47 protein-coding genes, 1 tRNA gene, 1 pseudogene and 1 riboswitch (1 of these 50 running past the window's edge) are annotated in these 57,134 nt (G+C 61.5%); of the genes and pseudogenes, 17 read left to right on the top strand and 32 right to left on the bottom strand.

Annotated features, from left to right (window positions below; all coding sequences use genetic code 11):
• Positions 1-451, bottom strand: partial view of a DNA-3-methyladenine glycosylase gene (locus LJY25_RS17675; RefSeq protein WP_227609810.1) — the 5' portion only. It extends 149 nt beyond the left edge of the window; 451 of the gene's 600 nt are visible here — the first part of the coding sequence; it begins with the start codon at positions 449-451; its stop codon lies beyond the left edge, outside the window.
• A 193-nt stretch (positions 452-644) separates the two neighbouring features.
• Positions 645-865, top strand: a riboswitch (cobalamin riboswitch).
• A 202-nt stretch (positions 866-1,067) separates the two neighbouring features.
• Here LJY25_RS17675 and LJY25_RS17670 point away from each other — a divergent pair.
• Both LJY25_RS17670 and LJY25_RS17665 read left to right on the top strand, forming a co-directional pair.
• On the top strand, positions 1,068-2,996 hold the full coding sequence (locus LJY25_RS17670) for a TonB-dependent receptor (protein ID WP_227609809.1): 1,929 nt from the start codon (positions 1,068-1,070) through the stop codon (positions 2,994-2,996).
• 36 nt (positions 2,997-3,032) lie between these two features.
• A complete protein-coding gene (locus LJY25_RS17665; protein ID WP_227609808.1) occupies positions 3,033-4,130 on the top strand; it encodes a DUF5074 domain-containing protein in 1,098 nt (365 codons plus the stop codon).
• 80 nt (positions 4,131-4,210) lie between these two features.
• Here LJY25_RS17665 and LJY25_RS17660 read toward each other — a convergent pair whose 3' ends face one another.
• A complete protein-coding gene (locus LJY25_RS17660) occupies positions 4,211-4,507 on the bottom strand; it encodes a hypothetical protein (protein ID WP_227609807.1) in 297 nt (98 codons plus the stop codon).
• 230 nt (positions 4,508-4,737) lie between these two features.
• Between LJY25_RS17660 and LJY25_RS17655 the strand changes: the two genes are divergently transcribed.
• From LJY25_RS17655 to LJY25_RS17645, 3 genes are all read left to right on the top strand, one after another.
• Positions 4,738-5,082: a hypothetical protein gene (locus tag LJY25_RS17655; protein WP_227609806.1), complete on the top strand. Its 345-nt coding sequence runs from the start codon at positions 4,738-4,740 to the stop codon at positions 5,080-5,082.
• Positions 5,079-5,648: an AraC family transcriptional regulator gene (locus LJY25_RS21415; protein ID WP_227609805.1), complete on the top strand. Its 570-nt coding sequence runs from the start codon at positions 5,079-5,081 to the stop codon at positions 5,646-5,648. The genes LJY25_RS17655 and LJY25_RS21415 overlap by 4 nt, the downstream gene beginning before the upstream one ends.
• Before the next feature lie 153 nt (positions 5,649-5,801).
• Positions 5,802-8,063, top strand: coding sequence for a B12-binding domain-containing radical SAM protein (locus tag LJY25_RS17645; RefSeq protein ID WP_227609804.1), 2,262 nt, complete (start codon positions 5,802-5,804; stop codon positions 8,061-8,063).
• A gap of 59 nt (positions 8,064-8,122) precedes the next feature.
• Here LJY25_RS17645 and LJY25_RS17640 read toward each other — a convergent pair whose 3' ends face one another.
• Entirely contained in the window at positions 8,123-9,235 is a 1,113-nt protein-coding gene (locus LJY25_RS17640) for a dienelactone hydrolase family protein (RefSeq protein ID WP_227609803.1), read from the bottom strand.
• An 86-nt stretch (positions 9,236-9,321) separates the two neighbouring features.
• Positions 9,322-9,867 carry a GNAT family N-acetyltransferase gene (locus LJY25_RS17635; protein WP_227609802.1) on the bottom strand — a complete coding sequence of 182 codons (546 nt, stop codon included), beginning with the start codon at positions 9,865-9,867 and terminating at the stop codon, positions 9,322-9,324.
• 208 nt (positions 9,868-10,075) lie between these two features.
• On the opposite strand from LJY25_RS17635, the gene LJY25_RS17630 reads away from it, so the two are divergent.
• The 3 genes from LJY25_RS17630 to LJY25_RS17620 all read left to right on the top strand — a co-directional run bounded on the left by LJY25_RS17630 (position 10,076) and on the right by LJY25_RS17620 (position 13,717).
• Positions 10,076-10,148: transfer RNA gene (locus LJY25_RS17630), tRNA-Gly, on the top strand.
• 520 nt (positions 10,149-10,668) lie between these two features.
• Positions 10,669-13,275 carry a hypothetical protein gene (locus tag LJY25_RS17625; RefSeq protein WP_227609801.1) on the top strand — a complete coding sequence of 869 codons (2,607 nt, stop codon included), beginning with the start codon at positions 10,669-10,671 and terminating at the stop codon, positions 13,273-13,275.
• Positions 13,276-13,324: 49 nt separating this feature from the next.
• Positions 13,325-13,717, top strand: a complete 393-nt coding sequence (locus LJY25_RS17620) for a hypothetical protein (protein WP_227609800.1) — start codon at positions 13,325-13,327, stop codon at positions 13,715-13,717.
• A gap of 45 nt (positions 13,718-13,762) precedes the next feature.
• Here LJY25_RS17620 and LJY25_RS17615 read toward each other — a convergent pair whose 3' ends face one another.
• From LJY25_RS17615 to LJY25_RS17580, 8 genes are all read right to left on the bottom strand, one after another.
• Positions 13,763-15,499 carry an OmpA family protein gene (locus LJY25_RS17615; RefSeq protein WP_227609799.1) on the bottom strand — a complete coding sequence of 579 codons (1,737 nt, stop codon included), beginning with the start codon at positions 15,497-15,499 and terminating at the stop codon, positions 13,763-13,765.
• Positions 15,500-15,626: 127 nt separating this feature from the next.
• Positions 15,627-17,342 (bottom strand): ATP-binding protein, encoded by a 1,716-nt coding sequence (locus tag LJY25_RS17610; protein WP_227609798.1) that lies wholly within the window; start codon positions 17,340-17,342, stop codon positions 15,627-15,629.
• On the bottom strand, positions 17,335-17,667 hold the full coding sequence (locus LJY25_RS17605) for a circadian clock KaiB family protein (protein WP_227609797.1): 333 nt from the start codon (positions 17,665-17,667) through the stop codon (positions 17,335-17,337). Before LJY25_RS17605 ends, LJY25_RS17610 begins: the two co-directional genes overlap by 8 nt.
• Position 17,668: 1 nt before the next feature.
• Positions 17,669-18,004, bottom strand: a complete 336-nt coding sequence (locus LJY25_RS17600; protein WP_227609796.1) for a circadian clock KaiB family protein — start codon at positions 18,002-18,004, stop codon at positions 17,669-17,671.
• A gap of 2 nt (positions 18,005-18,006) precedes the next feature.
• Positions 18,007-19,746 (bottom strand): circadian clock protein KaiC, encoded by a 1,740-nt coding sequence (kaiC, locus tag LJY25_RS17595; RefSeq protein WP_227609795.1) that lies wholly within the window; start codon positions 19,744-19,746, stop codon positions 18,007-18,009.
• A 182-nt stretch (positions 19,747-19,928) separates the two neighbouring features.
• The gene (locus LJY25_RS17590) at positions 19,929-20,447 is read right to left on the bottom strand and encodes a hypothetical protein (RefSeq protein WP_227609794.1); all 519 of its coding nucleotides are present in this window, start codon (positions 20,445-20,447) and stop codon (positions 19,929-19,931) included.
• A gap of 121 nt (positions 20,448-20,568) precedes the next feature.
• On the bottom strand, positions 20,569-21,003 hold the full coding sequence (locus tag LJY25_RS17585) for a DUF5004 domain-containing protein (RefSeq protein ID WP_227609793.1): 435 nt from the start codon (positions 21,001-21,003) through the stop codon (positions 20,569-20,571).
• 322 nt (positions 21,004-21,325) lie between these two features.
• Positions 21,326-21,706, bottom strand: a complete 381-nt coding sequence (locus tag LJY25_RS17580; RefSeq protein WP_227609792.1) for a hypothetical protein — start codon at positions 21,704-21,706, stop codon at positions 21,326-21,328.
• A gap of 296 nt (positions 21,707-22,002) precedes the next feature.
• Between LJY25_RS17580 and LJY25_RS17575 the strand changes: the two genes are divergently transcribed.
• Positions 22,003-22,536 (top strand): DUF421 domain-containing protein, encoded by a 534-nt coding sequence (locus tag LJY25_RS17575; RefSeq protein ID WP_227609791.1) that lies wholly within the window; start codon positions 22,003-22,005, stop codon positions 22,534-22,536.
• Between the two features lie 109 nt (positions 22,537-22,645).
• Here the strand turns inward: LJY25_RS17575 and uvrB are convergent, their stop codons facing one another.
• The 3 genes from uvrB to LJY25_RS17560 form a co-directional block, all read right to left on the bottom strand.
• Positions 22,646-24,679 (bottom strand): excinuclease ABC subunit UvrB, encoded by a 2,034-nt coding sequence (gene uvrB, locus LJY25_RS17570; protein ID WP_227609790.1) that lies wholly within the window; start codon positions 24,677-24,679, stop codon positions 22,646-22,648.
• A gap of 149 nt (positions 24,680-24,828) precedes the next feature.
• Positions 24,829-26,532: a hypothetical protein gene (locus LJY25_RS17565; protein ID WP_227609789.1), complete on the bottom strand. Its 1,704-nt coding sequence runs from the start codon at positions 26,530-26,532 to the stop codon at positions 24,829-24,831.
• A complete protein-coding gene (locus LJY25_RS17560; protein ID WP_227609788.1) occupies positions 26,516-27,175 on the bottom strand; it encodes an RNA polymerase sigma factor in 660 nt (219 codons plus the stop codon). The genes LJY25_RS17565 and LJY25_RS17560 overlap by 17 nt, the downstream gene beginning before the upstream one ends.
• Positions 27,176-27,578: 403 nt before the next feature.
• Between LJY25_RS17560 and wrbA the strand changes: the two genes are divergently transcribed.
• The 3 genes and pseudogenes from wrbA (at position 27,579) to LJY25_RS17550 (ending at position 31,026) form a co-directional block, all read left to right on the top strand.
• Positions 27,579-28,193: an NAD(P)H:quinone oxidoreductase gene (gene wrbA / locus LJY25_RS17555; protein WP_227609787.1), complete on the top strand. Its 615-nt coding sequence runs from the start codon at positions 27,579-27,581 to the stop codon at positions 28,191-28,193.
• Between the two features lie 256 nt (positions 28,194-28,449).
• A pseudogene (locus LJY25_RS21475) lies at positions 28,450-29,196 on the top strand (carboxypeptidase-like regulatory domain-containing protein); the annotation flags it as partial.
• Positions 29,197-29,256: 60 nt separating this feature from the next.
• Entirely contained in the window at positions 29,257-31,026 is a 1,770-nt protein-coding gene (locus tag LJY25_RS17550; protein WP_394799981.1) for an outer membrane beta-barrel family protein, read from the top strand.
• Between the two features lie 110 nt (positions 31,027-31,136).
• On the opposite strand, the gene LJY25_RS17545 is transcribed toward LJY25_RS17550, so the two are convergent.
• From LJY25_RS17545 to LJY25_RS17495, 11 genes are all read right to left on the bottom strand, one after another.
• Positions 31,137-31,880 (bottom strand): shikimate dehydrogenase family protein, encoded by a 744-nt coding sequence (locus tag LJY25_RS17545; protein WP_227609785.1) that lies wholly within the window; start codon positions 31,878-31,880, stop codon positions 31,137-31,139.
• 94 nt (positions 31,881-31,974) lie between these two features.
• Positions 31,975-32,646, bottom strand: a complete 672-nt coding sequence (locus LJY25_RS17540) for a DedA family protein (RefSeq protein ID WP_227609784.1) — start codon at positions 32,644-32,646, stop codon at positions 31,975-31,977.
• Between the two features lie 207 nt (positions 32,647-32,853).
• Positions 32,854-34,173, bottom strand: coding sequence for a PQQ-dependent sugar dehydrogenase (locus LJY25_RS17535; protein ID WP_227609783.1), 1,320 nt, complete (start codon positions 34,171-34,173; stop codon positions 32,854-32,856).
• A 93-nt stretch (positions 34,174-34,266) separates the two neighbouring features.
• Positions 34,267-35,655, bottom strand: a complete 1,389-nt coding sequence (locus tag LJY25_RS17530; protein ID WP_227609782.1) for a peptidoglycan DD-metalloendopeptidase family protein — start codon at positions 35,653-35,655, stop codon at positions 34,267-34,269.
• Between the two features lie 33 nt (positions 35,656-35,688).
• A complete protein-coding gene (locus LJY25_RS17525) occupies positions 35,689-36,519 on the bottom strand; it encodes a T9SS type A sorting domain-containing protein (RefSeq protein ID WP_227609781.1) in 831 nt (276 codons plus the stop codon).
• A gap of 138 nt (positions 36,520-36,657) precedes the next feature.
• The gene (locus LJY25_RS17520; RefSeq protein WP_227609780.1) at positions 36,658-37,488 is read right to left on the bottom strand and encodes a phosphosulfolactate synthase; all 831 of its coding nucleotides are present in this window, start codon (positions 37,486-37,488) and stop codon (positions 36,658-36,660) included.
• A gap of 218 nt (positions 37,489-37,706) precedes the next feature.
• Entirely contained in the window at positions 37,707-39,104 is a 1,398-nt protein-coding gene (locus LJY25_RS17515; protein WP_227609779.1) for a tetratricopeptide repeat protein, read from the bottom strand.
• An 89-nt stretch (positions 39,105-39,193) separates the two neighbouring features.
• On the bottom strand, positions 39,194-40,213 hold the full coding sequence (locus LJY25_RS17510; RefSeq protein ID WP_227609778.1) for an NAD-dependent epimerase/dehydratase family protein: 1,020 nt from the start codon (positions 40,211-40,213) through the stop codon (positions 39,194-39,196).
• 151 nt (positions 40,214-40,364) lie between these two features.
• A complete protein-coding gene (locus LJY25_RS17505) occupies positions 40,365-41,135 on the bottom strand; it encodes a tyrosine-protein phosphatase (protein WP_227609777.1) in 771 nt (256 codons plus the stop codon).
• A 33-nt stretch (positions 41,136-41,168) separates the two neighbouring features.
• Positions 41,169-43,637: a GumC family protein gene (locus LJY25_RS17500; RefSeq protein WP_227609776.1), complete on the bottom strand. Its 2,469-nt coding sequence runs from the start codon at positions 43,635-43,637 to the stop codon at positions 41,169-41,171.
• An 83-nt stretch (positions 43,638-43,720) separates the two neighbouring features.
• Entirely contained in the window at positions 43,721-44,668 is a 948-nt protein-coding gene (locus LJY25_RS17495; protein WP_227609775.1) for a polysaccharide biosynthesis/export family protein, read from the bottom strand.
• A gap of 236 nt (positions 44,669-44,904) precedes the next feature.
• Here LJY25_RS17495 and LJY25_RS17490 point away from each other — a divergent pair, with 236 nt between their 5' ends.
• The 4 genes from LJY25_RS17490 to hpf all read left to right on the top strand — a co-directional run bounded on the left by LJY25_RS17490 (position 44,905) and on the right by hpf (position 47,687).
• Positions 44,905-46,044 carry an acyl-CoA dehydrogenase family protein gene (locus LJY25_RS17490; protein ID WP_227609774.1) on the top strand — a complete coding sequence of 380 codons (1,140 nt, stop codon included), beginning with the start codon at positions 44,905-44,907 and terminating at the stop codon, positions 46,042-46,044.
• Between the two features lie 89 nt (positions 46,045-46,133).
• Positions 46,134-46,328 (top strand): 30S ribosomal protein S21, encoded by a 195-nt coding sequence (gene rpsU, locus LJY25_RS17485; RefSeq protein ID WP_084445790.1) that lies wholly within the window; start codon positions 46,134-46,136, stop codon positions 46,326-46,328.
• Positions 46,329-46,464: 136 nt separating this feature from the next.
• Positions 46,465-47,352 carry a tyrosine-type recombinase/integrase gene (locus tag LJY25_RS17480; protein ID WP_227609773.1) on the top strand — a complete coding sequence of 296 codons (888 nt, stop codon included), beginning with the start codon at positions 46,465-46,467 and terminating at the stop codon, positions 47,350-47,352.
• A gap of 35 nt (positions 47,353-47,387) precedes the next feature.
• Positions 47,388-47,687, top strand: coding sequence for a ribosome hibernation-promoting factor, HPF/YfiA family (gene hpf, locus LJY25_RS17475; RefSeq protein ID WP_227609772.1), 300 nt, complete (start codon positions 47,388-47,390; stop codon positions 47,685-47,687).
• A gap of 96 nt (positions 47,688-47,783) precedes the next feature.
• On the opposite strand, the gene metK is transcribed toward hpf, so the two are convergent.
• The 5 genes from metK to LJY25_RS17450 form a co-directional block, all read right to left on the bottom strand.
• On the bottom strand, positions 47,784-49,046 hold the full coding sequence (gene metK / locus LJY25_RS17470) for a methionine adenosyltransferase (RefSeq protein ID WP_227609771.1): 1,263 nt from the start codon (positions 49,044-49,046) through the stop codon (positions 47,784-47,786).
• Between the two features lie 418 nt (positions 49,047-49,464).
• Positions 49,465-51,939 (bottom strand): S9 family peptidase, encoded by a 2,475-nt coding sequence (locus LJY25_RS17465; protein WP_227609770.1) that lies wholly within the window; start codon positions 51,937-51,939, stop codon positions 49,465-49,467.
• 81 nt (positions 51,940-52,020) lie between these two features.
• Positions 52,021-52,674 (bottom strand): HD domain-containing protein, encoded by a 654-nt coding sequence (locus tag LJY25_RS17460; protein WP_227609769.1) that lies wholly within the window; start codon positions 52,672-52,674, stop codon positions 52,021-52,023.
• A gap of 46 nt (positions 52,675-52,720) precedes the next feature.
• Complete coding sequence (locus tag LJY25_RS17455; RefSeq protein WP_227609768.1) at positions 52,721-53,188, bottom strand: GNAT family N-acetyltransferase; 468 nt, start codon at positions 53,186-53,188, stop codon at positions 52,721-52,723.
• A 159-nt stretch (positions 53,189-53,347) separates the two neighbouring features.
• Positions 53,348-55,036, bottom strand: a complete 1,689-nt coding sequence (locus tag LJY25_RS17450) for an amidase (RefSeq protein WP_227609767.1) — start codon at positions 55,034-55,036, stop codon at positions 53,348-53,350.
• 127 nt (positions 55,037-55,163) lie between these two features.
• Between LJY25_RS17450 and LJY25_RS17445 the strand changes: the two genes are divergently transcribed.
• Positions 55,164-56,561, top strand: a complete 1,398-nt coding sequence (locus tag LJY25_RS17445; RefSeq protein WP_227609766.1) for a PQQ-dependent sugar dehydrogenase — start codon at positions 55,164-55,166, stop codon at positions 56,559-56,561.
• Positions 56,562-56,671: 110 nt separating this feature from the next.
• Here LJY25_RS17445 and LJY25_RS17440 read toward each other — a convergent pair.
• Positions 56,672-57,134 (bottom strand): T9SS type A sorting domain-containing protein (locus tag LJY25_RS17440; protein WP_227609765.1); only part of this gene is annotated, 463 nt, incomplete at its 5' end.

Genomic DNA, 57,134 nt, shown 5'->3' with positions numbered 1-57,134 from the left:
GGTCGCCGGTGACGTCGGTGCCGTAGTGGGCGGTGGTGATGCCCAGGGCCTGGGTAAGCAGGCCCGGCCCCGCCGTCAGGTTGCGGGCGGGAGCGGCCAGGCCCCGGCGCAGCTGCATTTCGGCAAGTCCCTCCGTGGGCTCAAGCCCCCGAATCAGCACGGCGTCGGCCTTGCCGGCTTCGTTGGTGATGATGTTGAACAGCGTATAGCGCCCGTAGATCAGGTAGCAGTAAGCCACGCCGCCTGCTTCGTACATAATGCTGGTGCGCTTGGTAAACCGACCCAGGTGGGAGTGGCAGGCCTGGTCGTTGATATGGGCATAAGCCTCGGTTTCGACAATCCGGCCACCGGTCAGCACGCCGCCGATGCTGGTGAACAGGTATTTCCCCAGCAGCTCCCGGGCAATCTGCACGACGTCGGGGCGCTGGTAGTAGGCGGCAGGAATCTTCATCTTTTTAAATGTGGGCAATGTGCGGATAGGCTGCTACGCTTTTCTGAGACGCAGCTCGCCGGCTTTGGAGCGGGCCCTTAGCGGTACTACATACGTGCCCAAGCAGAATCCTGTCCTGAGTTCTGCCTGCATTTGTTAGCTGGCTTCATTCGCACCTCAGCACCTTCCCTTCATCAGCACATTTTATTCCCTTATCTTTGCTTTCGTTATAGGTGGCCGGACTCTAATTGCGGAGCGAGGCTGAAAAGGGAATCCGGTTACATTCCGGAGCTGTCCCCGCAACTGTACGCTTCATACCAGGCGCGGCTTATCCGTGGCCACTGTTTCGTTGACGCCGCCCGAGGGAGGCCGAGAAATGGGAAGGCAGCCCGCTCAGAAGCAAGCCAGGAGACCTGCCTATACATTCCCAGGTTCAGCGCTTTCGGGTGAAAGGCGGAGAATGAATGCAGTTGCGGCCCCCGGGCCGTGGATTACCCTGTTTTCAGCCTCGGCTTCGCGGCCGTTTTTCAAAGAACTACCCGCGAGGTTTTGAACTGAATTTTCCTAAACCGGGAATTTAGTTCGGATGCATAGTACTCGTTTTCCTGCGTGGCGGCCACTGCCCCGGTTTGCTCCGGTGCTTTTCGGGCTTCTTTTGCTGCCCGGCCAGGTGCTGGCGCAATCGACGCCGGCACCCGATACGCTGCGGCAGATGCTACCCTCGGTCCGCGTAGAGGCGACGCGCACCAGCCGGTTCAGCGTCGGCTCCACCACCCTGTCCTTTGACTCGGCTACCCTGGCCCAGTACCGCGCCGGCACCGTGGCTGATCTGCTCAGTGCCCGTTCGGCGGTGTATCTGAAAAACTACGGCCCCGGCCAGCTTTCCTCAATTTCCCTGCGCGGTACCTCGGCCCGGCACACCGCCGTGCTCTGGAATGGGTTCAACATCAACCTGCCTTCCCTGGGCGAGGCCGACTTTGCCTTGTTTCCGCTTACCGGTCAGCAGCAGGTAATCGTGCAGCCGGGGCCGGCCGGAGCCACCTACGGGACCGGCGCTGTGGGCGGCACCGTGCTGCTGGGCTCCACGGGCACCTGGGGCCGGGGCCTGCAAAGCAGCGTACAGCTTGATGCCGGCAGCTTCGGCCTGCGGGCCGGCAACGGAGAAGTCAGCTTCAGCAATGAGCGGGTATCGGTGCGCACCGCGGCGCTGTACCGGGAGGCAGCCAACGACTTTCCCTACACGGCCTTCGAGGCAGGGAGCCGGGTGCGCCGTCGTCAGGAAAATGCGGCTTTCCGGCAATGGAGCCTCACCCAGGACGTAGCCGTGCGGCTGGGCCGGCAGAGTGAGCTGCTGGCTTCGGCCTGGCTAACCGATGCCGACCGGCAGATTCAGCCGGCTATGGGCTCAGCCAACAACCACGCCCGGGAGCGGGACCAAAGCCGGCGTGCCCTGCTGGGCTACCGCCACGTAAGCCGCCGGCATGAGTCGGTGGTGCGGGCAGCCTGGTTTGACGACGTGCTGAACTACCGCAACGACAATGTGGACAGCCGCTCCCGGGTGAAAACCACCCAGGTCCAGGCCGAGCATACCATAAACTTCCTGCCCCACCTAAGTCTGCGCCTGGGCACCGAGGTGCAGCATTTCTCGGCGGTGGTGGATGGCTACGGGGAGCGGCGCACCGAAAACCGGGCCGCCGCCTTCAGTCTGCTGCGCTTCGACCCCTCAGCCCGGCTGCGGCTGTCGGCCAACATGCGCCAAGCCTTTCTAAGCAACCGCCGCCCCCCGCTGACGCCCACGCTGGGGGCCGAGTGGGTAATTTGGCAGAAGCGTAACGCCGAAGCAAGCTCGCCCGTCCAGCAGGAGCTCACGCTGAAAGGCAACGCCTCCCGCAGCTACCGGGCCCCTACGCTGAACGAGCGGTACTGGCGGCCCGGTGGACAGCCCAACCTGCTGCCGGAATCGGGCTTTGGCTACGAGGGCGGACTAGGCTACGAAGCCATACGCCCGGGTTGTAGCCTGCAAGCGAGCATGACGGCCTATCAGCAGCTTGTCAACGACTGGGTGCAGTGGGTTGCCCACCCTACCGACGGCTACTACCTGCCCCGCAACCTGAAGCTGGTTCGCACCCGGGGCGTGGAAGCCTCGGCCCGGGCCAGCTGGCACCGCGCCGGCTACCGCCTCACGGCCCAGGCTGCGGCAGCCTTTACCCAGGCCCGCAAGCTGAGCGGGCACGCGGCCGACTTCGACCCCACGAACCGGCAGCTACCCTACGTGCCGCTGACCACGGCCACGTTCAGCACCGACCAGACATGGCGCAACTGGCAGCTTGGAACCGTGCTCAGCTATACCGGCTACCGCTACACCGACGCTTCAGCCACCGACTTCCTGCCGTCCTACCTGCTGCTCAACGCTACCGTAGGCCGCACCCAGCCCCTGGGCTCCCACCTGCTGCTCACCGGCCTGGTGCAGGGCTACAACCTGACCAACCGCACTTACCAGAACTACGCGTACCGCGCCATGCCGCCCCGGTCCGTCAACCTGAGTTTACGGCTGGGCTGGCGCTAACCTCACTCGTTCACTTTTTCCCTTTAACCTTTTTCTATGTTCATCCCCAACTCCCTTTCCACATTACGCTTGTTGCTGCTGACCGGCGTTGGCTCTCTGGCCCTGTTCAGCTGCGACCCGCCGACGCCCGAGCCCCAGCCGCTGTATAACCTGGCCAAGGATGGCAACAATGTCTTTATCATCAACGAAGGCGCCTACGGTACTCCCAACGGGGCCGTGAGCTTGTTCAGCAAGACCTCGAAAACGGTAGTCGACAAGAACATCTTCACCACCGTCAACCAGGGCGCGCTGGGCGACGTGGTTCAGTCGATGCTGGTCGTGGGCCAGCAGGGGTACATCGTAGTCAACAACAGCAACAAGGTGGAAGTGGTAAACCTGACCACCTTCAAGAGCGAGAAAACGATTACCGGCCTGCAGCAGCCCCGCTACATGGTGGTTGCCGGCACCAACAAAGCCTACATCAGCCAGTGGCAGGGCAGCCCCTCGGCGGGCTATACCGCCGGTAAAGTGGCAGTGCTCGACCTGACCACCAATACCGTTACGAGCTCTATCAACGTCGGCGTAAACCCGGAACAGATGCTGCTGGCCAACGGCAAGGTGTACGTCTGCAACTCCGACCAGAACACGCTCAGCGTCATCAACACCGCGACGAATGCAGTGGAGTCGACCATCACGGTACAGGACGCGCCCCGCAGCATCGTGCAGGACAACGCGGGCAATATCTGGGTGCTGTGCAGCGGCATTACCCGCTACGGCCCGGCGCCGAGCTTCCCTATCCTGTCCGCCACGCCGGCCAACCTGATTAAGCTTAGCGCCGGCACGCTCACGCCGACGGTGTTTCCCTTTGCTTCGGGTGGCGCCAGCGGCCTGACCCTGAACGGCAACCGCGACCAGCTGTACTACCGCTACCGCGGGGCCGTGTACCAGATGAGCATCGGCAGCGCTACGCTGCCCGCTTCCCCACTGATACGCCGCAGCTTCTACGGCCTAGCCGTTGACCCCCGGGACAACACGATTTACGGCTCGATTTCCCCGTTCACCACGGCCGGCAAGTTTATCCGCTACCAGCCCACCGGCGCGGCCATCGACTCATTCGAGGTGAACATCGGACCCAACGGCTTCGTGTTCTATTAACCGGCAGGTTAGCTGCTAACGCACAAAAGGCCCCTCCACCGCAGTGGAGGGGCCTTTTGTGCGTTACGTGGGGCCGAAGGCTACTTCTTGTCCTCCATGCCGTTGCTGTCGGCGTCGCGGGCGTCCTCGGCGCGGTCGAAGTCCTGCTGACCGGTACGGCCCTGGGTGGTATCGGCATCGTCCTGGGCACCGATGCCGTCTTTAATCGGTCCGTTGGCAGCGTCGCCATTAGGGTCCATATTGTCCGGGTTCTTGTTTTTGGCGTCGCCGTCTTCCACGTTGGTGTCGCCGGCGCGGGTGCCGGTGTCGCAGGAAGGAAGGGTGAAGAGCAGCAGACCGGCAAACGCCAGGGGGCGAAGGAAAGGGAGGGTTTTCATAGGAGAAGCTGGAAACAGAATGGGCAACCGAAGTTCTTCTCTCCTACGGCAATCTGCCGGCGCGGTTATTTTCCGGCCGCGGTACCGCTCGGGGGCAGCTCGCATGAGGCATGGCAGTTCTAAGGCAAGTGCCGTTACTTTGTAAGCCGCTGCCGAATCTTCTCCGTGGTCCTTTGCAGTAAGCGTGCTGCTATTACTTAGCAAAGTGCTATATTAGCCCCTTCTTCCCGATGCCCAACCGCTCTTTCACTTCTGCTGCTTTTCATCCCCTGGTTCGCCGCGCAGCCATTCTGGCAGCCGTGAGCCTAGGGCTGGGGCTGGCTATGATTTTGTACCTGTTTGGCTGGCAGGACTATTTCTTCACCCGACTGCTGGGGGCCTTTGTTTTATTTTTCTGGCTGCTGGCGGTAACTTTTCTGGGGGTAGTGCCCTTTATAAGCTGGGCCACTGTGAAGTGGTTTGGAGCTGACTGGGCCGAGGAAAATATTTCGCGGCCGCGCACTGTAACCTCTGCTCCGACTTCCCGTAAACCCGCGCGCAATACTCCGCGTACCGAAACCAGAAACCGCCCGTGAAAACAACTCTTCTGCATATCAAAAATATGGTGTGCCCGCGTTGCATCGACGCGGTGCGTAATCTGCTTGAGCAAGCCGGCTACCAGCCTACCGAAGTTAAGCTCGGCCATGCTCAGTTAGCCCAGACGACCCCGGCCGACCCCGTAGCCGTGGCGCCCATCCTGCGGGAAGCGGGTTTTGATGTGCTGATGGGCCGGGCCGAACAGCTTACCGAACAAATCAAAGGAGCCCTGGGCGAATACCTCGAGCACCTGCGCACGGCCCGGATGCCCCTGACCACCTCCGCCTTTCTGACCGACCGTTTCGCGGCAACCTACTCCCACCTCAGCAAGGTTTTTTCCCGGACGGCCAACCTCACCATCGAGAAATACCTGATCCGCCTCAAGATCGAACGGGTCAAGGAGATGCTGAGCTACGGCGAGCTGACCCTGGGCGAAATTGCCGACCAGATGCGCTACAGCAGCGGGCAGCACCTGTCCAACCAGTTCCGCCAGGTTACCGGCCGCTCCGTCAGCGAGTTTCGGCGCGACCTGCTGCCCCAGCGCCTGAGCCTGGACAGTCTCTAGCTAACTTTTTTACTGCCCTTACAGCGGGCCGCTGAAGCGAATTGCAACGCTTCGGCGGCCCGCTTTGTTTAGCCGGCGGCTACGTCCGCGCTCTACACGGACGAAGGCTTCACCCGTGCGTACCTTTGTGGTCCGCTTTGATTTTGCGCTGCCGTGTCCAGTCCCCGCATTCTGCTTGTTACGCCCCCGCTCACCCAGCTCAATACCCCCTACCCGGCTACGGCCTACCTGAAGGGCTTCCTGGCCGGCCGCGGCTATGCCGTGACGCAGGCGGACCTGGGGTTGGAGCTGGTGCTGAAAATTTTCTCCCGGTCTGGTCTGGCCCGGGTCTTCGCCGAGATTGAGCGGGGCCCCTTTGCCTTAAGCGACAATGCCCGGCGGATGTTGCGCCTGCAACACAGCTACCTGGCGACCATTGAGCCGGTCATCCGCTTTCTGCAGAACAAGGACAATACCCTGGCGTCGCGCATCTGCCACAGCCGGTTTTTGCCCGAGGCCGCCCGGTTCGACAATGTGGCCGATCTGGAAACGGCATTTGGCACCATGGGCCTCAGCGACCAGGCCCGGCACCTGGCTACGCTTTACCTCGAAGACCTGGCCGACCTGCTTAAGGAAACCGTTGGACCCCAGTTCGGCTTTTCACGCTACGCCGAGAAGCTGGCTTTATCGGCCACTTCGTTTGAGCCGCTCTACGAAGCCTTGCAGGCCGAGCCGAACCTGGTCGACCAGATGCTGCTGGAGCTGCTCGACGAGCTGCTGGAGCGGGTCCGGCCCGACGTTATTGGCTTCACCGTTCCGTTCCCCGGCAACCTGTATGGGGCGCTTCGGCTGGCCGGACGAGCCAAGCAGCGCCTCCCCCACGTGCAAACCCTGATGGGCGGGGGCTACCCCAACACCGAACTGCGCCAGATCCGGGAGCCCCGCTTCTTCGACTACATCGACTTCCTGACCCTGGACGACGGCGAAGGCCCCTGGCTGCGAATTTTGGAAGCTATTAGCCGTCAGCTGTTAGCTGGTAACTCCTCATTCAAACACACCCAAGGAAAAGCTAACAGCTATCAGCTATCAGCTAATAGCTCTATTCAGTTGCAGCGTACATTTCTGCGCAATGAGGCCGGTGAGGTCGAGTATGTCAACTTTCCCCAGCCTGACGTACCACACCAGGAAGTGGGCACCCCGGACTATTCCGACTTGCCCCTGAGCGAGTACCTGTCGGTGATTGAGGTGCTGAACCCGATGCACCGGCTTTGGAGCGACGGGCGCTGGAACAAGCTCACCATTGCCCACGGCTGCTACTGGAAGCGCTGCTCGTTTTGCGACGTCACCCTCGACTATATCAGCCGCTACGAAACGGCTCCGGCCACCTTGCTGGTGGACCGCATCGAGCAGATCATTAAGCAGACCGGGCAAACCGGCTTTCACTTTGTGGATGAGGCCGCCCCGCCCCTGGCCCTGCGTGACCTAGCCGTGGAGCTGCTGCGCCGGCGCGTGAGTATTACGTGGTGGGGCAACATCCGCTTTGAAAAAACCTTCAGCCCCGACCTGTGCCGGCTGCTGGCGGCCAGCGGCTGCATCGCCGTGAGCGGGGGCCTGGAAGTAGCGTCGGACCGGCTGCTGGCCCTGATGGAGAAGGGCGTCACCATTGCCCAGGTGGCCCGGGTTACCGAAGGCTTCACCCAGGCCGGCATTATGGTGCACGCCTACCTGATGTACGGCTTCCCGACCCAGACCGCCCAGGAAACAATCGACTCGCTGGAAGTGGTGCGTCAGCTGTTTGGGGCGGGCATCGTGCAGAGCGGCTACTGGCACCGCTTTTCCATGACGGCCCACAGCCCCGTGGGCAAGAATCCTGGGAAATACCAGGTTGCCCCTATTGGGCCCGAGCCCGGCGACTTTGCCTGGAACGACCTCTGGCACGACGACCCCACCGGCGCCGACCACGAGCTGTTCGGGCCGGGCCTGGCTAAAGCCCTGTACAACTACCTGCACGGCGTAGCCCTCGACGAGCCCCTGCAGTTCTGGTTTGACTTCCGGGTGCCCCGCCCTACCGTGCCCCGCCACCTTATTCAGCAGGCCCGGCAGGAAGGCGGCAAGCCCGATGCAGCCCGGCTAAACCAGCGCCTGTTCTGGCTGGGCAACGCTCCGGTGCTGGAAATTACCGAAGCTAAAAAGGGCGCGCGCGCCGTGCTGACGTTCTACGAGCAGGCGGAGGATTTCGAGGTTAAGACCAGCGTGGGAATTGGAGAATGGCTGCATCAGCTGCTGACCGGGCTGTCCGCTGACTATGAGCAGAAGCTGCTGCTTAAGGACGCTGCCCAGCGCTTCCCCCGCGACAGCGCGGGCATGTCGTTCGAGGCATTCACGATTTCGCCCCCCTGGCTAGTGCTGCGCGAGAAAGGCCTTTTGCTCCTATAAGACCCTACAACGAGGTCAGCCGGGCCTCACAACGGCATAGCGGAAGATAATCCTGGCTGCTAGCGCGCTGCGGCAACGGTGTCAGCTGGGGCTACCTGGCCGAGCCATCTGAGTACCTCTTCGACGCTGCCCGTGGCCAGCCCAGGCCATTCCCACTTGCCTTCTTCGCTTATCTTCCCCCGCTGCATCAACCGGTGATCAGCCTGGGCGAAGGTTCGCACCTGGCTGCCTCTGCGGCCCCCAAGAGCATTGCGCAGGCGCCGGCTGCTTTCGCGCGCGTTCAGAAGCGTATCCTGGTTGCCGTAAAGCCCCAGCACCGGAACCCGCTGCCGGGCCACGGTCCGGAATGGCTGAGCATCGGTGGCCGTAGACAGTCCTACGCTCTGAGCGATAAGGAAAGCGACCTGCCGGTGACTGGCAGCCAGCACAGCAGCGGCATAGCCCTGGCTTCCGGCCGCCCAGATACCAATACGACTGGTGTCTACGCGGGCCTCCTGCCGAAGCGTCTTCAGCACCTGGCGCATCAGGGGCAGGCGGGCGGTATCAGGCTCGGGGCCAATCGGGGTGTTGCCGGCTTCGGGTATCACCAGAGTCACGCTGAAGCCCTGCCGGGCCAGCGCATCGGCCCAGGTCAGTGCCGTCGCGGCATTGAGTTGATCCGGGAACAAAGCAATGGCGGGGTGCTGCATTGTGGTATCGAGGCTAATAAAGCGGAGAACAGGCTGCTTGCCGGTTGTAGTTTCCAGCTTGTAAGGCCGGGCCTCCGGCTGCCCCCGTCGCACCAGCAGCAGCTCACCTCGCAGGCTGTCGGCCGTGAACTCCCCCCGCCAGAAGTCTCCTTCCCGGATGGCCTCCACCTTGATATTGCCTACTATTCCACCGGGACTTTGCTCGAAGTCCAGCTTGGGTGCATTGTACCGCAGATTAAAAGCGGGAAACCCCGTGTTCTGCTGCTCAGGAAAGGAAACATCGGCCTGCAGCTGCCCGGGAACCGCTTCCCGCAAATTCAGCACCATTCGGAGGGGACTGCCCTGGTAGGTAATGGTGCCTTCGTAGTGCCCGGTAGGTAGCGGCTGCCGCCCAGTATCGGCGGAGCAGCCCAGCAGCAGCCAGGGCAATAGCAGGGCGGAGCACCGGCACACCGCGGCAAGCAGACGGGAAAAAGGCAGCAAAAGCCGGGGGATGGTCACAGCCAGGAAATTGGTGAACGGGTGCCAAAGGTAAGTACCCGCCCTATACGCCCATCAGCCGATGTCGTTTAACGCCCTTCGAGCCCTTTGCGCATAATCAGGTCGGTTTGCACATCCTGCCCAACCCGGAACTCATGCTGCCCGATCTGCCGAAACCCAAAGCGACGGTAAAAGTCAATAGCCCGCTGGTTTCGCTCCCATACGCCCAGCACCACGGTGTGGCAGGCTTTCAGCCGGGCTTCCTCCAAGGCTCGTCGCATTAGCGTGGCTCCCAGTCCGGTCCCAACCCAGTCCTGCAGCACGTAAAGACGCTCAATCTCCATCCGCCCCTGCTCCGACTTGCCGGGCTCCAGTCCAAGTCTGGAGCCGAAGCTGAGCTTGGCATAGCCAATCAGCTCCTGCTGCATGTGAGCCAACAGAAAGATAGTATTCCCCGCTTCGAGCTCCGCCAACTGCTGGTGCTCACTAAAGGTGGCCTGCAGGTACTCGGCCATATCTTCAGGCCGGTTGTCGGCAGCAAAGGCGTCATGGAAAGTCTGCCGGCCAAGCTCAGACAGCTGGGCTGCGGTAGCGGCATTGCGCTTTGCCATGCTGATACGGAGGGGAGATGACATACAAGGGGATAAAACAGCCTTTAACAGGCCCAGGAAACGAACAGCAAAACTCCCGAAGCATCGGCAGGCAAAATTAGCAGGATATTTTCGCGGCAGAAGGACGTTCGGGCTAGCCACACTCAGCTCATTTCCCCAGTCAGGCCCATCGGAAGAAATTATGCTGGTCGCTCGTTTTGTCCGAAAAAGCTGGCTATTTTTGTTTTACCAAGCGAGAGTAGCTCAGTTGGTAGAGCATCAGCTTCCCAAGCTGAGGGTCGCGAGTTCGAACCTCGTTTCTCGCTCATTGATTAACAGCCACCTAGACGCAAGTCCGGGTGGCTGTTTTGTTTTTGGCTTACGCTGCAGTTTGGACAAGCTAATTTGTTAATCCCCAAGGGCTTCCTGGCTCGCTCGACGGCAGGCTGAATCGCATTCTACAAACGCTTGTGCCGCAGTCGATAATAAACCACTTCGTTGCGGGACGCCAGGTCTGTTTTGTTAAGCTGATCAGCAGCTACCAGAATATATCTGCTTCACGATCCAGTCCTATTTTTGCCCGCCGCCGAGGGCAGATAACGGTAGCAGCTAGGTGGGTTAGTTGCACAGTACGGGCTAAACGGGGCGAGCCAAGGGAATATACCAACCAGGCACTTCCGGAAAATACCTGATTCTAGGTATTGTGTCAGCTGAGGGGAGGTGATAATTTTGATGCTGGCTTAAAATCAGGCGACGCAGAAAATGTACTAAGCGACTCTTCAGCACACTGATTATACGCTTCTGTTGCCCCGAAGGGCCGCTCGCATTTATCTGCAAATCACCTACATGCACACCTATTACCGTAACCCGGCCCAGCATCTGGGCATTACCTTACTGTTACTGCTACTGGCGGCAACCAACATCCGGGCGCAGGGCCCCAAGGGCACTACCAGCCTGAGCTACGAAACTCCATTCACCAAAAACGGTCTGCGGTATACCCAGGCTGACTTTGCGTGGAACTTAGTCGGAGGGTTTGGGGAGATGGAGCTCAGCTACGACCTGACCACGCACCCCGACTACACGAAGTACAATTACAAAGGAGAACCCTATTACAGCCACGGCGAATCTGAATCGATGTTTCGGCAGGTTAAGGCTTCGAGCTTTAAAGTGCGGGCGCGAGTGGAAGGACCCGGCTTTAGCGAGGAGATGATCCTTAGTGGCACAGCCGGGGCCGGCGGTGGCTGGTTTGGCAACAGCCGCCTGCTGATGAGCGCAAAAACCAAGGAACAAAAGGTAGTTGGCAACTGGTCGATAACGCCACTTGAAATTATTGACATTAACTGGGAAGGGGCCGGCCCTTTGCAGCAGCATATCGAACGCAACAATGCGGAGCTGAAACGGCGTCTGGCCTACGATCAGGCCTATGAAGCCGGTATGGCAGCGGCCGCACGTCAGGACTGGCCGGGTGCCATCCGCTCTTACGAAAAAGCGAAAAGCATCGGGGGCCGCGACCTGACGAACCTGACGCAGCAAATGGCCCGGGCACAGGAGGAAATCCGCAAAAAGGGCGTCAAGGAAAGCTACGATGAGCTGCTGAAAGCTGCGGAAGAAATCGAGCAGCGGGGCGACACCAAAGCGGCTCAGAAGATCTATGAGCAGGCTGCAGCCACGGGCCACGATGACCCGGCCGCTTCCCGGGCAGTTCAGCGCCTGGTCCGGCAGATCGAAGCCGACCAGCAGCGCCGCAATGAAGAGGCTGCCACGCTTAAAGCCAAGGCCGAGGAAAAAGCCCGTGAACACGCCGCCACCCAGCAGAAGGAGGCCCAGGAGGTAAAGGAAAAGATGGAAGCCCTGCGCAAAGCGCAGGAGGCCGCGACGACAGCCCGCCACGACAGCCTTAAGTCCGCAATGGATGCCGAGCAGCGCCGAAAGTGGGACGAAGCGCGCGCCAAACAGCTGCAGGAGCAGCAGGCCCAGGAGGAAGCCGACGAGAAACGCCGGGAGGATGAGTTGAAGGAGCAGGCCAGCAAGCGGCGTGCGCGCGATGAGGAAGAGCTGGCCCGCTTCGAGCAGGATATGGCCTTTGATCCGGAACGGTATGCTGAGGCCATTGCCGAAGCCGAAACAGCGCACGAAGCGGCCCTGGCAATCAAGCCCTTTGAAGCGCTGGAGCTCAAGCGCGAATGGTGGGACAACAATGCCTATATCCAGGTTATTGCTGACGAGCTGTACGAAGACCAGCGCCAGAACAACGAGCAGGAATATGCCCGCCGCATCTACGCCGAGCACTCCGCCCTGTACAATGCCAAAAACCTGTACATGGCGGCCATTCCCTTTACCGACCGTGGCAGCGGGCTGCACGATTATCTGCTGCAAAGAATTAAATGGTGCAACGAGGACCTGGACCTGAACGAGGCCATGCGGAAGAACATATACCGCGACACCAACACCCGCCGCAACATGCGGGGCCAGGCCAAAATGATGGTGGAAGCCCAGCGCCGCTATATCAATAGTCAGCGGGCTGATGCGGCGTTCCTGATTTATGATCTGCATCCAACCGATGGACAGACGCCGGCAGGTAATTACCTGGACAAGATGGCCTTCGAGGAAAAGCTCAACAAAGCCGATGAGCAGTACAAGCGCGACGCCATCATAACGGGCGCTACCCAGTCAGTGGCCCTGAACCTGATGGCGGATGACAGCAAGACGGCCGATGAGGCGGGCAAAAGAACGATGATATGGAACGTCTACACGGGCATTGGCTACGAGAGCCTCCCGATCCTGATGAACCACACCAGGAAAAGCAGTGTCGGCGAAACCAAGACCGGAACCCTGGACATTATGCCTGGCGCGGCTGAGTTCAACGTTCTGTACCGCCATTCCCGTCACATCGACCTGGCCGGCCACCTCCGGGGAGCCTACGGCGTTTACCCGAGCGAGGGCACCGCTGCCTCTGCTGTCATCTGGGGTGGTAAGGGCCGGCTCGATGTGGGCGTCAAGCGGTTCAAGCTGGCCAACACCGTGGAGTATATCTCCCGGGCAGGCACGCTTACGGAAGACCACGATGTAATTCAGTCAACGCTGAACGCCTCCGCTACTCCCGACGACCATATGGCGAATGGAGAGTTCAACTACTCGCTGCTGCGCGTTGGTACCGGCTTCAAGCTGGACTTGTCGGATGGGGAAGATCTGTACGTGCTGCTGCAGGCCTTTGCCGAGAAGCCCTCGTTCTACCCCGAAGACCTGCTGAAGAACCCCATTTATTCCTACCGGCTCGAGGTACAGGGCTACAGTGGGTTCAACATTACCGTCGGCTACGCGCAGAAATACGCCATTGCCGGAACCGCCAGATTTCCCCTGAGTGACCGCTCAAACCAGAATTACATGAGTTTCATGCTAGGGAAGACTTGGACGATCTTCGACAGCTCCCACCCCCTTGACTACTTCAACTAAGGCTGGTATTCAACAGCTTTTCTAACGTCTTACGCTGCATAAAAAACCTATGAAGAAGCTTTCTTCTCTGCCTCTGCTGCTGGCTTTGACTCTTGCTCTGACCGCCTGCAACAAAGACTCCTATCTCGAAGGCGTAGCCCCCGCCCCAACCGGTGGTACGGCCGGAGCCAACACCGGCAAGATTACGTTTTACTGCCTGAACCCCCGGCTGGACAACTGCGGCAACCTGACTGTCTACATCGATTCCAACTACAAAGGAGACCTGAACGACCGGACCTCGTCGGCCCCAGCGTGCGGGTCAAACAGTGCAACGGCCCTCACCGTTACCTTACCGGCGGGCAGTCACAGCTACAGCATCAGCAGCACCTCCTCCAACTGCCTGCGCTACTCGGGCACGATAACCGTAACCAAGGGCAGCTGCGACCGGCAGGGCCTCAACTAGCTCCGCTTTAAATAGCATCCATCCTGGCTTCAGCAAGCCGGTTCCCTACCGCCGAGGCGGCGCGGGAACCGGCTTTTTTACAGCTGTTTTCGGCGTAGGAGTTGCCGGCCGAACAGCAGCCTTCGCCTTTGCAGGAGCAGCCGGGCGGGCAACCTTCTTAGGCGCGGCCTTTCTCACTGGCGCTCTTCGGATCGTTGGTTTCCGGGCGGGGGCAGCTTTGGCCCGCCTCGCCGGCACTGTGGTGGGCAGCACCGGCTCCCGGCCGTACTTTACTTGCGCGGCATTGGGGTCGCCGGTCAGGAAGAGGTTGAATTCCACGCGGCGGTTCTGGGCCCGGCCGGCTTCTGCAGTATTGCTGGCAATGGGATGGCGGGCACCGTAGCCCCGCAGCTCAATCCGGTTTTCGGCGACGCCCTTGCTAAGCATATACGTACGGGCGGCGGCGGCCCGCTCCCGCGAAAGGCGCAGGTTATAGGCGGCCGGCCCCTTGCTGTCGGTATGACCGGCAATGCTGAGGGTATAATCGGGGTAGTCGGTCAGGATCTGGACGATGTCGTCGAGGGTAGCGAACGACGAAGGCAGCAGCGTGGCTTTGTTGAGCTCAAAGCTGATAAACTTCGTGGCCTCGTGCAGGCGCTGCCAGGTTTCGGGCTTTACCTCGGGGCAACCCTTGTTACTGGCCGGACCCGCGCTGCTGGGGCAGCGGTCCACGTCGTTGGCTACTCCGTCATTGTCAGTATCGGTGCTGGGCACAGCCGGGGCGGCGGGCGCGGCCGGAGCAGCAGCCGGCTTTACGGGGCAGCCCTTGGCATCGACCTCGGCGCCGGCCGGGGTATCGGGGCACTGGTCTTCCTCATCCGTGATGTTGTCATTATCGGCGTCGGGGCAGCCCCGCAGCTCGGCCCGGCCGGCGGTGTTCGGGCAGGCATCATCGGAATCCATCACGCCGTCGTCGTCAGCATCAGGGCAGCCGTTGAACTCGGCCTTGCCAGCCTCGCCGGGGCAGCTGTCCTGATAATCGGGCACACCGTCCGAGTCGCTATCCAGAGGGCAGCCCCGCTCATTGACGGGTACCGCCGGTGGGGTGCTGGGACACATATCGAGTCGGTCCTGCACCCCATCTTCGTCGGAATCGGGAGCCTGGCCCAGGTTGAACGTCAGGCCGATCTGATGCTGCAGAAACCGGTCAGACCAGTTAGGCGTCTGCTTTTCCGGGGAGCCGTCGAGGTTGGCGTTGAGCGGCAGGTGCTGGCCGGTTTGTACAAACAGCCCCACACCCGGGCCCAGGCGCAGGTTGAAGCCGGCGGCTCCCATCAAATCGATATACCCTTTTTCCTGGGTGATTCGGGCACTGTCAAAGGCGCCCGCCCGGCTGGCGTAGGTCCAGCCCGAGCCCACGAGCAGGTAGGGCTGAATCAGGGCGTCTTCCTTGAGCGCCCAGCCGTTGTTGAGCTTGAGCTTGAAGCCCAGGTTCGCATTTACGACGGTGGTTGTAAAGTAGGTCCGGGAGTTGCGTCGGCCCGTGAACTCCCCGTAGAACAGCTGGGTGTTCAGGTCGATGCCCCGCCCCAGGTACTGGTTGATAGCCACGCCGGGCGCGTATCGGCTGTTGCTGAACTTCCAGTAGTCGTTGCTGATTTCGCCCTGGTACTGCAGGGCGCTGAGGTTAACTCCAATACTGCTGCGTCGCTCGGCCGTCTGGGCCGTGGCGACCTGCGGCAAAGCCAGTGCAACTGTAACAAGCGCGGCTGCCTGCTGTACTACCCGTAAAAGTTTGTTCATAGTAAGTGGCGTTCGGAAGCAGAATGACCTTGACGGGAATACTCAGTTCGCCGCTAAGCCACCAAAATTTAGTAAAAAACAGCTAACCCCGGCGAAACCAATCAGCGGACCTTTCGCCGGGGGCCAGTCAGATACCGATGTATACGGTAAACGTGGAGCCAACGCCAAGCTCGCTCTGCACCTCAATCCGCCCGCCGCTGTTCTCGACAATCTTCTTAACCATGTACAAGCCAATGCCGCTGCCCTCGACGTGGTCGTGGAAGCGCTGAAACATGGCAAACAGCCGATGCTCGGTACCCGGGCTCAGCCCCAGCCCATTGTCGCGCACGGCCAGCACTACTTCCGAACCCGCCACGCGGCCCGTAACGCGGATGTCGGCCACCCGATCAAGCGACCGGTACTTGAGCGCGTTGCTGAGCAGGTTATACACCACACTGCGAAGGTTCTTTTCCAGAAACAGCACCTGCGGACAGTCCCGCACGTCCACGGTAACCTGCGCCCCGGAAGTCTGGATCAGGGGCTGCAAATCGAGGCACACGTCCTCAATCACCAGGGCCAGGTCTACTTTTTCCACTGCCTGCCCGTAGGCTTTCTGCAGCTTCGAAACCTCCGTCAGGTGCTCAATCGTGCGCTTGAACCGGTCGACCGAGCCCTGCATCATGGCCAGGATGGCCTCCACGTCGCCGCCCGACTGGTCGGGGGTTGGCAGCTCCCCCAGCAGCGCGTGCAGTAGCCCCTCAATGTTGCTGATGGGCGCTTTCAGGTCGTGGGAGGCGGTGTAAATAAAATTATCGAGGTCCACGTTGGCGCGCACGAGCTGCTCGTTGTTTTCCTGAAGCTGGCGCTGGGCCTGGTCGATGCGCTGCAGGGCCATCTTATGCTCGTGAATGTCGGTGCAGGTGCCGATCCACTGGATGATTTCGCCGTCATTGTTGCGGGAAGGCAGGCCCCGGCCCAGCATCCACCGGTACCGGCCCGCCCGGTCCCGAAACCGGTACTCTACCTCGTAAGGCTCCTCGGTGGTCAGGCTGTGGTTCCAGCGCGCCATGGCGGGGGCAAAGTCATCGGGGTGCATGTAGTCCTTCCACTGCTCACTCAGTGTCCCGGTGTTCGGCTGCCCGGTGTAGTCGAACCAGCGGCGGTTGAGGTAGGTGGTGTAGCCCTCGGGGTTGGCCGTCCAGGCAATCTGCGGAATGCTTTCCACGATGCGGTTGGCTTCGGCGGCGGCCTGCTCCATCATCAGCCGGGCCGCCTCCTGGCGCTGCAGCTCCTGGTTCTTGCGGTCAATCACCGCGTTCTGCTGGGCTACCAGCGCCTGAATGGCCTCGATTTCGCGCTCTGCCGACAAGTCCGTCACAATCACCGCCAGGGCCGGCATCTCCCGCAGCGTCAGCACGTTCATGGCCAGGGAAAAGGGCAGCAGAGAGCCGCTTTTGGTTTGCAGGGGCAGCTCTCCCTTTCCTTTCCCGGCCCAGCCCTTGTCGAGCAGCGCCTGCCAGGCCGGGCGGAAGGCGGGCGGGACGAAATCGGTGAATGAGCTGCCTATTACCTCTTCCAGCGGCCGGGCCAGCAGGCCGGCCAGGCACGCGTTGCAATACAGCACGGTAGCATCCGGGCTGAGCAGCAGCGCGCCTTCGTTCATCTGCTCAATCAGGGTGCGGTATTCCTGGTCGGCGCCTTCGAGGGTGAAAATGCGGGTGCCCGCCACGCCCTGCACGGCCAGCGCGTCCACGGCCCCGGTACGAATGGCCGTTATCAGCTCCTCGGCTTCGAGAAGCTGATGGCGCAGCTCCTCGTTCTCGCGGGCCAGCGCGGCAGCATCCAGAACACGAGAATCAGCCATTATCAGCATGGTCAAGCTCCGGTGGAATGGGCAGGCCCAGCGCCGTCAGCACCCGGCGGCGGTCCGACAGGTCGCCGACCAGGCGGCGCACCAGTCCCGGGCGCTTTTTGACGAGCGTGGGGGCTGCAATCAGGCCTACTTCCTGGGCCAGCTCCGGCTGCTGGTAGATGTCCACGATGAGCAGCTCGTACCGCCCTTTCAGGTACAGCTCACAGATTTCCTTGATGTTGTGGACGGCCCGCACGGAATTGGGCGTGGCTCCCGTGATGTACAGGTGCAGCGCATACTCGGGTCCGGCCGGATCAGCTAGTTCTTCGGCTTCCATGCTAGCGGGCTATTTTTCCGCTAACGGGGCGCAGATCCAGCCCCACCAGGATGCGCTCTTCGTTCGACAGGTCGCCGATGATCTTGCGAATGGGCTGGGGCACCTTGCGCACCAGCGTGGGAATGGCCAGAATCTGGTCGCCCTCGGCAAGCTGGGGGTGCTGAAGCAGGTCGATAACTTCGAGCCGGTAGCGGCCCTGCAGGTGCTCTTCGCAGTACTTGCGTAGGTTGGCCAGGGCCGTCATCGAGCGGGGCGTCTGGCCGGCGATGTACAGGCGCAGCTCCCAGGTTTCGCCGTCGGGGCGGGTGGCTTCGGTAAATCCTTCCGTCGTTTCCATGCTTAAGCTTGCGCAGTAGGTTCGGAGCCGGCAGACTGGCTGTCCCCGGCCGGAGCGTTGTCATCTGCCGGGCGCCGGCCACCGGATAGCTGCTCCTGCTCTTCCTGGTTGATTTTGCGCAGCTCCTCTTCCACCGACTCAAACTCGGTGCGCAGGTTGGCAATGGTGCCTTCCAGCACCCGGCGGCGGCGCTCCAGCTCCCGGTCTTTGCGGTCGAGCTCGGCCTGGGCGGCGCGGGCCTGGGCCTGGGCTTTCAGCTGCTGGGTGTGGCGGCTGGCTCCGGTTACGATGCCGGCCGGTCCGATTACGACGTCGAGCAGCACGATGCCCCGGGGCGTCACGATAAACTCGCGCACCTGGTTGGAATGATCCATTCCCCGTGATTTAAGGATGCTCAGGCCCCGGTTCCGCTCGCCCACGCCTTCGAGGTCGCGCACGCTGATCCACGTATCTACCAAAGACGATACCCCCTCGTCGGTCATTTCCTGCTGCTGCCCCCGCCCACTGACCAGGGCCGTGAACAGGGCCGTAATGCCGTTTACTTTCAGGAAATCGATGAGGCGGGTAAGCATGCTGCGCACCTCGGCGATGTTGCCGACGGTAATCAGATTGCTGATCGGGTCGATGACCACGGCATCCGGCTTAAACTCCTTGACCAGGCGGTGCAGGGTGACGAGGTGCTGTTCGAGCCCGTTGATGGTGGGACGCGACGCCTCGATGCGCAGCAGGCCAGCATCCGAATGGGGCTGCAGGTTGATGCTGACCGAGCTCATATTGCGCATCAGCTGCCGGGGCGACTCTTCAAAGGCGAAGAACAGGCAGCGGTTGCCTTCCTGACATACTTTCTCGGCAAACGCGGCAGCCAGCGTCGTTTTCGCGGTGCCGGCGGTGCCGGTTATCAGCACGCTGCTGCCTTTGTAGAAGCCGCGCAGGCCAAACATATCATCGAGGGCCTCGAGGCCGCTGGACACAATCTCATTGGAAACCTGGTGGTCGAGCCGGAGCGAGGTAACGGGCAGCACCGAGATGCCGTCGCCGGTAATCAGGTACGGATACTCGTTGGTGCCGTGGGTGCTGCCCCGGTACTTCACCACGCGCAGACGGCGGGTCGTGATCTGGTCGATAACGCGGTTGTCCAGCAGAATCACGCAGTCCGACACGTACTCCTCCAGCCCCTGCCGGGTAAGGGTGCCCTCGCCCCGCTCGGCGGTAATGACGGTGGTGACGCCCTTGTCTTTAAGCCAGCGAAACAGCCGGCGAATCTCGGACCGCAGCACGGCCTGGTTGGGGAAGCCCGAAAACAGCGCCTCAATCGTATCAAGCACCACGCGCTTGGCACCGATAGAGTCGATGGCATAGCCCAGTCGGATGAACAAGCCTTCCAGGTCGTACTCGCCGGTTTCCTCAATCTCGGAGCGGTCGACGTGCACGTGGTCGACGCGCAGCAGCTTCTGGGCCTGTAAGCCGGCCAGGTCGAAGCCCAGGGAGGTTACGTTGGCAGCCAGCTCCTCAGCGGTTTCTTCGAAGGCCATCAGCACCCCGGGCTCGTTGAACTCGGCGGCTCCGCGGACCAGAAACTCGATTCCCATCAGCGTCTTGCCGCAGCCGGCACTGCCGCATACCAGCGTGGGCCGCCCCATGGGCAGGCCGCCTTCGGTAATCTCATCAAGGCCTTCAATCCCGGTAGGGGCCTTGGGCAGCCGGGGAAGGGACGTTGCCGCCGCGGTCAGATCGTCTTGCATGCACTAAAAATTTTCTGAAAGTTACACTATTCACCTGCGAGTAGCACCGGCGCAAGCAGGTCCGATACCGTCGTCATGCAGCCTGAGTGGCCTTACTGTTGAGCTTACCTACGCGGAACGGCTTGATTTGGGTGCGCCGTCTGCATTGGCCAGGCCTGATCTGCAGGCAGATGCCCTCCGGCTTACTGCTGATTATAGGGCAGCCGGAAATTACCCGTCATCACCAGTCGGCGGTTGGGTGAGGCAGCGGGCTGGTCGGTGTCGCAGACCACGCAGTGGAAGGTCCCCGTCACTACGCGGCGCTGGGCATCGACCCGCGAAACCTGCACGTAGCCCTCGTTGCGGCCACAGGCCGTGGAATACGCGGAGGCCGGCCCGCACCGGTAGGCCGCGTCGCGAATGTGGCCGCTGAGCACGTCCTTGAACCGGTAGATAGCCGGGGTCAGCTTAAACTGGTCAAGGATAATGGTAAGGCCGGGGTCGTCGGGGCACACCGCGCTGACGAGGGTCAGGGAAAAGGTGCGGTCAGGGCCGGGCGTCAGCTCCAGCCGCGACAGACTGCTATCGGGCGCAATGGCGCGGCCGTTGACCTGCCAGGCAATCGGGACCGGAATGGTGCGGCGCACCTCAGGGGCCGGACTGGTCTGGAAGCTGCTTCCTCCCACCAGACCCAACCCCAGCATCAGCAGACGTACTTTCATACCCGAATAACGGCAGAAACCCGCAGATTCGCCTGTCATCCTGGTCAGGAACCCGATCCTGCTCCAAAGAGGAGTTCACAGGGACAATTCTTGCCGAATCAATGCCGGCCGGTAGCACAGACTAGCGCCGGGTCAGGCGAAATGTCATTCGGTGGCCGGAGCTGTACGTCTGGCTGAGCCGCAGGGAAGTGGCGCTCAGCTCTTCCAGCCGGAAGTCACCGCTGAAGGAGCTGTTGGGGTTGACAATAGAAATAATGTTTTCGTTGGCGCTGAACCGCCAGGAGCCGGTGCTGGTCTGGGGCGTGCTGGCGTCGCACCGGGACCGGCCTTCGTCGTAGTGGTAGGCGCCTACGGCGTCAAACCGAACGAAGTCGTCCTGGTCGCAGCGGCTGAACTGGGCATATATATCCGCAGTGGCCGCAGCGGGCGTGGTTGCCGTAACGTCGGTGAGCAGCCAGTCCTTGCCGGAGAGCACCTGGCTTTTGCTTTCCTGCTTGGTGCAGGCGCTAAGCCAGGACAAAGCTCCCAGCGCCCAAAGACCAGAAATTTTCATCATCGAAAACAGAAAAACACAAACTTCACTAAATAAACACCTGGTAGACCCGAGACGCAGACAGAGCGGTGCAGACAGCAGCCTGGAAGCCCCAAGGCACTTTTCGACCACCCAAAGCGGCTAAGCCGACCAGCGTCGCGCTTCCTTTACGACCAGGCTGGCATATTGGAATACTTCAAAGATACCGCCACCTAAAAAAGGCTGCAATACCTAGATTTAGGTATTTTTCAGAAGCCCTCCGCTTTGTACCGGTTTCAGCGTGGGAAAGGCACACAAAAAAGCCCCGGACGGGTACGTCCGGGGCTTTTGCGTTTCTACAAGACGTTTACTTGGCCTTGCGGAAGATGTAGCGGGTCATGAACAGGCCGCTGCCCTGCAGGGAGTACGTCAGCGGCACCGAGGTTACCAGTTCCCAGCCGTCGTCGGAAAGCTGCTGCAGGTAGCTCTGAATCGACTCTTCATTTTTGCGCACGTTGCCTAGGTTCAGACCGGTGAGGCTGAACAGGTTTTCGAGCTGGGCTTCCTTTACGCCTTTGTATTCGGGCACAAACGATACTTTGGAGCGGCCCATCCCGCCGGCAATAACCGATTCGATGGTCGTCATCTCCATGATGGAATACTTGGTCTGCGCGGTAGCCTTGTACGAAAACAGGGGCAGCACAAGCAAAGCCAGCAATAGGGTAAAGCGGGTAATCGGGGACTTCATACAAGAAACGGTTAAGTGAATGAAGCCAACAATATAAGGACTTCTTGCTGAGCTTGCCTTATTCCAAGCTAAACTTCGACAACTTAAGTTACTAGCTTAAATAATCCGCTCTTTATTAGCGGCCTTCCCGCGCCGGTTTATCAGGAAACTGCGCCCCGAAATCGAGCACTCTTTTGTCTCGTATAAGGAGCCCGCCGCCTGAAAGCGCCAACCCAGGTGGGGGCCGCAGCGCCGGAAGCTGGTCTGGTCAGGGTGCTTGATGGTCGGCCCGCAACTCGTCGTACGTCCTGTCCCACATGAATAATACCTTTTTCGAACAGCTCATTGGTCTGCATGCTGACTCCGACACCATCACGGCCGGGCAGATGTGCGCCCGCTCGGTTATCGTGTTCTTGGTGGCCCTGGCGCTGCTGCGCCTGGCGGGCACGCGCACGTTTGCCAATGGCACCGCCTTCGACATCGTTCTCAAGATTATCCTGGGGGCCGTGCTCAGCCGTGCCGTGGTAGCCTCTTCTCCTTTCTTCGGGACCCTGCTGGCCAGCATGGTGTTCGTGGTTCTGCACCGCCTGCTGGCCCTGGCCGCGTACTACAACAACGCCGTGGGGCGGCTCGTGAAAGGCCGGGCCAAGGTGCTGGTGCAGCACGGCCGGCACCACCAGAAGAACCTGCGCCGGGCCAGCATCACCGCCAACGACCTGACCGAAGCCCTGCGCGAAAACGGCTACACCGATGAGCTGATTCACGACCAGACGGTACACCTGGAGCGCAACGGTAAAATCAGCGTTGTCACCAGGCAGCCCCACCAGCAGGACGAAGCGGAAGCCATGTAGCCTTACAATGCGCGGTAGTGAGTTTCCAGCGGGCGGCCGAAAAGTAAACTAAGCCTCCCGTATCGACTAACTCCGGCCCGGCGCCGCGCACAGGCGCCGGGACTGGGCATTAGTCCCGCTTGCTTTTCAGCATCTGCCGCAGCTGGGCCAGCTCGTCGCGGAGCTTGGCCGCCTGCAGGAAGTCGAGGTCCTTGGCGGCGGCTTCCATCTGCTTCTCGGTTTGCTTGATGAGCTTTTCCAGGTCTTCCCGCTTCATCAGGGCAATAACCGGCTCAGCAGCCAGGGTCAGCGTGTCCTGGTCGGGGCCGGCGTAGGCACCCGGCTCGATACGGCGCTTGTCGGACAGGGACGTGCCCGCATTAATCTCGTCGTGCGACTTTTTCACCGTACGCGGCGTGATGCCGTGCTCCAGGTTATACGCTTCCTGCACGGCGCGGCGGCGGTTGGTTTCGTCAATGGCGCGTTGCATGGAGCCGGTGATTCGGTCGGCGTACATAATTACCTTGCCCTTGTCGTTGCGGGCGGCGCGGCCCATCGTCTGGATCAGGCTGCGCTGGTCGCGCAGGAAGCCTTCCTTGTCGGCATCCAGAATAGCCACCAGGCTTACTTCGGGCAGGTCCAGACCTTCACGGAGCAGGTTTACGCCGATAAGCACATCGATTTCGCCGAGGCGGAGGCGGCGCAGGATTTCCACCCTGTCGAGGCTTTTCACGTCGGAGTGCACGTATTCCACCTTGATGCCAAGGCGGTCCATGTACTTGCTCAGCTCCTCGGCCATTCGCTTGGTCAGCGTGGTTACCAGCACCCGGTCGCCCATCTTCACGCGGTTGTCGACCTCGTCGAGCAAATCGTCGATCTGGTTGACGCTGGGCCGCACGTCGATTTCCGGATCCAGCAGACCCGTGGGGCGGATAATCTGCTCCACCACCACACCCTGGGCCTGGGCCAGCTCGTAGTCTGATGGCGTAGCCGACACGTACACGGCCTGCCGGTACATGCTCTCGAACTCATTGAAGGTAAGCGGACGGTTATCCATGGCGGAGGGCAGGCGGAAGCCATACTCTACCAGTGCGTTTTTGCGGCTCCGGTCCCCGCCCCACATCGCCCGAATCTGCGGAATGGTGGCGTGGCTCTCATCCACAACCAGCAGGTAGTCTTTCGGGAAATAATCCAGCAGGCAGAACGGCCGGGAGCCGGGCGTGCGGCCGTCGAAGTAGCGGGAATAGTTCTCAATACCCGAGCAGTAGCCCAGCTCCCGGATCATCTCCAGGTCAAACTCGGTGCGCTCCATAATGCGCTTGGCTTCCTGGTCGCGGCCCTCCTTTTCGAAGTAGGCGTGCTGCTGGACCAGGTCGAACTGAATCTCGCTGATGGCTTGGTTGAGCGTGTCCTTGCCGGTCACGAACAGGTTGGCCGGGTACAGCGACATGCTGTCTTCATCGGCCAGCTTCTTGCCGCTCTGGGGCTCGATGCGGTGAATGGCTTCGATTTCGTCGCCGTAGAAGTAGATGCGGTAGGCAAAGTCGGCATAGGCCGGGAAGATGTCCACGGTGTCGCCCTTCACGCGGAACGTGCCGCGGGTAAACTCCACCTCGGTGCGCGAGTACAGAATCTGCACAAACTGGTAGAGCAGGTTGTTGCGGGAGTACTTCAGGCCCGGGGCCAAGTAAATCACGTTTTTGCTGAACTCCTCCGGGTTGCCGATGCCGTAGATGCACGACACCGACGCCACCACGATAATGTCGCGCCGCCCGCTGAGCAAAGCCGAGGTGCAGTGCAGGCGCAGCTTTTCAATCTCCTCGTTGATGGCCAGGTCCTTCTCGATAAAGACGTCGGAGGAGGCAATGTAGGCTTCGGGCTGGTAGTAGTCGTAGTAGCTGATGTAGTACTCGACGGCGTTGTTCGGAAAAAACGACTTGAACTCGCTGTATAGCTGGGCGGCCAGGGTTTTGTTGTGGCAGAGCACCAGGGCCGGCTTTCCGGTCTGGGCAATGACGTTGGCCATCGTAAAGGTTTTACCGGTACCGGTAGCGCCGAGCAGCACCTGGGCCGGCTCCCCGCTTTCGACGCCGGCTACCAGTTGGGCAATGGCTTTGGGCTGGTCGCCGGTGGGCTTGAACTCAGAGGTCAGTTGAAATTCCATCGGGAAAGTAAAGGTGGCAGCACTGCCCGGCCGTTGGCGGCAAAGGCAGCCCAGGATAACTCCATTGCGGCAAGGTAGGTTTCTTCGGAAAAGAAAAAACCTGTCCGGGACGCGAACAGGTTTTTTCCGATTGCCAGCTGACGGACTGGCTAACGCACGGCGGCAGCTTTCGGGCCAAACTCCACACTGGCGGCCAGGCCTACTGAGTACGGTCGCGTCTGCCGCCAGAGCTCCTGGCTGGGGTTGGCGTTGAGAGTAGTCAGGCCGCCTTCCAGCTCAGGGCCGAGGGCTACCGTCCAGGCCGCCCGGGCCGGCTGGTAGCGGAGCCCGGCTCCACCGTTAAGCGAAGCCAGCACCTTGCGGTAGGGTGAGTCGGGCGAGGTGAGCAGGTAGTTGCGCTGGGACTCGGGCACACCCTCAATTTCGGAGCGGGAACCCAGCAGCACGTCGACGGCGGCACCCATCTTGGCGTAGAACGACAGACCCTTGCGGCCCTGGCTTTCGTAGCTCAGGCTCAGTGGCAGGCCGGCCGTCCGGTAGCGGTAGTTGGTCGTGTGCACCACCGAAAGGCTGTAATTCGACTGCACATACCGCGTATCCCGGTCATCCAGGAAGAAGTGGGAGCTGGCCGAGGAAGCCCGCTGGTCGGCTACCTGCAGGCCCCCGCCCAGTGCCCACCGGTCGGTGAGAGCATACTTTACCGTCAGCGCCAGGCGCTGCCCCAGGCCGGGGCGCAGGTTGGCGCGGTACTCATTCGCGGCCACGCCGCCTGAGTGCATGGCCGTGGTAGCTACGCCGCCTCGTGGCGACATTGCAACTGCCGAAGCCGCAGGCTGGGAGAAGTCGATGTTGGGGTTGAATGCCGCCGCCGAATAGGCTGCCGACCAGCGCAGGCGGCCGGCTTTCGACAAGGATGCCTTCGCGTCTTCCTCAGTCCCCGGGTTTTGCTGAGCCAGCAGCTCCGGGCCCTGGGGCAGCGCCCGCTTAAGAGAATCCGGCAAACCCAGGCCCGCCAGCAGGCCCAGCCCGCTTTCCCGGCCAGGCAGGGCATCGAAAGTAGTCCGGCTCAGGCTGCCCGAGTTGGTGTTGTCATCTGATCCGGCAACGAAAGAAACTTTCGTATCACCACCCAACGAAGTTTCCCCATCGGGCAGATTTCCTGCTCCGGTGCCGCGTGAGGCCAGCGTACCGGCCGCCGAGGCACTTGAGCCACCGGCAGCCAGAGTGGGAACTGCGGCGGACGTTAAGCCCTGAGCTGCCGAACCCGCCACGTACGCCCCCGACACCGAGCTGGCCCCTGATGCAGCCGGCTGGCTGCTATAAGCAACCACTGCTGCCCGGGATGCAGACTGACCAGCCTCGCGGCGCCCGACCGGAGCCACAGTTTCCGGGGAGGAAGCGACGGAAGCATAGGTTGAGGAAGAGGATTGCGCACCGGCTGCCTGCGTACCGGCGCTCACAGCTCCGTCGGCACGTAGCGGCATACCGGAAGCAGCCGCCGTGGCTGAACGGTCAGAGGTTGTGGCCGTAGCCGCGCCACGGGCCGCCGGACTACCGGGAGCAACCGTAGCCGCCAGCTCAGCTGAGGCGCCCTTGGTGGTGGCCGATTCGCGCAGGCCGAGCCAGCTTCCTACGGAAAGGAGCACTGCGGCGGACGCCGCGGCTACCCAGCGGTGCTCCACCAAACGCCGCCGGTAGGCTTCGTTCTGCCGCACCAGCAGCTCGTGGTCCAGCTGATCCCAGAGGTGGGCCCGGGGCGTGATTTCCGCTTCCGCAAACTTTTCGCGGAACAAGCGCTCCAAGTCCCCGTGCGGCTCCTGCCCGGAAGTGGTATGATTAGTTTCGGTTGCCATGTGCTTGTCGAGCGGCGAGGCGCTCTAGTTTGTTTTTCAGAATCACCCGGGCCCGGGCGTATTGCGACTTGCTGGTGCCTTCGGAGATACCCATCATCTCCCCGATCTCCTGGTGACCGTAGCCTTCGATGGCAAACAGGTTGAACACCATGCGGTAGCGCGGCGCCAGCTCCTGCACCATCTGGAGCAGCTCTTCGAATGCGTAGTTGGAAAGGGTAAACTCCTCCCCGGCCAGGTCTACCGGGTAATCACTTTCGCTGACGGCCACCAGCGGGGCATTGCGGCGGTGCTGGCGCAGCGCAGCATTCACCATGATACGGCGAATCCAGAACTCCAGCGGGCATTCGCGACGGAAATTGCGCAGGTTGTTGAAAACGGTGATAAAGCCTTCCTGCATCACGTCTTCGGCCTCGAAGGTGGTCTGGGCGTAGCGCATGCACACGGCCATCATCTTGCCGGCGTAGCGGTCGTAGAGATGTTTCTGCATCAGGCGGCTGCCAGCCAGACAGCCGTCGATAATCTCGGCTTCGGTAAGCTGGGCCGGGGACGTAAGCTGGCGTACGGGAGCCGCCTTGGCAGTACTTATCCGAGGCTCTGCAGTTGCAGAACCAGCGCCGCCCAGGAGGTTGCTAAACTTGCCCATCACGCGCAAGGTAGCCCCACTCATCGGGGGCACCGGCCCGCCAGACCGGCTCTTACGTGCGTGCCATCAGCGCAAAGGCCGGGCTGGATACGGTGAATAAAAGAATGCTGCATACGCTGTGGATCGTAGGAGGCGGATGGGATAAGCGCCGGCCCTAGCCGGCCCGACTCTCAGGTAGAGGAGTAAACCCGCTGGCCCGGTTGCATGAGCCTCCTAGAATTTTCAACCAGCAAGATAAATAGTCTTGGAATGAGAGAGTTAAAAAATATAAGCAAACTCTCCTGCAACAAAGTCACCCCAACATGTGTAGCTACTTATATTAATACTGGCCCCAGCACTCGGGTCCGGCAGATGCGCCATACCGGTATGCTCCTAGGCCTTTGCTCACGCTAATTTCAACCCCATGAAAACGCTCGTTCTGTTTTACTCTACCTATGGTCACATCTACCGTCTGGCCGAAGCAATAGCGGAAGGTGCCCGGCAGGTAGAAGGCAATCAGGTTGATCTGCGCCGGGTTCCTGAAACCCTGCCCCCGGCCCTGCTCGACCAGATCGGGGCGACCGAAGCCCAGAAAGCGTTTGCCCATATCCCGGTGGCCCGGCCCGAGGAGCTGGAAAACTACGATGCTATCCTGTTCGGAACGCCCACCCGCTACGGCAACGTGTGCGGACAGATGCAGGCGTTCATGGATTCTACCGGCGCACTCTGGGCCCGCGGGGCGCTGGTGGGCAAAGCCGGGGGCGTATTCGTGAGCACGGCTACCCAGCACGGCGGCCAGGAAACCACCATTCGCTCTTTCCACACCGAGCTGCTTCACCATGGGTTCGTAATCGTGGGCCTGCCCTACGCCTGGCAGGGCCAGACCGGCCATGAGGAAGTAACGGGTGGTACGCCTTACGGCGCCAGCACCGTGGCCGGCGGCCAGGGAGAGCGGCAGCCCAGTGCCAACGAGCTGGAGGGAGCCGCGTTTCAGGGCCGGCACACCGCTGAGATTGGCCGTAAGCTGGCAGCTCGCTAAAAAGCACTACCTTTCGCTGTACCCACATCTATCTGCAACCTTCGTCAGCCGTCCCTCGGGGCGGCTGATGTCGTTTTGGGCTGTCCTAAACTAGCCTTATCCCGCAAGCCCGATCCAGGCAGCAGGAACCGAAGATATTCTATACGGCGGCTGCAACTTCCCGCGTTTAGCCCCGACTCTGCTTCCGAAGCGGACTGCTGAGCTCTAACTTTGCAGCCGCATTTATCCATCGTGGCTACCTGCTTTACCTTTTTATATGAAATACCCATTACCCATTGCTTTTCTGTTAGTAGGTGCCATAACCGCAGGGCCCGTAGCAGCCCAAACAGCCCCTCCCGCCAGCACTACTACGCCCCGTTCCGCTCCGGCTACCTCCCCAGCAAGCCGGCCTATCCTGCCCCCGGCCCCGAAAGGTGCGGGCCGCCTGACCGGCGTAATTCTGGACGCCGCTACCCGCAAGCCGGTGGAGTACGCTACGGTAGCCCTGCTGCCTGCCGTGGGCGAGCAGCCGATTGATGGCACCGTGTGCGACGAGAAAGGCCGGTTTACGCTTTCCCGCCTGGCGCCCGGCTCTTTTCGCGTGATGGTCAGCTTTCTGGGCTACGCGGCCCGCACCGAGCCCGTTACCATCGGCGAAGGCACTACCGACCTGGGCACCGTGCTGCTGGCTTCCACGGCGCAGAAGCTGGGCGAAGTAACGGTGACCGGAGAAAAGGAAGTGGTAGAAGTAAAGCCCGACCGCGTGGTCTATAACGCCGAGCGGGACATTACCAACTCCGGCGGCATGGCGGCCGACGTGCTGCGCAAGGTGCCCATGCTGAACGTGGACCTGGACGGCAACGTGCAGCTGCGGGGCTCCTCCAACGTGCGGGTGCTCATCAACGGCAAGCCCTCGGCCATCGTGGCCGGCAACCTGGCCGATGCGCTCAAGCAGATTCCGGCCGACCAGATCAAGAGCGTGGAGGTCATTACCACGCCGGGCGCCAAGTACGACGGCGAAGGCACGGCCGGCATCGTCAACATCATCCTGAAGAAAAACAACCTGCAGGGCACCAATGGCAGCGTGGGCGCCGCCGCCGGCAACCGCAGCTCCAATGCCAACGCCTCGCTGAACGTGCGCCGGGGCAAGGTAGGCGTGAGCGGCAGCGGCAGCGGCTACCTCTACTACAGTCCCAGCCGGTCGGAGTCGGTGCGGACGACGTACGCCACTGACAACGGCACCACCCGCACCGGCGAGATTTCGCGGCTTAACCAGAGTGGCAGCGGGCGGAACCTCGGCGGGGGCGGCTTTGCCCGCCTGACGCTGGACTATGACCCGGCCAAAAACCATAACCTCACGGTGGGCGTCAGCTCTAACCTGAACCGGAACAACTCGGAATCCGAGCAGTTCACGGAGTTTCTTTTCCGGCCCAGCTCCACACGCAACCAGCTGTTCACCCGGGCTACCGACTACCGGTTCTCGAACCTGAGCTACGACATGAACGGCACCTACACCCGCACCTTTGAGGGGCAGCCCCGGCGGGAATGGAGCGTGCTGGCCCAGCACTCCCGCAGCCGCAACGAGCAGCCCTACGAACTGGCCCAGTACTTTGGCCGGGTAGCCGTGGGCGACCCGACCTACCGCGAAACCAGCGCCAACGTGGGCCGCAACGTGGAAACCACGCTCCAGACCGATTATACCCATCCATTTGGGGAAAAGCAGACCCTGGAAACCGGCGCCAAGGCCATTCTGCGCCGGGTGCTCAGCGACTACCAGGTGGATACGTTGCGGGGCTTCCAGCCCACGTTTCAGCGCGACAACCTCCGCTCCCGCCGGTTCGACTACGACCAGAACGTGGTGAGCGGCTATGCCACCTACGGCTTCGCGCTGGGCACCAAAACCAACTTCCGTCTGGGCACCCGCCTGGAGCGCACTGACCTACTGGGCCGGTTCCGGGACACCGACGCCGGACGCTTCACCAGCTCCTACACCAGCCTGCTGCCCAACGCCAGCGTGAGTTACGCCCGCAAGCCCGGCCAGACCCTGCGCCTGGCGTACAGCCGCCGCATTCAGCGCCCCAACATCTATTACCTGAATCCTTACGAAAACCGCGTCGACCAGTACAACATCAGCAAGGGCAACCCCACGCTGGACCCGGAGTATGCCGACAGCTACGAGCTAAGCTACAGCACCTTTGTCAAGGGCTCGGTTATCAACTCGTCGCTGTTCATGCGCCGGACCGGCAATGCCATCGAAACAGTGCGGACCCAGCGGGCCGATACCACGGTAAGCAGCTTTGCCAACGTAGCCACCAACGCCAGCTACGGCCTGAGTTTGTTCGGCTCGTTTAAGCCCAAGCCTAAGTGGGAACTGGGTGGCTCGGCCACGTTTACCTACGTGACGCTGCGCAGCGGCTTTCTGAACACGACGAATGAGGGCCTGATCTACAACCTGAACGTCAACTCGACCTACAAATTCGGCACGACCGACACCGACTTCCTGAAAGGCTACAGCGTGCAGTTTTTTGGCGGCCTCAACTCGTCGCGCATTCAGCTGCAGGGCCAGAGCGCGGCCTGGAACTGGTATTCGGTGGGCATCCGCAAAGACATCCTCAAGGAGAAGGGCAGCATCACGCTCAACGCCGACAACTTCCTGCAGGCCCGCCGCGACATGAACACCATCGTGAACACGCCGCAGTTCGACCTGGACTCCCATAACTACATTGCCCTGCGCGGCATCCGCCTGGCCTTCAACTACCGGTTCGGTAAGGTGGAAACCCGGGCTCCGCGCCCGCGCCGTAGCATCCGCAACGACGACCAGAAGCAAGGAGAAGGCGGTCAGGGCCAGCAGTAGGGCTTAGGGGCTGCTGACGTCAGGTTACATGAAAAGGGCCCGTACCTTCGGTTGCGGGCCCTTTTCTTTTTCTTGTTGGCCGTCTGCACTAAGTCCTGAGACCGAAGTCCCTAAGCCCTATTCCATATCCGCCACGAGGCTTCGGCCTGCAGGCAGAGCATTTCGAAGCCGTTCTTGGTTTGGGCACCGGCCTCGCGGCCTTTGGCCATGAAGCTGGTTTCGCTGGGATTGTAGATGACGTCGTAGAGGTAGTGGCCGGGCGTAAGGGCCTCGTAAGGAATCGGCGGGCATTCGTCTACCTTCGGGAACATGCCGAGCGGCGTGGTATTGATAATCAGCGGATGGGCCCGGATCAGATCCGGCGTGAGCTCGGCGTACGTGAGAGCCTGAGCCAGAGGATTGCGCGACACCAGCCAGGCACGGATGCCCAACTCCCGCAGTGCCACTTCCACCGCCTTCGAGGAGCCGCCCGTACCCAGTACCAGCGCCCCGGCATGGTCGCCGGCGTGGGAGTAAAACGTGCGGATCGAGTCCCGAAAGCCAATGTAGTCGGTATTATGCCCCACCAGGCGTCCGTCGAAGGTAAACTCAATCACGTTGACGGCCCCCACCCGGGCGGCGGACGGCGCTACCTCATCCAGAAACGGCCAGACCTGCTCCTTGTAGGGAATCGTCACGTTAAGCCCGGCCAGCTGGGGACGCTGAGCCACCAGCGCTGGCAGCTCCGTGATGTTGCTCAGCTCAAACAGCTCATAGCGGCAGTCGTCGATGCCCAGGCTTTGAAACTTCTGGGTGAAGTAGGTCTGCGAAAACGAGTGGCCTAATGCCGCCCCGATAAGCCCATATTCTCTCATATCCGCATTCCGGCAATTTGAATTTTACCCCTAAGCAACAAAAAAACGACCCGGGGCCAAGGCGCCGGGTCGTTTTTTTATGGCTAGCTCAACACTAGACCGTGCGTTTGGGGGCAAATTTCTCCCGCAGAAACTGCACCAGCGGGGGCAGCACCGAAAGCAGGATGATGCCGTAGATAACCAACGTGAAGTTGTCGCGGATGATGGGGATGTTGCCGAACAGGAAGCCGGCCATGGTCAGGGAAATAACCCAGAGCAGCGCCCCGGCAATGCTGTAGCCGATAAAGTAGCTGTACTTCATAGTGCCGACGCCGGCTACAAACGGCGCAAACGTGCGCACGATGGGGATGAAGCGGGCCATGATGATCGTCTTGCCGCCGTGCTTGGCGTAGAACGCCTGGGTTTGCTCCAGGTATTTGCGCTTCAGGAATCGGAAGTCTTCGCGGAAAACCCGGGGCCCGAGAAAGTCCCCCACAAAGTAGTTCAGGTTGTCCCCGATAAAAGCAGCCGTGAACAGCAGCGGCATCAGGTACCAGATATTGAGCAGGGTGTCGGGCGAGCCGGGAGCAGCGGGCTGAGCGGCCAGGGTGCCGGCCACAAACAGCAGGGAGTCGCCGGGTAGGAAAGGGAAAATGACGATTCCGGTTTCGGCAAATACAATCAGAAACAGGATAAGGTACGTCAGCGTCCCATACTCCTGCACCACATTGATCAGGGTTTTGTCGAGGTGCAGGACCAGGTCAAAGAATTGCTTGATAAGGTCCATGAAAGGCAATTGAGGAAAAAGAATCGGAGCCGGACTCCATTGAAGGCACAAAGAAAGCAGCCCGCCGCGAAAGGGCCGCAGCCAAGAGCAAAGTCAGAGCCGAACCGGGCTACCAAAGCCCGGTTCGGCCGACCCGAAAGTACGCATTTCCCCGGGCGATACAGCGAGGACCCTGCGCACGAGCTATCCGCCGGAAGACCGGCTTTCTTACCGCGTAGCCGCTACGCGCCACACCTTGTTGCCGGCATCGTCAGCCACCAGCAGGGCGCCGTCGGGCAGCGTAAGTACACCCACGGGCCGGCCGTACGCCTCCCGGGTGTCGTTACCGACCAGGAAGCCAGTGAGAAAATCCTCGGGCGGACCAGTAGGCCGGCCATTGGCAAATGGCACAAACACCACCTTGTAGCCCGAAAAAGTGGCGCGGTTCCACGACCCGTGCTGCCCGATAAATGCTCCATTGCGGTACCGGGCCGGGAATGCCATTTTATCGTAGAATGCCAGTCCCAGCGAAGCCGTGTGGGCCCCGAGCGGCACGTCAGGCACCAGGGTTTTCTGGACCAGGTCAGGCCGCTCGCCCTGGCGGCGGGGGTCTTCGTGGGCGCCAAAGTAGGCATAGGGCCAGCCGTAAAATCCGCCGGGCTGCACGCTGGTCAGGTAATCGGGCACCAGCTCGTCGCCCAGCTTATCCCGCTCGTTCACGGCCGTCCACAGCGTCGTGGTGCCGGGAGCCCAGGCCATGCCCACGGGGTTGCGCAGGCCGCTGGCGTAGATCCGCTCTTCGGTGCCATCGGGGTTTATTTCGATGATGTTGGCCCGGCGCAGCTCGTTTTCGGCTCCGTGCTCCATCACGTTGCTCCCCGAGCCCACCGACACGTAGATTTTACGGCCATCGGGTGAAGCCAGCAGGTTGCGGGTCCAGTGGTTGTTGTAGCCCCCGGCCGGCAGCGTCAGGATTTTCTCGCCGGCTCCGCTGATCTTGGTCTGCCCCGGCTGGTAGGGGTAGCGCACCACGCCATCGGTATTAGCCACGTAGAAGTAGCCGCCCAGTATCAGCATGCCCAGGGGCTGGCTCAGACCCGTCAGGAAGGGCTGTCTGAGCTCGGGGGTGCCGTCCCCGTCGGCATCACGTAGCAGGGTGATTCGGTTGGCGCTGGTCGACTTCAGCATTCCCGACTTTTCCAGGTTGAGGGCCGCCACCACCTTTGTCAGGAAGGACGAGGGCAGCGTGTTTGACTCCGCCACGAATACGTCGCCGTTCGGGCCGGCATACAGCCAGCGGGGGCTCTGCAGGTCGGCGGCGTACTCGTTCACGTGGAAGCCCGCCGGGGCTACCGGGGTACGGCCGGCGGGCCAGCCAATCACCTTACTGAAGTGAATAGCCGATTTGGTAGCGCCGGGCGCAGGCAGAGCCGCCGGGCCTACCGCTGTCGGCACAGTGGCGCCAGGCCCGGCGGCAGGCTGGTTGCGGGGGTTGCAGACCGTGAGCAGCAAAGCCAGGACGGGAGCGGACAACAGAAGCTTAACCATGCAGCAACAAAAAAGCAGGCGGAACAGCCTGCTTTTTAAACTTGATTTAGGGTGTATGGTTGCGCTTCGGCCGGTCCGGCCCACGGATACCGGCTATTTCAACTGAACGCGGTGCTGCTCGGTGCTGCCATCGGCCCGGCGCAGGCGTACCAGGTACAGCTGATTGGAAGCCAGGCCATGAAGGTTCAGCTGGGGGCTGGTCACGTTGTCGAGCGTACGAACCGTCTGGCCCAGGCTGTTCAGCACCTCTACGCGCTGCACGGGCAGGGGGCCGGTCAGCTGCACGCTACCCTCGGCCGGATTGGGGTACAGGCTGTACTGCGCGGCCGGGGCAGCCGCGCCGGCTTTCAGTACGCCCACCGTGAAGGAGCGCGCGGTGGTGGCGCCTTCGTACTGCGCCTCGAACCGCCATGTTCCGGTGGCAGCAGTGGCGGGCAGGCGGAAGCTCCAGTACCAGTAGGAAGCCGCGTAGTGCGCCGGGGTCATGCTGTGCGTCCAGGTGGAGTAGACGGTGTTGTTGGGCTGGTAGATGGTGTAGCGCGTAACCTGCCCCGCCCGCTGGTCGTGGTAGTAAGCGGCCGTGTACACCAGCTCCCCGGGCATGAAGGCCTGCTTCTCGTTGGGCGTATGCGGGGCCGGACAAGCGTTAAAAACCGGCGGGGCGCCGTGGGTCATCAGCGTATTGACGGCCGATTCGTAATACGGGCGGGGCGTAGCCCACCAGCTGCTGGCGGTAGTGGCGTTGCAGCTGCCCGCGTACGGGTCAATGATGGTACCGGAAGCGCTGTGCAGCTCGAAGTGCAGGTGGGGGCCGGTAGAGCTGCCGGATGAGCCCACCAGACCCAGCACTTCACCCGCTACGACGGAAGCGCCCACGGGCTTGGTGGTAAGCGAGTTGATTTTCATGTGCCCGTACCAGGCCACCGAGCCATCGGCCTGCTGCACATAGACGGCGTTCCAGTTGGCGTTCGACATGGCGCAGTTCTGATCCGGGTTGCCATCGTACCGGCCCACGATTACGCCCGGAGCCGCCGCCACAATCTGCGCCTGCCCCCGGGCCATCATGTTCATGTCGAAGGGCCACAGGAAGATGTCCATTCCGGCGTGGTTGTAGCCCCCGGCCGTGTCGTAGGTGCGGCTGCCGCAGTTCCAGTCGAGCAGGGCATTCGGAAAGCCCCGGTTATGGTCGACGTAGTTGCTGATGCCGTAATAGCTGTTGTAGTCGTAGCCGGGAGCCTGGCGCAGGGGCCAGTTCAGCGCTACCTGCGCGGGCTGAGCGGCGCTGATGGCGGGCAGGATGCCCCGCTGCCGGAGCTGCTGCTGGTTGGCGGCAATCTGCGCCTCAATCTGCTGGCGCTGAGCGGCACTTACGCATTCGGTGGGAGCTGGCTGGTAGCTTCCGCCCCCGATGGGCGGCTGGTCCTGAGCCGAAACAGTAATAGCGCTCAGCATAACGCCAAGCAGCGGGTAGGCACTCCTCATGGTACTGTATTGTAAGAGTCAAGCAAAGCTGCGCTATTGCCGGAGCAGGCGCAGACGCGTCGGTTGGCCGGCTCCGTTGCGCAGCTCCAGGTAATAGACGCCCGCCGGCAAAGAAGCAGCTGGTACCATCGTTTCCGTTGATTCACTGATCTTCCCGGTACCAACTACCCGGCCCAGGTTATCCAGCAGCTGGTAGGCGCTTCCGCCCGGTACGCGCACCGACCAGGCCGACGAAGCGGGGTTAGGATAAATGGTGGCCGCAAGCGTGTTGCGGGAGCCGGCCGTGGCCAGCAACGGAGCGGGTGATTGTCCGAAGCTAACGAGGCGGCGGTACTGAGTGCCCTGGGCCGCATAGCGCGGCTCTACCTGCACCCACCAGTACTGCCACTGCCCGGCTACCTGCAGGCGAGCCACTACGGCCCCGGCCACCCCGTCGCGGAAGAAGCCCCGGCCGCCGGTACCGCCGTTGCCTTGCACCACGTAGTCGACGTAGCCGCTGGGCTGCCAGCTGGCGCCCCTCCGAATGGTCTGCCCTGCCTGGTACCGCTTGGCGCTGTCGAACTCTACGGAGTCGCAGGCCACCTCTACGCTGCTCTGCATAGCTGCTACAGTAAAGGTGCGCGTGGTTGCCGAGCTTCCACCCGGCGGCACAAATACATTATTGGTAAACCTAAGATCGGGGGTGCCATCCGCGTTCAGGTCAAGCGACGAGCTCTCGGTAAAGGAGGACGCGCCCCAGACCGGCGACTGCCAGCTCAGCGACGTTACCGCCCCTCCTGAGGGCTGCACTACCTGGCTCCAGCCCTTCAAGGAGAAACCAAGGGAAATAAAAATCAGCAGGCCGACCCGATCACGACTTCTCATAGCAAACAAAATAGATTGGAGGTCGGAAAAGGTAAACATTATGATCTATAGATACAAACTCCGAAAGCTAATCATCACAAGAAAGGGGTGCCGCGCAGGGCACCCCTTTTCTGGTGATAACCGGGTAGTTGAGGAAGGCTAGCCCCGAGGCATGGAGGTACCGGGCTTGCCGGTTTTAACTTCGGGCCGGAACATCTCGTCCACCGCGTCCATGTCGAGGAAATGGGTGAAGGTGTCGCCGCGCAAACCCAGTCGGATGGTTTCCAGGCTCACGATTTCGTTGGGCGCGATGTTGCCCAGGTTTACGTTGGCGCCCAGCATCTTGATAAACCACACCTGCTGCGACTTCTGCGGGGCTTCCCAGAGGATCTTTTCAAAGGGCACCTTGGTCAGGATTTCCTCCACCAGACCGGAACGCACCTCCCCGGTGCTGCGGAACAAGCCCACGTTGCCGGCCTCCCGGGCTTCGCCGATTACCTTGATGGCGCCGGCTTCGAGCTCGGTCTGCATCTGTGAAATCCACTTGTAGGGCGGAATAATCTTTTCCGCATCCTTGGAGCCTACTTCCGACAGCACCTTCACGTCCCGGGCCAGAGTGCGGATAAACTCCAGCTTCTGGTCGTGCTGCAGGTCGATGGAGCCGTCCGACACTTCGGCGTACTCCATGCCGAACTCGCCCAGGAGGCGGCGGTAGTCGTCGAACTGATTGCGAATAATGAAGGCCTCGAACAGCGTCCCCCCAAAGTACACCGGAATGCCGGCCTCCTTGTAGACTTCCAGCTTGCGCTTCAGGTTGGGGGCCACGTAGGACGTAGCCCAGCCCAGCTTGACAATGTCGGTGTACTCGGCACCTACTTCCAGAAAGTCTTCCACTTCCCGTACGCTCAGGCCTTTGTCCATGACCATGGTGAAGCCTTGCTCGCGCGGCTTGGGCGTGCGTTCGGGAAGTTGATTGAGGTGATAATTCATTCTTCGGGGTCTTGGATGGTTGGGGTCCTGGATGGTTGGGGTCTTGGGGTGTCAGATGTCGTCCAACCAGCTTCAAACGCAAAAAGGCAGAGCGCCAAAAGTACGCCCGAATTCTATATATGCGAAAAGGGTCTTGGGAACTTAGGGCCCTGAATGTCGTCCTGACGAACAGGTACAGAACAAAATCCAAGACCCTAACCATCCAAGACCCCAAGTCCCTACTTCCGGTACTGGTCAATCAGCCGGGCCAGGGCGCGCTGCGACTCCAGCTCCGGGAAGTACTCGAACAGCAGGCGGTGCTTGTCGAAGTCGAGTACCAGGGCATTTTCCAGGTTCTCGTAGGCTTCGCGGTAGCGGCCGGCGGCCAGCAGGTAGGCACACAGCCGGTAGTGCAGCTCGGCCTCGGCGGGCTGAATCTCCACCGCGTTGCGCATCAGGTCAATGGCCCCGTCGAAGTTGCCCTGCTCATACAGAATGATGCTCCAGTTCAGCCAGGCGTCCTTGCTGTCCGGTGCCACCTGGGTGGCCTGCTCGTAGGCCTCGATGGCGCTGACGATGTTGCCCAGCTGGTACTCGGCCGCAGCCAGGGCCAGCCAGTACTCCACGCTCTCGTTGTAGAGGGCCACGGCCTTGCGGAAGAAGTGAATGGCCTCAAACCACTTGTCCTGGGCATTCAGCACCACTCCGATGCCAAACCAGGCCTCGTCCATCTCGGGGTCCAGGTCCACGGCCTTCTGGTAGTTGCGGCGGGCCGCATCCCACTCGGCCAGCTTCTCGTGGCACTCCCCGATGTTGCACAGGGCCTCGGCCGTGGGGGTGCCGGGCTCGTAGCTGAGGTGAAACTCCTCAATGGCCTCGCGGTACTTTTCCTGGCTTACGTAGGTGCTGGCCAGGAACGCGTGGGCCTCGTAGAATTTGGGGTCGATGAGGATGGCGTACTCAAAGGCCGCCACGGCTTCGTCGTACTTCAGGGCGCGATGATACGCCTGGCCCAGGTTAAACCAGGCAATCACCGAGTACGGGTCTTCGTCGGTGAAGTGCCGGAAGAAGTCGAGGTTTTTGTCGAGCCGCTCGGTTACTTCCAGGCAGTAGAGCAGCTCCTGCACCGCCACCTCGTTGTCGGGGTTCAGGCGCAGGCTCTGCTTGTAGTACTTGGCCGCGCTCTTAAACTTCTGCCAGCTCTGGTAGGCCAGGGCCAGGTTGAAGTAGATGTCGTCGCGGTCGGGGGCGCGCTCCAGGGCCTGCTTGAAGTAGGCAACGGCCTCGGCAAACTCAGTGCGCTGGGTGGCGATGATGCCCCGGGTGACGGCCACGTCGGGGTTGTCGGGGTCCAGTTGGGCCACGTCCTCGATCTGCTGGGATGCGGCCGTGTACTCGCCTTTCATGGCCAGCACCTGGGAGCGGTCAATCAGAATCTCAGTTGAAAACGGGTACTGCGCAATAGCGGCCTCACAGGCCTGCAGGGCCTTATCGTACTGGCTGGTATTGGTATAGTGGTCAATGATGGTTTCAAAATCGGCCAGGTCGAAAAAGACGGGTTCGTTGTGCTCCAGCATGTGCTCGAAACGACGCACAGTGCTCAGCACTTCTTCCCGGTCCTCAAAGTTCTCATTCATTCTCATTCTGCTACAACCAGCGAAAAGCAGCCAAAAAGGCAGGTCTTCGCAATCTTCAATCGGGGTGTCGCCTTTCGGCGACGAAAAGCTTAAGATACAATAACCGTGCTTTGCCTGGACTCGTTCGCCAAAAGCCCGGCGCAGCACCATCGGATGGTTTCGGCCAGGGGCCGGAACGTGAGTCCGGTGGCGGCCCGCACTTTATCGGTCCGGTAAATCAGGTCATTGCGGCCAGCGCGGGCCGTGTCCTTGGTGATGAGGGGTCGGGCCCCGGTCAGCACCGAGCGGGCGTGCTCAAGGCGCCAGATAATTTCCGCGGCCCAGTCGGGCACGACGGTGGTGGGCGGCTTCTTGCCAAAGCAGGTGGCGGCTTCCTTCAGAAACTGGTACAAGGGCACCGGCTCGGCGCTCAGCACGTACCGCTCGGCGGAAATGTCGGTTTTCAGGGCCAGGTGCAGCATAAAGGCCACCACGTCGCGCACGTCCACGAAGTTGATGCTGCCCGGCGTGTAAAACGTATGCTCGTCGTAGGCATACCGAAACAGGCGGGTGCTGCTGCGCTGCCAGTCGGCCGGGCCCAGCACCACCGAGGGGTTTACGATGACGGCCTGCAGCCCTTCCGACACGCCCCGCCATACTTCCAGCTCGCCCAGGTACTTGGAGGTGGCATAGGCGGCGTGCTCGGCGCCCAGGTCCCACTTCGCGTTTTCGTCGAGCATCACGGGCCGGGCGGCCTCGCCCTCGGCCCGGGACGCCCCGCCCCCCAGCGCCGCCACCGACGACACGTGGCAGAGCCGGATGCCGGGCCGCTCGAGGCAGGCGTCCACGAGCGTGCCGGTGCCTTCCACATTCACCTGCTGCAGCAGCTCCGCGTCCTGCGGGGCGTAGGACACGATACCGGCGCAATGAAATACGTGGGTTACATCCTGCAGCGCCTCCCGCATCAGCCCGGGGTCACGCAGGTCGCCTTCCAGCCACTCCACCTGGCCGGCCGCCTCAATCGGGGGAATGGTTTTCCGGTACAGCGCGCGCACGGCCAACCCCTGCCCTACCAGGGCCGGAATCAGAAAACTGCCAATCAGGCCGCTGCCGCCGGTAACGAAAATCATGTAGTAGGGCTTAGGGACTTAGGCTTTGGGGTGTAATGTCCGTTCGGTAACAAGTAGTGGAGTACAGTGGTCGGGGGCTCGTAGCGGACACATGGCATCAGGCTTTCCGGGAAGGTCCGCGCGTATGATCCAAGACCTAAGCTCCTAAGACCTATAGAGAGCTATTCAGCAGCGGCAGGGCGAGAAGCTTTTTCAGGTAGCCGGCGGGCAGCACCTTGGTGCGCAGCGTGTGGGTGTGGCGCCGGTGGTGCGTATCGGTCCCTACCATGTCGACCATTCCGGCATCAATGAGCTTCTCGGCCACGTGGCGGGCAGCGGGCGAGTAGTAGCCCGACAGGGAATTCAGGTTAACCTGCAGCAGCACGCCGCTTTGCCGGATTTTCTTTAGCTCGTCGAAGCGGCCGTACAGGTAGGTATACCGCTCGGGGTGGGCCAGCACCGGCCGGTACCCTTTGGCCTTAAGCTGAAAAACCGTGTCGGCGAAGTTGAACGGCTCGTTCATGTAGGACGTCTCAAACAGCACATAGCGCTGGTCGCCCCCAAAGCTGAGCAGGGGCTCGGCAGCCTCCAGCTTACCGGCAAACCACTCGTCGAGGTAGTACTCGGCGGCGCACTCCAGCACCATATCCGTGATACCCGCTTCCTCGGCCGCCGTCTGCATGCGGGCCAGGGCCTCCCGGATGCCTTCCGGCGTGTTTTTGTAGAAGTCGCCCATCACGTGCGGCGTCATCACCAGCTTTCGGAACCCCAGGTCGCGCAGCTCCCGCAGCAGCTCAATGGAATGCTCCACGGTTTCGGCTCCGTCGTCGAGGCCGGGCAGCAGGTGGGAGTGCATATCGGCACCCAGGCTGGAGAGCTGGGCCAGCTCCTCGTTGCCGGAACCAGACCCTCGGCCAAACAGCTTTTGCAGGAACGAGGCCATGAGCAGCGGAAAATAGGTGGACGACCCGAAAGCTTAGGAGAACCGCTTGCGCAGACGCGTGAACAGCCCCGTCGTCGGCTGGGTGTCTTCGTAGTATCCGTAGCCCTGGCCGTAGCCGTAGCCGTAGCCATACCCGTAGCCATACCCGTAGCCGTACAGCCCCGACGACTGCGCATCGTTCAGGATGGTCGACAGGCGGGTGAAGTTGTGGGTCCGCATCAGCTTGTTGATATTTTTCAGGAAGGTCTTTTTCGAATAGCCGGCCCGCACGATATAAATCGGAATGTCGGCCTTGCGCATGATCAGGATACCGTCCGTCACCAGACCAACCGGGGGCGTGTCAATCAGAATTACATCGTACGTCTTGTGCAGCTCGGTCAGCATCTCGTCGAACCGGGCGCTCAAGATCAGCTCCGAAGGGTTGGGCGGGGTAGGCCCGGCCGAGATAAAGTCAAGCGTCGGGATGGAGGTATGCTGAATGCACTCCTGCACGGTGTGCTTCTCAATCAGGATGGTGCTGATGCCTTTCACGTTCTCGGCCCCGAATGCCAGGTTTACCTTGGGCTTGCGCATATCAAGGTCCAGGATGACCACCCGCTGCTCCGACAAGGCAATGATACCGCCCAGGTTGACCGTCACGAAGGTTTTGCCTTCCCCGGAAATCGTGGACGTAATGGAAATCATCCGCTTCTTCTTGGACGAGCTGATAAAGTCCAGGTTGGTTCGGATGGAGCGGATCGACTCGGAAATAGCTGATTTGGGGCTCGTGTCCACAACCAGCTTCGACACCGACATCTTCTCCTTGTCGTAGGTGGGCACCACGCCCAGCACCGAGGCACCGGTGGTGCGCTCCAGCTCCCGCACGTTCGAGACGGTGTTGTGCATCAGGTAGCGCACGGCCACCAGGCCCAGACCCAGCACGATACCGGCGGCCAGACCAATGGCGTACACCATCGTTCGTACCGGATAGATGGGGGAACCCGGCGCACTGGCCGGCGACAGAATCTGGAAGTCGGGCGTGGTGCCGGCCATGGCGATGTTGTACTCTACCTGCTTGTCCATCAGCATCAGGTAGGACTTCTCGTAGAGCTCAAACGGGCGCTTCAGGCGGGCCAGCTCGGTTTCCTTTTCCGGCAGGCGCTGCAGCTCGGAATTAAAGCGGCTGCGCTGCTGGTTGAGCAGGTCGATTTCCTGCTGCAGCAGCTTGCGGTCCTGCTCCAGCAGGCGCTGAATATTGGCTTTGGAGTACGCCAGGGCCGTCTTGACCTGCTTGACGGCTTCCGTGGTTTCGTTATAGGAACGCAGCAGGCGACGCAGGTTCCACTGTTGGTTGTTGAGCTCGGTAATCTGCTGGGTCAGCTGGGGGTCTTCGAGGCCCGCCAGGCCCGGAATGCTTTGCTCCACCGAGGCGTCTTCGCTGCGCGTGATGCGGTCCTGCTTGACCAGCCGGGCTACTTCGTTGAGGACCTCGGCCCGCTGCAGCAGCTCCAGTCGCTCCTTTTCCTGATCGGCCAGCTTGCCCGTAATGGCAGCCACGTCGGCCTTCACGTCGTAGGTTCCGGTGCGCTGCACAAAGGACTGCAGGTTTTCTTCAGCCGTCTGTAGGTTGCGCTGGTTTTCGGTGAGCTGCTCTTTCAGAAAGCGTAGGGTCTGGGCCGTGGCTTCCTGCTTTTTGGCCAGCTTCTGCTCCAGGTACACCGTGTCAATCTTGTTGACGATGGCCTGGGCCTTGGCCTGGTTGAAGTCGGTAAACGAAATCTGGATGGTGTTAGCATCCGGATTTACAATCTCCACGCTCAGGTTGCGGTCGAAATACGCACTCAGCGATCCGCTGTCATTGATGATGAAGTGATAGTTCTTGTCCCGGGCTTCGTCGTTGAGCCCCGGGTTGGCCAGTACCTTCAGCGTAACTCCCGGTCGCACGATGGGCTGGCCGAGCGTGTACTCGCCACTCTGCTCCTGCCCGTTCAGCAGATAAGACAGCCGGATCCGGTCGGGTCCGATAAAGCGCAGGTTGAATTTGGTGTTGTAGAGGTGCGGATCCGTGATGTTGTATTCGACCCGAAACGGGGAAACCCCATACAGCTCGGTTTCCAGCACCGTGCCCTCGGCGTAGTAGTTCACGTCGAGCGCCAGGTTTTGCTTGAGCCGCTCGTAGATGATGTTGGACTTGATGAGCTCTACCTCACCCGACAGCTTGTTCAGGTTCTGCTGGGTTTCGATCTGTTTGCCCATTGCACCGGCCAGACCCAGCTCTCCGGCCTCGGTCTTCTCATCGATCTTGAGTGTCGACGACGACCGGTACACGGGCTTAGTATAGCGCAGAAAAAGCCAGGAGCAGGTTAGCCCCAGGATCACCAGCAATATAATCCAGAGCAGGCTTCGGCGGGCCACCATGAGCAGGGTGGCCATGTCTAGTCCCCCGCCCTCGTCTTCGTCTTCGGCTTCTCCGCCTCCGGTTCGAATCAGCTCTTCAAGCTCAGCATTTTCGTTTACTGCCATTCCGTCGGTCCGAAGTGATGTATACGCGTCCGGGCCTTACGGCCCGAATCATACCACTACTTACGTAAGTGTTTAAGTAAAAATTAAAGTCTGGTGATCAGGTAGAAGGTCGTCACCAGACTGGCGACGCCCCCGACTAAACCAAATACGGCGCTTACGTCCTGCAGGGCCTCGAAAAACGGACGGCGCAGCGGCTCGATGTATACTACGTCGTTGGGCTCCACTTGGAGGTTGGCCCGGCGCATGCCTTCGATGGTCGTCAGGTCAATAACCTGCACCTGCGGGTTTTTCAGGTCGCCCCGGATAAGGCGGATGTTGTAGGCCCGGCCCCGGCTCGTGCCGCCGCCCCCGCCGCCAAGCTGCCCGCCGCCGTCGATTCCACCAGCCGCTGCCAGCACTTCCAGCAGGTTCATGTTGTCGTTGTACATCGGAATGATCTGCCCGCCGGGGGTTCCCAGCACGAAGATGCGGTTGTTGGTGACCCGGGTGGCCACGTACGAATCCTTATAGAAGACGTCATACTTGGTTTTCAACAGGCTATCTGCTTCCAGCAGCGTAAGTCCCGTCACCTGAACCCGATTCACCATGGGCAGGTTCACCACTCCGTCGGACTGCACCAGAAATTCGCTGCCGCCCGAAGGCTGCCCGCCGGCGCCCTGTCCGGTCTGCCGGGTACCGCCCCCGCCGGTCCGCACGCCAATGTTCTGGCCGGCCGCGCCGCGGCTGGTGCCGGTCGAGCCCATGCCGCCGGGGTTGCCAAACTGCAGCTCCCCGTTCGGGTCGAGAATTCGCTCTCCTTTGTTGGTGTACACCCGCACTTCGAGGTAGTCGTTGGGCTGGATGATGTAGTTGCGGGCCGACCGGTTCACGGCCTTACGCAGCTTCATGGTGTCGAGTCCTTCACCGGTAGGCGTCCGGAACATGATGTTCTGGCGGTAGGCCCGGGAGCCTGCGCAGGAGAAGAACAGCAGTGAAAAAGGAATGCCTATCAACCATAGGCGAAACAAACGGCGGAGGGTGGGTTGTTGCATGCAGGCTGGGTAAGCCGGAGAGTCAGAGACGATACCAGGCAGGAATATCCGGCTGCGAAGCTGGATTTCTTCCTAAAAAACCTTCAAAGTAACCGAATTGGCACGCCCTTTCAAAATTGGCGACTCCGGCAGCCTCCCCGGCCGGTCGATTGTGCGGGTAAAAGCGTACTTTCGCCTTCCCAAAACCGGCCCTCCCCGGCCGTTCCCAAACTCTTCCCACCCAAACTCTTTTTCCTATGGAACTGGTCGCAACTGAAAACCAGACAATGATTGCCCAGATGGTGCGCGACTTCGGCGCCACGCATATCAAGCCCGATATGATGAAGTGGGACGAAAGCCAGGAATTTCCCATCGAGGTATTCAAAAAGCTGGGCGAGCTGGGCCTGATGGGTGTACTGGTTCCCCAGGAGTACGGCGGCGCCGGGTTCGGCTACGTGGAGTACGTGACGGCCATTGCCGAGCTGTCGAAGATTGACGGCAGCATCGGCCTGAGCATGGCGGCCCACAACTCGCTTTGCACCGGCCACATCCTGCAGTTCGGCTCCGAGGAGCAGAAGCGCAAGTGGCTGCCCAAGCTGGCTTCGGCCGAGTGGATCGGGGCCTGGGGCCTGACCGAGCCCAACACCGGCTCCGACGCCGGCAACATGCGCACCGTGGCCGTCGAGGATGGCGACTACTATGTACTCAACGGCGCCAAGAACTTTATCACCCACGGCAAGAGCAGCAGCATTGCCGTCGTAATTGCCCGCACCGGCGAAGTCGGCGACTCCCACGGCATGACGGCCTTCGTGATTGAGAAGCCCACCGAAGGTTTCACCCACGGCCGCAAGGAAGACAAGCTGGGCATGCGCGCCTCCGAAACTACCGAGCTGATCTTCACCGACTGCCGCGTACCCAAGGCCAACATCCTGGGGAAAGTAGGCGAAGGATTCATTCAGTCGATGAAGGTGCTGGACGGCGGCCGGATTTCCATTGCCGCGCTCAGCCTGGGCATTGCCCAGGGCGCCTTCGAGGCCGCCCTGCAGTACTCCAAGGAGCGTCATCAGTTCAATCAGCCGATTTCGAGTTTCCAGGGCATCTCCTTTAAGCTGGCTGACATGGCGACCGAGATTGAGGCGGCTTCGCTGCTTACTTACCGCGCCGCCGACATGAAGGACCGGGGCCTGAACGTGAACCGCGAGTCGGCCATTGCCAAGTACTACGCTTCGGAAGTGTGCGTACGCGCTGCCAACGAGGGCGTGCAGATCTTCGGGGGCTACGGCTATACCAAGGACTACCCCGCCGAGAAGTACTACCGCGACTCCAAGCTGTGCACCATCGGCGAAGGCACCTCCGAAATTCAGAAGCTGGTAATTGCCCGCGCCCTGCTGAAATAAATTTGAACCCCGTCGGGGCTTGCGCGGTAAGAAAGAGCCTGTTACCTTTGCAGCCCTTTAATTCGATTGTTTTCAACCCAACTGCACATATGATCATCGTCCAGATTAAGGATAACGAGTCGGTTGACCGTGCCCTGAAGCGTTTTAAGAAGAAGTTTGAGCGCACCGGCGTTCTGAAGGAGCTGCGTCGCCGCACGTTCTTCCAGAAGCCTTCCATCACCAAGCGCAAGCAGCGCGAGAAGGCCGTGTACAAGCAGACGATGTACGCCACCGAGAACTACTAGTTCCCGGTTTCCAGTTGCCGATTCTAACCGGCTGAGCCGCTTTCCGAAGTGGGTCAGCCGGTTTTTTCGCGTGCTTGTTTTTCCGTTTAATTCCATACTTTGGTAGCCCGCCCCCGGTATCGGGCGGCCCCGAGGTATGGAATTGTTTTTTGATTATCTGCAGTACGAGCGGCGGTTTAGTCCCCACACGGTGCTGTCGTACCGGACCGACCTGCGGCAGTTTGCAGCGTATCTGCTGGCCGCCTACGAGCTGCCCGAACCGGCCCAGGCCGACCACCCCCTGATCCGCTCCTGGGTGGTGGAGCTGATGCAGCAGGAGCTGGACCCGCGCACCGTCAACCGGAAGATTGCCTGCCTGCGCTCCTACTACAAGTTCCTGCTGCGCACCGGCGTCATTGCCCGCAACCCGATGCTGCGCATCAAGGCTCCGAAGATGGCCAAGAAGCTTCCCGACTTCGTGCCCGAGGAATCCTTGAACGGCCTGCTCAACTCCTTTGCCTTCGACGACTCGTTTGCCGGCCTGCGCGACCAGCTGCTCCTGGAAATGCTGTACGGCACCGGCATCCGTCTCTCGGAGCTGATCGGCATCCGGCACGAGGACCTGAGCTTGCCTGCCCGCACGGTGCGGGTAACCGGCAAGGGCAACAAGCAGCGCCTTGTGCCGCTGAACCCAACCCTGCTGCTGGTGCTGGAACGCTATATAGCGCGCAAGCAGGCTGAATTTGGCGGCGCCGGCAACGCCCCCGGGCCGCTGTTCGTTACGGATAAGCTCGAACCGCTCTACGAAAAGTTTGTCTACCGCACCGTGAAGCACTACCTGAGCCAGATTACCACGGCTTCGTCGCAGCAGCACCCCCACGTTCTGCGCCACTCCTTTGCCACCCACCTGCTGGGCAAAGGAGCGGACCTGAACGCTATTAAGGAACTGCTGGGGCACGCCAATCTGGCTGCTACCCAGGTTTACACTCACCTGTCGATTGACAAGCTCAAGGCCGTGTTTGAAAAGGCCCACCCCAAGGCCTGATTTGTTCCTTTCTCTTACCCCAAACCCTATTACCGATGAAAGTAAGGATGCATTCGGTGCACTTCGACGCCGACCAGAAACTGCTTGACTTTGTGCAGAAGCGCCTCGACAAGCTCGAGACGTTCTACGACCGAGTAACGGAGGGAGAAGTGATTATGAAACTCAACAACAACGACGGTAACGCCAACAAGACGGTTGAAATAAAGCTGTTTGTACCCGGCACCACCCTGTTCAGCCAGGAGGATGCCGCCTCGTTTGAGGCCGCTGCCGATGCCGCCGCCGAGCACCTGCGCCGGCAGATTACCCGCCACAAGGAAAAGCAGACGGCTCACTGAGCCGCCGACGCATAAAAAAAGCCCCTCCGGTAGATGGAGGGGCTTTTTTGTTTTAGAGAGCTTACTGCATCAGGAAATGCGTGAGCTCATCGGTGCTTACAGCGCAAAAGCTGCTTTGATCTTGTCGACGTAGTCGAGCTTTTCCCAGGTGAAGGTTTCCACCGTGCGCGACGAGCCGTCGGCCTGCTGCACCTGCTTGGTGCCGGGCTGGCGGCCCATGTGCCCGTAGGCAGCGGACTCGGCGAAAATGGGGTTCTGCAAACCCAGGCGCTGCACGATGGCGTAGGGACGCAGGTCAAACAACCCCTGGACCTTCTCGGCAATTTCACCATCGGTCAGCTGGTGCCCGAAGGAGCCGGTAGCCTTGGTAGTGCCGTAGGTGGTCACGAACACGCCCACGGGCTCGGCCACGCCGATGGCGTAGGCGACCTGCACCAGCACCTGATCGGCCACGCCGGCCGCTACCAGGTTCTTGGCGATGTGGCGGGCCGCATAAGCGGCCGACCGGTCGACTTTGGACGAGTCTTTACCAGAAAAGGCACCGCCGCCGTGGGCGCCCTTGCCGCCGTAGGTATCCACGATAATCTTGCGGCCGGTGAGGCCGGAGTCGCCGTGGGGGCCGCCGATGACAAACTTGCCGGTGGGGTTGATGTGGTACTTGATGTCGGCCGTGAACAGATTCTGCACCTCGGCGCCCAGCTGGGCCTTTACCCGGGGCACGAGGATGGTGCGGATGTCGTGGTCAATCTGCTTGAGCATGGCGGCCTCATCCCCGTCGAACTCGTCGTGCTGGGTGCTGACGACGATGGTTTCAATGGCCTGGGGCGTGTTGTCGTCGGAATAGCGGATGGTGACCTGGCTTTTCGCGTCGGGACGCAGATACGTCATTTCCCGGCCTTCGCGGCGGATGTTGGCTAGCTCCTGCAGCAGGCGGTGCGACAGGTCGAGGGCCAGGGGCATGTAGTTGTCGGTTTCGCGGGTGGCGTAGCCGAACATCATGCCCTGGTCGCCGGCGCCCTGGTCCTCCGGATTGGCCCGCTCCACGCCCTGGTTGATGTCGGCCGACTGCTCGTGCAGGCGGTTCATCACTTCGCAGGTGTCGGCGTTGAACAGGTATTCCGGCTTGTTGTAGCCGATGCGGCGGATTACTTCCCGGATAATCGGCTCGGCCTCTACGTGGGCCGTCGACTTGATTTCCCCGGCCACTAGCGCGAAGTCGGTCGTCACGAGCGTCTCACAGGCTACCTTGGCGGCGGGGTCCTGACGGAGGTACTCGTCGAGGATGGCATCGGAAATCTGGTCGGCTACTTTATCGGGGTGGCCTTCCGAAACGGACTCGGAGGTAAACAAATAAGGCATTAGGTCAGGAAACGCGTCGACGAAAAGGAATAAAGGCGACTTAGCACGCAGCGCGGGCAAGTAGGGTCGCAAAGCTAATAAAAATGATGTGGGAACATATGCCTGTTCGCCCGCATTCCCAAAGCGGACAGCTCCACTTCTCAACCGCCTTTGCCCCGGCGGTTACGTCCCGGCTCGTGGCAATGGCGGAAATAAGTCCCAGACCACCGTTTTTCACCCGGAAGCTCAGCAGTAGTTGCGGTAGCTGCGGGGGCTTTCTTTTTTAGGCCGGACTTCCGCCGGTGAACGAGTTTTTCCCAGCCCGGCCGGCGGAACAACCCGTAACGGTTCTGAGCAGGATAAAAAAAAATGGAAAAGGCTGGCCCCTTCCCTGCTTTGCAGGAAAGCAGCCGGCCTCCGCTGCCCGCTAGCGGAGCGGTTACTGCCCGCCGGTACCCGCTGGCCGGGCGCCCGGCTTGAGGTTGGTATCAAACAGCTTCAGAATCCGCTTGTACTCGTCGGTCCACGACGACGGTTCCACGAAGCCGTGGTCCTCGACGGGGTACACGGCCAGCTCCCAGTTTTCCTTGTGCAGCTCAATCAGGCGCTGACTCAGGCGCACAATGTCCTGGAAGTGCACGTTGGTATCGACCATGCCGTGGCACATCAGCAGGGCGCCCTTAAGCCCCTCGGCGTAGTAGATGGGCGAGGACCGGGCGTAGGCCAGGCTGTCGTTGTAGGGCTCGTTGAGAATGTTGTCGGTGTAGCCGTGGTTGTAGTGGGCCCAGTCCGTGACCGAGCGTAGCGCGGCCCCGGCCCTGAACACGTCGGGCTGCGTAAACATGGCCATCAGCGTGATAAAGCCCCCGTAGGAGCCGCCGTAGATGCCGATGCGCTGCGGACTCACGCCGTATTTGTCGACCAGCAGCTTGGCTCCGTCCACCTGGTCGGTGAGGTCCTTGTCGCCCATGTAGCGGTAGATGCCCGTGCGCACGTCGCGGCCGTAGCCGGCCGAGCCGCGGTAGTCCACGTCGAGCACGGTGTAGCCCTGGTCCACGAGCAGGTTGTGGAACATGTACTCGCGGAAGTAGGAGCTCCACCACTTGTGGGCATTCTGCAGGTAGCCGGCGCCGTGCACGAATATCACGGCCGGGCCCTGGGCCTGGGGTGAGGCGGGGCGGTACAGGCGGGCATAGACGTCAGCCCCATCCCGGGCTTTGATCTGGATGATTTCCGGGTCGCGCCAGGCGTAGCTTTCAAACTCGGCGGTGGTGGAATGCGTCAGCTGCCGGGCTTTGGCGCCGGGCTTGTTGGGCATCACGTACAGCTCCCAGGGCTTGTTGGCGTAGCTGTAGCGGATGGCCAGGGTTTTCTCGTCGGGCGACAAGCTCACCTCACTGGCCCCGGTCATGGTGGTAATCTGGGTCAGGGCTCCGCCTTCCAGCGGCATCCGGAAGAAATGCTGCTCGCCGGGGTGGGTTTTATTCGCGGTCAGGTACCAGGTTTTCCGGTCCCGGCTCAGCTCGGCCCGTTGCACCTCAAACTTACCGCTGGTCAACGCTTTTTTCTGCCCGCTGGTCACGTCCACGGTGTAGAGGTGAGAGTAGCCGCTTTCCTCGCTCTGAAACCAGATCCGGCGGTTGTCGGGCATCCAGCCCACGTTGCCGGCCTCGTAGCCGATGCCGGGCCCGTTAATCCAGGCCTCGTCCCGCTCCCGGTTGAGCAGGCTGATTTTCTGAGTGGCAGGGTCCAGGTTTACAATCCACCGGTCCTTGTTGTCGGCCGAGCGCACGACCAGGAACGCCCGCTGCCCGTCGGTCGACCAGAACGGGCCGTAGGGCACGACGCGGCGTAGCTCGGTGGCCGGCTTTTCGGTTTTGACCGTTTTGCTGGCCTTGGCCGAATCGGCAGGCATGGGCGCCTTGGCTTTCAGCTGATACTCCTTGCGGTAGCCGGGCAACTCGTCCAGCCCCTTCAGCTCCTTGTAGCCGACGACGAACGTCGTGTCGCGGCCCACGTCGTAGAGGCCAAGCTGATACGCCGTCTGCGGCGCGCCCACCTTGGTGCGGGTGCTGATGTCTTCCGTGAAGCCCGAGGCCGTCACGAAATTGGGCACAATGGCCGTTTTGGCACCCGTGGGCTCCTGTATTAGCTGGTAGGTCACGAAGCGTCCGTCGGGGCTAAGCTGTAGGTTGTCAACGGTCTGGGTGCCGAGCCAGATGGCTTTGGGCCGGAGCCGGGCCAGCGCCTTCTGCTGGCGCAGGCGGGCCTGCTGGTCCTGGGTGCGCTGCCGGATAATCTCGAACAAGGCCAGCTGCTGGGCCCGCAGAAACTTTTCGGACTTGTCGGTGGGCTCGGGGCCGGGCGGACGGCTACCCCGGCGGAAGTCGGTGCGCTGCACGGTTTCGCCGGTAGCCGGGTTCCAGGTAAACAGGTTACCGGCCCGGGTGTAGCTCAGCACCGTGCCCTGCAGGGCAAAAGCCGGGCTGCTTTCCCGCTCGGCGGTGTTGGTTACGCGCCGCTCCTTTTGCGTCTTCAGGTCGAGCAGGTAGATGTCCCCGTCCTTTTCATACACTTTACGGGTGTAGCGTTGGTCATAGCTGCCCCGGGCGGCGGGCAGGGCCTGCTGCTCCCGCAAACTTACTTTCCGGGTGGTTTTGCCGTCGGGGGTGGTGAAGTAAAGGGAGTCGCGGCGGGCCTTTTCCGGGTTCCAGCTAAAGTAGATGCGGCGGCCGTCCTCGCTCCAGAACACATTGGAAGGCGACGCTCCGATCCACCGGGCCGGGTCGCGCATAATCTTCTCAATCGTGAGGGGAGCTACGGCGGCTGCGGCCGGGGCGGCAGACTTGGTTTGCGCCAATGCCGCGGAGAGTGGCAGCAGAGCAGGCAACACCAGAAAAGAGGAAAAGCGCATCAGAGAAGACAATCAGGGAAAGTGTTAAACCGGGAAAGGACCAGCTTTTCGAAGCCGCGTTGCAGAGCCGTAGGGCAGCCGCTACAGACCGCCTTTCTGCCAGGCATCCAGCTCGGCCTGCAGGTTGCGGCGGGCAGCGGCGTCGAGGCGCTGCCGGAAATCGGGGGTATGGTACAGCTGCGGGGCGTTCAGCAGCTGGGTCAGCACCTTGGTGCGCCCCCGGCGGTACAGGATGTCGGGCACCAGGCTGTACTCCTCGCGCACCTGCCGGGCGTAGCGCCAGTAGTCGGCTTCGGTAGCACCCAGTACCTGCAGGTCGGCATCCAGAAACAGATCCAGATCAGGGTCGGCGCCGGCCCGGGGTTGGGTGTGGTCTTTGGTTTTGTCGATAAGGTAAGCTACCCGGGCCCGGCGGGCGGGCGCGAGGTTGGTATGCGCCGCCAGAAACTCCTGGGCCAGCGCCGCGCTCCGGGCTTCGTTGTCGTCGCGCATCGGGTTATACACCGCATCATGGAACCAGACCGCCAGTGCCACTACCGGCGCATCCTGCAGCCGGGCAGCGTATGCTTCCAGCGTAGTCAGCAAAGCCCGGATGTGAGCCAGGTTGTGGTAATGCCGGTCCGATGCCTCGTAGGCGGCCGAAAGCTGCTGAAACATCGACCGGCCGGCGGCTTCGGGCACCTCCAGCTGGGAGCACAGCAGCTGCCAGCGGGCAGCCAGCGTAGTTGGCATCATAGCAAAGCGGGAATGAGAGCTGTAAAAGGCGGGCTGCCGCAACGAACTAGTTGGCCGTAGGCGCCCCGTACGGATTGGGCAGGCGGATTTCCATAAACCGGTCGGGCGTGGTGAGCGGGGCAAAGCCGAACTGCGTGTACAGGCTGTGGGCGTCGAGCGTAGCCAGCAGGCGGCGGCGCAGCCCCTGCAGGTCGGGGTGGGCCCACACGGCTTCCATCAGCCACTTCGATAAGCCCTGCCCGCGAAATTCCGGCAGCACGAATACGTCGCAGAGCCAGGCAAACGTGGCCAAATCCGTCACCACCCGCGCAAAGCCGGCCTGCTGGCCGTCAGCCGTGTACAGGCCAAAGCACAGGGAGTTGGCAATGGCCCGTTCCAGCAGCGGCCGGGGCATGTTTTGGGCCCAGTAGGAGTCTTCGGCCAGAAACCGGTGAATAGCGCCTACGTCGAGCCGGTCCGGATCGGTGGAAACAGTATAGCCCCGGGCGTGGGTAAGCTGGTAAGGAACAGTCATGGGGAAGCGGCCAGGGTGTCGTTTGAAGAACGCAGAGCTTGGATGTCAGAGCCCGGACAACGCAACGGTCCTGCTACGAGGAATAGGTAGGCTCTCAAGTCCAGATTAAAAGCTTTTGGTTTTACCATATTCAGCTCCTAGCCCTCATTTCTCCTAAAGCTAGAAGTTCATCGCCGGGCGTTTCTCGTCGAAGTCGGTGGCGTCCTGGTAGGCCTTGGCCAGCGCCAGCAGCTTGCCTTCCTCGTAGAGCTGACCGGTAAAGGTGATGGTCGTGGGCAGGCCGCGGGCGTTGAGGCCGGTCGGCACGACCACGGCCGGATGGCCGGTGAGGTTGGTCATGAGCAGGCTGGTGTTGCCGAACGTAGGCGCCACGTAGGCGTCGAGGCCCTGCAGGCGGGCATCGAGCTGCTCGATCAGCTGACCACGCACGCGCTGGGCCTGCAGGTATTCCACCGCCGGAACAAAGCGGGCCGACCGGAACGTGTTGGGCCAGGCATACCGGTGCTGCAGCACCATCTGGTTAACGCCGCCGGTCCGGGTCAGCTCGTCGAAGGCCGCGGCGCCCTCGGCCGTGAGCACGAAGCGCAGCGCGGCTACCTCTACCGCGGGCAGCTCCAGGGGCACCAGCTCTACGCCCAGCTGACGGAGCACCGCCAGCACGGCTTCATCGCTGGCTTTGGTGGCGTGGTCGGCGTCGAAGCTGGCTTTCAGGTAGCCCACCCGCAACTTTTTCAGATTGGCGTCGAAAGCGTACCGAAACTCGCCCGGCACCTGCAACGTGGCCGGGTCGCGGGGGTCGGGACCGGCCACCGTGAGGGCACCCAGTACGAGGGCGCAGTCCTCGGCCGAGCGGGCAATGGGACCGGCTTTGTCCATCGACCAGCTCAGGGCCATGGCCCCGGCCCGGCTGACCCGTCCGTAGGTGGGGCGCAGGCCCGTAACGCCGCAGGCGGTGCTGGGGCTGATAATGGAGCCCAGGGTTTCGGTGCCGATGGCAAACGGCAGCAGGCCCGCCGCCACTGCCGAAGCCGAGCCGGCCGAGGAGCCGCTGCTGCCCCGGCTGATGTCCCAGGGCGTCCGGGTCTGTCCTCCAAACCAGACGTCGCCCTGCGCCAGCTCACCCAGGGTAAGCTTGGCCAGCAGCACGGCCCCGGCATCGCGCAGCCGCTCCACCACCGCCGCATCCTCGTTCAGCACCTGCTCTTTATAGGGCACCGCGCCCCAGGTGGTTTTATAGCCTTTGGCGCTGAACAGGTCCTTCACGCCAAACGGCACACCGTGCAGCGGTCCGCGGTACTTGCCGGCTTTGATTTCCTGGTCAGCCTGTCGGGCCTGCCGGAGGGCTAGGTCTTCGGTCAGGGAAATGACGCACCGGAGCTTGGGGTCATACTTCTTCAGGCGGGCCAGGAAAAACTCCGTCAGCTCAACCGACGAAACCTGTTTGGTGCGCAGCAGCTCGCCGAGCTGGCGCACGGTATAAAACGCCAGATCGTCGCGGTTGCCGGGAAGCTTCACCGGGCCAATGCGGGCCAGGTCGCCAGCCGTTTTGGTCCGGGCTTTCCCGGGCAGCTGCCGCAGGCGCAGCGGGCGGGGGTCGAATACCATGGAGGGCGCCACGCTGTTGGGCAGCGGCAGCTTGCGCAGCGTCTCGTAGCTGTTGCGGTAGCCGGTCAGGTTCTGGCGGGTAGAGTCGAGCTGGGCATCGGAGAAGCTTAGCCCCATTACCTCCTGGGCCGACTTCAGCATGGCCACGGTAATGGGCGGCAGCTCGGTGGGGCGGGCTACCAGGGCCCCGGCGCCGAAGGCTGCCAGCGCGGTGAAAGCCAGCGGATAAAGTTTTTTCAGCATAAAGCAGGCGGGAAAGTCGTGCTAAACAAAGCTAAGCGCCTGATTCTGCTTCGCAAGCTAATCCGGGCAGCGGTTTACTACGTTTGCATAAGCACCTGAACCCCAACTTATATTTCCCTGACTGCCTATGAAACGTTTTGCCGCATCTATTCTATTTCTGGTCCTGCTTCTGCCCGAGTCCGCCCCGGCCCAGTCGACTACCATTCAGGTAGGGGCTACCACCGTTACGGTGTCGCCCCTGGCTACCAACCTGAGCGTACCGTGGGAGCTGGTCTGGGGACCCGACAACTTTATCTGGATGACGGAGCGGGGCGGGCGCATCAGTCGCGTAAACCCTGCTACCGGACAGGTGCTGCCCTTGCTCACCGTGGCCGATGTAGTCGAAAACAGTGAAAGCGGCCTGCTGGGCATGGTGCTGCACCCCGACTTTGCTACCTCGCCCTTCGTGTACATTGTCTACAACTACCAGGATGCCGGTGCGCTCAAGGAAAAGCTGGTGCGCTACACCTATGCCCCCGGCAGCGGTACCCTTACCAATCCGCTGATTCTGCTCGGAAACATCCCGGCCACCACCACCCACAGCGGGTCGCGCCTGCTGATTCTGCCCGACCGCACCCTGCTGATGACTACCGGGGACGCCCAGCTGCAGCCGGAAGCGCAGAATATCAACTCACTCAACGGCAAGATCCTGCGCCTGAACCTTGACGGTACGGTGCCGGCCAATAACCCGGTGGCGGGAAATCCAAGTTACACGCTCGGGCACCGCAACCCACAGGGGCTGGTACGGGCGCCCAACGGTCTGCTCTACAGCTCGGAGCATGGCCCCAACAACGACGATGAGGTGAACCTGATTGAGCCCGGCCGCAACTATGGCTGGCCCAATGTAGAAGGCCTCTGCAACCTGCCCGCCGAGCAAACCTTCTGTGCCGCCAACAACGTGCGCGAACCGCTGTCCGTCTGGACCCCTACGCTGGCCGTGGCCGGCCTCACTTACTACGACCATCCGGCCATTCCGGGCTGGCGCAACAGCCTGCTGATGTGCACGCTGAAAGCCTCGAAAGCCGTTCAGCTGCCGCTGAACGCTACGGGCACGGCCATTACCGGCCAGCAGGATTTCCTGACGGGTTTTGGCCGGCTGCGGGCTATCTGCGTTTCCCCGGCGGGCAAAGTGTACATCGGCACCAGCAACCGGGACGGCCGCAATGTCCCCGGCCCTACCGATGACCGGCTGCTGGTGCTCGAAAACCGCTCTTTCGTGCCAACGGCGGCCGCTCGTCCCCGTGCGCAGGGCTTGTCCGTCTGGCCAAACCCGGCCCGGCAGTCGGTGACCGTAAAGCTGCCGAACAACGCTCAGCCTGCGGCTACCGCCTTCGTGTACGACCGATTGGGGCAGCTTGTCCGCACCCAGCCGATGACTTCCGCTCAGACCACTCTCGACTTAACTGGCCTGGCCGCGGGCCTGTACGTGGTGCAGGTGCAGAACGGAGCCGCACGCTACCTGCAGCAGCTCGTAGTCGGTCAGTAGCCGGCACCGCGTCTGTTAAAACGGGTGCTACCGCTAAAAAAGAAAAGGAGCGACGTTTAGAACGTCGCTCCTTTTCTTTTAACCGAAAGTGGTCAGTTATCGGCTATGGGTTAGTCGATCACGAGCTTACGGGTGAGCAGGTACTCGCCCACCTGCAGCTGCAGTGAGTAGACGCCCTTGGCCAGCTGCTGCACCGGCAGCGGCTGCTCCACTACGCCGGCGCGCACCGTCCAGCGCTGGCTCAGCACGCGCTGGCCCAGGCTGTTGAACAAGCTGCCCTCTACCGTGCCCGTGGTGGTGATGCCGCTCACGCGCAGCTGCACCGTGCCGCTGTGGCTCGGGTTCGGGTACAGGCTCACCTCGCCGCCGGGCAGCTCCGTGCGCGTGGACAGCACCGTGTTCACGCCAATGGTGAACGTACCGGTCACGTCGTTCGAGGTCGAGCCGGAGATGAACACGTAATAGCTCGTGTTGGGCTGCACCGACACGGCCAACACGCCGACGTTGGTGTTCGGGGCCGTAGCGGCTTTGCAGGCCACCTGGGTCATGGCCGTCGAGCAGGAGGCGGCCGTG

The sequence above is a fragment of the Hymenobacter translucens genome, from assembly GCF_020685205.1.
GTDB classification, from domain to species: domain Bacteria; phylum Bacteroidota; class Bacteroidia; order Cytophagales; family Hymenobacteraceae; genus Hymenobacter; species Hymenobacter translucens.
The sequence above is the reverse complement of the archived record's forward strand: the minus strand, read 5'-3'. Positions and strand labels throughout refer to the sequence as shown.

What these genes read in the sequence shown, in the direction of transcription:
- LJY25_RS17665 (WP_227609808.1), top strand. Translation starts at nt 3,033, where the DNA reads ATGTTCATCCCCAACTCCCTTTCCACATTACGCTTGTTGCTGCTGACC.
- LJY25_RS17660 (WP_227609807.1), bottom strand. Translation starts at nt 4,507, where the DNA reads ATGAAAACCCTCCCTTTCCTTCGCCCCCTGGCGTTTGCCGGTCTGCTG.
- LJY25_RS17655 (WP_227609806.1), top strand. Translation starts at nt 4,738, where the DNA reads ATGCCCAACCGCTCTTTCACTTCTGCTGCTTTTCATCCCCTGGTTCGC.
- LJY25_RS17635 (WP_227609802.1), bottom strand. Translation starts at nt 9,867, where the DNA reads ATGTCATCTCCCCTCCGTATCAGCATGGCAAAGCGCAATGCCGCTACC.
- LJY25_RS17625 (WP_227609801.1), top strand. Translation starts at nt 10,669, where the DNA reads ATGCACACCTATTACCGTAACCCGGCCCAGCATCTGGGCATTACCTTA.
- LJY25_RS17620 (WP_227609800.1), top strand. Translation starts at nt 13,325, where the DNA reads ATGAAGAAGCTTTCTTCTCTGCCTCTGCTGCTGGCTTTGACTCTTGCT.
- LJY25_RS17615 (WP_227609799.1), bottom strand. Translation starts at nt 15,499, where the DNA reads ATGAACAAACTTTTACGGGTAGTACAGCAGGCAGCCGCGCTTGTTACA.
- LJY25_RS17610 (WP_227609798.1), bottom strand. Translation starts at nt 17,342, where the DNA reads ATGGCTGATTCTCGTGTTCTGGATGCTGCCGCGCTGGCCCGCGAGAAC.
- LJY25_RS17605 (WP_227609797.1), bottom strand. Translation starts at nt 17,667, where the DNA reads ATGGAAGCCGAAGAACTAGCTGATCCGGCCGGACCCGAGTATGCGCTG.
- LJY25_RS17600 (WP_227609796.1), bottom strand. Translation starts at nt 18,004, where the DNA reads ATGGAAACGACGGAAGGATTTACCGAAGCCACCCGCCCCGACGGCGAA.
- kaiC (WP_227609795.1), bottom strand. Translation starts at nt 19,746, where the DNA reads ATGCAAGACGATCTGACCGCGGCGGCAACGTCCCTTCCCCGGCTGCCC.
- LJY25_RS17590 (WP_227609794.1), bottom strand. Translation starts at nt 20,447, where the DNA reads ATGAAAGTACGTCTGCTGATGCTGGGGTTGGGTCTGGTGGGAGGAAGC.
- LJY25_RS17585 (WP_227609793.1), bottom strand. Translation starts at nt 21,003, where the DNA reads ATGATGAAAATTTCTGGTCTTTGGGCGCTGGGAGCTTTGTCCTGGCTT.
- LJY25_RS17580 (WP_227609792.1), bottom strand. Translation starts at nt 21,706, where the DNA reads ATGAAGTCCCCGATTACCCGCTTTACCCTATTGCTGGCTTTGCTTGTG.
- LJY25_RS17575 (WP_227609791.1), top strand. Translation starts at nt 22,003, where the DNA reads ATGAATAATACCTTTTTCGAACAGCTCATTGGTCTGCATGCTGACTCC.
- uvrB (WP_227609790.1), bottom strand. Translation starts at nt 24,679, where the DNA reads ATGGAATTTCAACTGACCTCTGAGTTCAAGCCCACCGGCGACCAGCCC.
- LJY25_RS17565 (WP_227609789.1), bottom strand. Translation starts at nt 26,532, where the DNA reads ATGGCAACCGAAACTAATCATACCACTTCCGGGCAGGAGCCGCACGGG.
- LJY25_RS17560 (WP_227609788.1), bottom strand. Translation starts at nt 27,175, where the DNA reads ATGGGCAAGTTTAGCAACCTCCTGGGCGGCGCTGGTTCTGCAACTGCA.
- wrbA (WP_227609787.1), top strand. Translation starts at nt 27,579, where the DNA reads ATGAAAACGCTCGTTCTGTTTTACTCTACCTATGGTCACATCTACCGT.
- LJY25_RS17545 (WP_227609785.1), bottom strand. Translation starts at nt 31,880, where the DNA reads ATGAGAGAATATGGGCTTATCGGGGCGGCATTAGGCCACTCGTTTTCG.
- LJY25_RS17540 (WP_227609784.1), bottom strand. Translation starts at nt 32,646, where the DNA reads ATGGACCTTATCAAGCAATTCTTTGACCTGGTCCTGCACCTCGACAAA.
- LJY25_RS17535 (WP_227609783.1), bottom strand. Translation starts at nt 34,173, where the DNA reads ATGGTTAAGCTTCTGTTGTCCGCTCCCGTCCTGGCTTTGCTGCTCACG.
- LJY25_RS17530 (WP_227609782.1), bottom strand. Translation starts at nt 35,655, where the DNA reads ATGAGGAGTGCCTACCCGCTGCTTGGCGTTATGCTGAGCGCTATTACT.
- LJY25_RS17525 (WP_227609781.1), bottom strand. Translation starts at nt 36,519, where the DNA reads ATGAGAAGTCGTGATCGGGTCGGCCTGCTGATTTTTATTTCCCTTGGT.
- LJY25_RS17520 (WP_227609780.1), bottom strand. Translation starts at nt 37,488, where the DNA reads ATGAATTATCACCTCAATCAACTTCCCGAACGCACGCCCAAGCCGCGC.
- LJY25_RS17515 (WP_227609779.1), bottom strand. Translation starts at nt 39,104, where the DNA reads ATGAATGAGAACTTTGAGGACCGGGAAGAAGTGCTGAGCACTGTGCGT.
- LJY25_RS17510 (WP_227609778.1), bottom strand. Translation starts at nt 40,213, where the DNA reads ATGATTTTCGTTACCGGCGGCAGCGGCCTGATTGGCAGTTTTCTGATT.
- LJY25_RS17505 (WP_227609777.1), bottom strand. Translation starts at nt 41,135, where the DNA reads ATGGCCTCGTTCCTGCAAAAGCTGTTTGGCCGAGGGTCTGGTTCCGGC.
- LJY25_RS17500 (WP_227609776.1), bottom strand. Translation starts at nt 43,637, where the DNA reads ATGGCAGTAAACGAAAATGCTGAGCTTGAAGAGCTGATTCGAACCGGA.
- LJY25_RS17495 (WP_227609775.1), bottom strand. Translation starts at nt 44,668, where the DNA reads ATGCAACAACCCACCCTCCGCCGTTTGTTTCGCCTATGGTTGATAGGC.
- LJY25_RS17490 (WP_227609774.1), top strand. Translation starts at nt 44,905, where the DNA reads ATGGAACTGGTCGCAACTGAAAACCAGACAATGATTGCCCAGATGGTG.
- rpsU (WP_084445790.1), top strand. Translation starts at nt 46,134, where the DNA reads ATGATCATCGTCCAGATTAAGGATAACGAGTCGGTTGACCGTGCCCTG.
- LJY25_RS17480 (WP_227609773.1), top strand. Translation starts at nt 46,465, where the DNA reads ATGGAATTGTTTTTTGATTATCTGCAGTACGAGCGGCGGTTTAGTCCC.
- hpf (WP_227609772.1), top strand. Translation starts at nt 47,388, where the DNA reads ATGAAAGTAAGGATGCATTCGGTGCACTTCGACGCCGACCAGAAACTG.
- metK (WP_227609771.1), bottom strand. Translation starts at nt 49,046, where the DNA reads ATGCCTTATTTGTTTACCTCCGAGTCCGTTTCGGAAGGCCACCCCGAT.
- LJY25_RS17465 (WP_227609770.1), bottom strand. Translation starts at nt 51,939, where the DNA reads ATGCGCTTTTCCTCTTTTCTGGTGTTGCCTGCTCTGCTGCCACTCTCC.
- LJY25_RS17460 (WP_227609769.1), bottom strand. Translation starts at nt 52,674, where the DNA reads ATGATGCCAACTACGCTGGCTGCCCGCTGGCAGCTGCTGTGCTCCCAG.
- LJY25_RS17455 (WP_227609768.1), bottom strand. Translation starts at nt 53,188, where the DNA reads ATGACTGTTCCTTACCAGCTTACCCACGCCCGGGGCTATACTGTTTCC.
- LJY25_RS17450 (WP_227609767.1), bottom strand. Translation starts at nt 55,036, where the DNA reads ATGCTGAAAAAACTTTATCCGCTGGCTTTCACCGCGCTGGCAGCCTTC.
- LJY25_RS17445 (WP_227609766.1), top strand. Translation starts at nt 55,164, where the DNA reads ATGAAACGTTTTGCCGCATCTATTCTATTTCTGGTCCTGCTTCTGCCC.